The sequence below is a fragment of the Klebsiella sp. CN_Kp088 genome, assembly GCF_040064335.1.
In the GTDB taxonomy this organism is placed as follows: domain Bacteria; phylum Pseudomonadota; class Gammaproteobacteria; order Enterobacterales; family Enterobacteriaceae; genus Klebsiella; species Klebsiella aerogenes.
This window is the reverse complement of record NZ_JBEAIQ010000038.1, coordinates 1-57,671: the sequence shown is the minus strand read 5'-3', so window position 1 is coordinate 57,671 and position 57,671 is coordinate 1. Positions and strand designations below refer to the sequence as shown.

Below are 57,671 nucleotides of genomic sequence, written 5' to 3'. Positions count from 1 at the left end.
TGATCCCCCAGACGGTACCGAACAGGCCGATATACGGGCTGATGGAACCCACGGTGCCAAGGAACGGAATATGCGTTTCCAGCGTTTCCAGTTCGCGGTTCATCGAGATACGCATCGCGCGCGACGCCCCTTCGACAATCGCTTCCGGCGCATGGCTGTTGGCACGATGCAGACGCGCGAACTCTTTAAAGCCGCTGTAAAAAATCTGCTCGGAACCGGCGAGGCTATCGCGACGGCCCTGGCTCTCCTGGTACAGGCGAGACAGTTCAATACCGGACCAGAACTTATCTTCAAACGCTTCGGCTTCGCGGCTGGCGGAATTGAGGATACGCGTTCTCTGAATAATAATAGCCCAGGAAGCGATAGAAAAACCAATCAAAATCAACATGATAAGTTTAACCAGAAGGCTCGCCTTCAGGAACAAATCAAGGATATTCATGTCAGTCACTGCTTAAACTCCGCGACAATAGACTTGGGAAGCGCACGAGGCTTCATTAAGAGTGGATCAACGCACACAATGAGAACTTCAGCTTCGTTCAAAACTGTATTCTCGGCGTTGACGATTCGCTGCGTGAAAACCAAAGAGGTGCCTCGCATCGAGGTAATTTCCGTCTGGATTTCGAGCATGTCGTCGAGTCTGGCGGGCGCAAAATACTCCAGCGTCATTTTGCGAACGACAAAGGCAACTCGTTCAGCCAACAGAACCTGTTGACTGAAGTGATGGTGGCGCAGCATCTCTGTGCGTGCTCTTTCATAAAAAGCGACGTAACTGGCGTGGTAAACCACACCACCGGCATCGGTATCTTCGTAGTAGACCCGGACCGGCCATCGAAACAGCGTTGTATTCACTTTACATCCCGGTAATGCAAAAAAAGAGTAGTGCTTTCAAACTTCGCTACTATACGCGCGGGAATCGTGGTTTGGAATGGGAGAAAGTAAACGGCGAGTAAATTTTTATGGGCTTATGCAAGCCCATGCGGTTAACAGACTTCTCTTATACTCTTATCTTTCAAAAGAAGAAAAAGATCAGGCCTGCAAAGAGAACAATATCAGCGATAAGCGGACAGAAAATCCCCTGCCAGTGCACGGCTTTCGGACGGAAGCCCACACCGTGAATGACGCCGGCGCACACCGCCCACATCAGCAAGAAACCATGCCAGATTTCAAGCCCACTGGTCTTCGCCGCAAAGCGCGACGGATCCCAGAAGATGCAGCCTGCCAGCAGCAGCGCCATTAATAAGGAAAGCGCCCTTAACGGGCGCTTGTCCATCATCGCGTAAAGGGTCGCGATAATTTTCATCAATGCTCTTCTTTACCTGCTTTGGTTGCTTCCACGTGCTCAAGCGCCAGCGCGGTAATCACCCCAAAGGCACAGGCAAGCAGCGTTCCCAAAATCCATGCGAAGTACCACATATATAGCTCCTTACCTTAGTACAGCGAGTGGGTGTTCTTTTCGATGTCTTCGCGGGTAATGCGGCCAAACATCTTCCAGTAACACCAGGTGGTGTAGCCGAGGATAATCGGCACAAACACGATAGCCACGTAGGTCATCACATTCAGCGTCAGCTGGCTGGAGGTGGCATCCCACATCGTCAGGCTCGCATTTAGCATCGTGCTGGACGGCATGATGAACGGGAACATCGCGATACCCGCGGTCAGGATGATGCAGGCCAGCGTCAGCGAGGAGAACAGAAACGCCATGGCGCCTTTATCTGCTTTTGTCGACGCGACGGTCAGCAGCGGGAGCACCACGCCCAGGGCAGGAATAGCCCACAGCGCTGGCATATTGTTAAAGTTAACCATCCACGCGCCGGCTTCACGCGCCACTTCTTTGGTCAGCGGGTTAGACGGGCCGGTATGATCCAGCACCGATTTCACCACGTAACCGTCGATACCGTAGTAGACCCATACGCCCGCCAGCGCGAAGCAAACCAGCGTCACCAGCGCCGCCACCGTGGAGACGGTGCGGGTGCGCAGATGCAGTTCGCCTACGGTACGCATCTGCAGGTAGGTCGCGCCCTGCGTCAGGATCATCGCCACGCTGACGATACCCGCCAGCAGACCAAACGGATTCAGCAGCTGGAAGAAATTGCCGGTGTAGTACAGACGCAGATACTCATCAATATGGAACGGTACGCCCTGCAGCAGGTTGCCGAAAGCCACGCCGATAACCAGCGGCGGCACAAAGCTCCCCACGAAGATGCCCCAGTCCCATATGTTGCGCCAGCGGGTATCTTCAATCTTGGAGCGGTAGTCGAAGCCCACCGGACGGAAGAATAAAGATGCCAGCACCAGAATCATTGCCACATAGAAGCCGGAGAACGCGGCGGCGTATACCATCGGCCAGGCAGCAAACAGCGCGCCGCCGGCGGTGATGAGCCACACCTGGTTTCCGTCCCAGTGCGGGGCGATGGAGTTGATCATGATTCGACGCTCGGTGTCATTACGACCGAGGAAACGGGTGAGCATGCCCACCCCCATGTCGAATCCGTCGGCGACGGCGAAGCCAATCAGCAGGATGCCGATCAGTAGCCACCAGATTAAACGCAATACTTCATAATCGATCATTTGACGACTCCTGTCTTAGCGTGCCGACTGAATAGCCGCGGAGGACTGTTCAAAGTGATAGCGACCCGTTTTCAGGCTGCTCGGTCCTTTGCGGGCAAACTTGAACATCAGGAACAGTTCAGCCACCAGGAACAGCGTATACAGACCGCAGATCAGCAACATCGAGAAGATCAGATCGCCCGCGGTCAGCGATGAGTTCGCCACCGCTGTAGGCAGCACTTCACCAATCGCCCACGGCTGACGGCCATACTCGGCAACAAACCAGCCCGCTTCAACGGCAATCCACGGCAGCGGCAGACCGAAGAACGCGGCGCGCAGCAGCCATTTTTTCTCGCCAATGCGGTTACGAATCACGGTCCAGAAAGAGGCGCCGATAATCAACAGCATCAGTACGCCGCACGCCACCATGATACGGAAGGCGAAGTACAGCGGCGCTACGCTCGGAATAGAGTCTTTGGTCGCTTTAGCAATCTGCTCTTCCGTGGCGTCGGCGACGTTCGGGGTATAGCGCTTGAGCAGCAGGCCATAACCGAGGTCTTTCTTAACATCATTGAACCGATCGCGTACCGCCTGATCGGTGGAACCGGCGCGCAGCTGTTCCAGCAGCGCATAGGCTTTCATCCCGTTACGAATACGCTCTTCATGCTGCGCCATCAGATCTTTCAGGCCGATAACCGGCTTATCCACCGAGCGGGTAGCGATGATACCCAGCGCGTAAGGGATCTGGATGGAGAAGTGGTTGGTTTGCGCTTCCTGATCGGGAATACCAAACAGGGTAAAGGCAGCCGGCGCCGGCTGAGTTTCCCATTCTGCTTCAATCGCCGCCAGTTTGGTTTTCTGCACGTCACCCATTTCGTAACCGGACTCATCGCCGAGGACGATAACGGAGAGGATAGCGGCCATACCAAAACTTGCAGCAATCGCGAAGGAGCGCTTAGCAAAGGCGAAATCACGGCCTTTAAGCATGTACCAGGAGCTGATAGCAAGGATGAACATCGCGCCAGTCACATAGCCGGAGGCCACGGTGTGGACGAATTTAACCTGAGCAACCGGGTTCAGGACCAGCTCAGAGAAGCTGACCATCTCCATACGCATGGTTTCAAAGTTGAAATCCGATGCGATCGGGTTCTGCATCCAGCCGTTGGCCACAAGGATCCACAGCGCGGAGAGGTTAGACCCCAGAGCGACCAGCCAGGTCACCGCCATGTGCTGAACTTTGCCCAGACGATCCCAACCGAAGAAGAACAGACCTACAAAGGTAGATTCGAGGAAGAAGGCCATCAGACCTTCAATGGCCAGCGGCGCACCGAAGATATCGCCCACATAGTGAGAATAGTAAGACCAGTTAGTCCCGAACTGGAACTCCATGGTCAAACCGGTTGCGACACCCAGAGCGAAGTTGATACCAAACAACTTGCCCCAGAACTTGGTCATATCTTTATAAATCTGTTTGCCGGAAAGGACGTAGACCGTTTCCATGATGGCCAGCAGGAACGCCATACCGAGCGTTAGCGGCACAAAAAGGAAGTGGTACATCGCGGTCAAGGCAAACTGTAAGCGCGACAGTTCGACTATATCTAACATCATGACTCCTTGCTCATCGCATGAAGACTCCGAGAACGAACCCAAAATTCAGGTTCATACGCATGCCCCAATACAAAATTATTTGCTCCCTGGTACGTTACTGCTCATCTGGCGATGAAACAGTGCCCTCGCAAAGGTTACAAATACGTTAACGAAAAAACCAAATGATTCTCTAATATATTACGCCGCAATAACCTTACAATAAATAGGATTTTATTGTTCCAGCTTTACATTTTTCGACGGTGATCAATATATAGCGAAAATGCCCCGAATAGGCCAATTTGATTTGCGACAATTTAACGTTTTTTGTGGATTTTTTCCAAGTATTAAGCATTGATATAAATCAATTTTTCCCGCCTATGTTAATTATGTGGCGCAATAAAGAATAACAGTAAAATTGATGTTAAAAATGTGTTTAAAGTCTGCCGCTAGCGGTTACTAAAAAGAGAGAGATGAGAATTATAGGTAATATAATTTTAACTTTGACCAATTTAAGGTAAGAAATGATGCGATCCTAATAATGTTAGACCGGTCACACTATTTTTCCCAATCGAAATGCAAAAAATAACGTCTGCGTTTTTCTGTTTATTTTCACATAAAATTAACCATCTCCCCTCCCCCGGCAAAGCGGCGAGTGATTATTCCCAATAATATTCAGTAAATCAACATAATAGCGTTTTTTAACGCAAGAGAGCGCCTGCGGCTGTCGACAAGGCAAAAAAAAGGCCACCTGACGGTGGCCAACCATGTCGAAATCGGACATTAGTCTGCTCCTGAGGAGCAGTGAGGGTTTACTTGATGATAGCTTTCAGCGCTTCGCCAATATCCGCCAGGCTGCGAACGGTTTTCACACCGGCCGCTTCCAGCGCAGCAAATTTCTCATCAGCAGTACCTTTACCGCCCGCGATGATGGCGCCGGCGTGGCCCATACGCTTGCCTTTCGGCGCGGTAACGCCCGCGATGTAGCCGACAACCGGCTTAGTCACGTGCTCTTTAATGTAAGCTGCCGCTTCTTCTTCCGCGCTGCCGCCGATTTCACCGATCATGACGATCGCTTCGGTCTGCGGGTCTTCCTGGAACATTTTCAGGATATCGATGAAGTTGGAGCCCGGGATCGGGTCGCCGCCGATACCGACGCAGGTAGACTGGCCGAAGCCGTAGTCGGTGGTCTGCTTAACCGCTTCATAGGTCAGGGTACCGGAACGGGAAACGATGCCCACTTTACCCGGCTTGTGAATGTGACCCGGCATGATGCCGATTTTGCATTCGCCCGGGGTGATAACGCCTGGGCAGTTCGGGCCGATCATGCGAACGCCAGCTTCGTCCAGCTTCACTTTCACGGTCAGCATATCCAGGGTCGGGATACCTTCGGTGATGGTGATAATCAGCTTAATGCCCGCGTCGATAGCTTCCAGAATGGAGTCTTTGCAGAACGGCGCCGGAACGTAGATGACGGTCGCAGTCGCGCCGGTGGCTTCAACGGCTTCGCGCACGGTGTTAAATACCGGCAGGCCCAGGTGGGTGGTGCCGCCTTTACCTGGCGTTACGCCGCCAACCATCTGAGTGCCGTAAGCGATCGCTTGTTCAGAGTGGAATGTACCCTGGCTACCGGTAAAGCCCTGGCAGATAACCTTGGTGTCTTTATTAATTAAAACTGACATTATTTCCCCTCCACTGCGGCAACAACCTGCTGTGCTGCGTCCGTCAGACTTTTCGCTGCAATAATATTCAGGCCGCTGTCAGCCAGTTTTTTCGCGCCCAGTTCGGCGTTGTTACCTTCGAGACGTACAACAACCGGTACGTTAACACCCACTTCTTCAACCGCGCCGATGATGCCGTCAGCGATCAGGTCGCAACGTACGATACCGCCGAAGATGTTAACCAGAACCGCTTTAACGTTGTCGTCAGAGAGGATGATTTTGAACGCTTCGGTCACGCGCTCTTTGGTGGCGCCGCCGCCAACGTCGAGGAAGTTAGCCGGTTCGCCGCCGTGCAGCTTAACGATGTCCATGGTACCCATCGCCAGGCCTGCGCCGTTAACCATGCAACCGATGTTGCCGTCGAGCGCAACGTAGTTCAGTTCCCACTGCGCCGCCTGAGCTTCGCGCGGATCTTCCTGAGACTGGTCGCGCATTTCACGCAGATCCGGCTGGCGGAACAGCGCGTTGCCGTCAGCGCCCAGTTTACCGTCGAGGCAGATCAGGTCGCCCTGCTTGGTGATAACCAGCGGGTTGATTTCGATCAGCGCCAGATCGCGCTCCAGGAAGATGGTCGCCAGACCCATGAAGATCTTGGTGAACTGCTGAACCTGTTTACCTTCCAGACCCAGTTTGAACGCCAGTTCACGACCCTGGTAAGGCATCGGGCCCGCCAGCGGATCGATAGCGATCTTGTGGATCAGGTGCGGGGTTTCTTCCGCCACTTTTTCGATTTCCACGCCGCCTTCGGTAGACGCCATGAACACCACGCGACGGGAGCTACGGTCAACAACCGCGCCCAGATACAGCTCTTTATCAATATCGGTCGCCGCTTCAACCAGAATCTGGTTTACCGGCTGGCCGTTAGCATCTGTTTGGTAAGTCACCAGGCGTTTGCCCAGCCAATGCTCAGCAAAAGCGCGAATCTCTTCTTTGCTCTTAACTACTTTCACACCGCCCGCTTTACCGCGGCCACCAGCGTGAACCTGACATTTCACTACCCACGGACCCGCGCCGATTTTTGAAGCGGCTTCTTCTGCTTCACGCGGAGTAGTACAGGCATAACCCACCGGCGCCGGTAAGCCATAGCGGGCAAAAAGTTGTTTTGCCTGATATTCATGTAAGTTCATGTGTTCAGTCCATCCTTCAGGTAATAATTATCTTTAAACCTGTAGGCCTGATAAGACGCGCAAGCGTCGCCATCAGGCATCTCATCAACGCCGGATGGCGGCGCGAACGCCTTATCCGGCCTACGGTAGGTAATACTCTTACTGACTACACGTCCAGCAGCAGACGAGTCGGATCTTCCAGCAGCTCTTTAATCGCTACCAGGAAGCCTACCGATTCACGTCCGTCGATCAGACGGTGGTCGTAGGAGAGCGCCAGGTACATCATCGGCAGAATTTCTACCTTGCCATTGACCGCCATCGGACGGTCTTTAATGGCATGCATACCCAGAATGGCGCTCTGCGGTGGGTTGATGATCGGCGTGGACATCAGAGAACCGAATACGCCGCCGTTGGTAATGGTGAAGTTACCGCCGGTCAGGTCATCTACGGTCAGCTTGCCGTCACGGCCTTTCACTGCCAGCTCTTTAATATTCTTTTCGATATCCGCCATGCCCAGCAGGTCAACGTCACGCAGCACCGGAGTCACCAGGCCACGTGGGGTCGAAACCGCCATGCTCACGTCGAAGTAGTTGTGATAAACCACATCGTCGCCATCGATGGAAGCATTCACTTCCGGGTAGCGTTTCAGCGCTTCAACAACCGCTTTCACGTAGAAGGACATGAAGCCCAGACGGATACCGTGACGTTTTTCGAACGCTTCGCCGTACTGCTTACGCAGATCCATAATCGGCTTCATGTTGACTTCGTTGAACGTGGTCAGCATGGCGGTAGAGTTTTTCGCTTCCAGCAGACGCTCGGCAACGCGTTTACGCAGACGGGTCATCGGTACGCGTTTTTCAGAGCGGTGGCCCAGTTGCGCAACCGGCGCCGCAGCAGCGGCTGGCGCTTTCGCTTCAGCTTTCGCCGGCGCGCTCGCCAGATGTTTCTCAACGTCTTCGCGGGTCAGGCGGCCGCCAACGCCGGTGCCTTTAATCGCCGCCGCGTCGAGGCTGTGTTCAGCCAGCAGACGACGGATAGCCGGGCTAAGCGCGTCGTTGCTCTGCTCTTCCAGAGACGCTTGCTGACGCTGAGCCGGGGTGGACTCTTTGGTATCAGCTTTCGCATCAGCGGCTTTACCGGCGCTGTTGCCTTCACGCAGGCGGCCCAGAATCTGACGAGACAGCACGGTGGCGCCTTCGTCTTCCAGTACTGCATCCAGAATGCCGTCCGCTGATGCCGGTACTTCCAGTACCACTTTGTCAGTTTCGATTTCGACCAGAACTTCGTCGCGGACTACCGCGTCGCCCGGTTTTTTGTGCCAGGTGGCGACGGTTGCGTCAGCTACGGACTCAGGAAGGTCGGGAACCAGAATATCTACGCTACTCATTGTGTATCCTTTAATTAATCGACGTTCAGCGCGTCATTGACCAGATCTTGTTGCTGTTTCTGGTGAACGGACATATACCCTACCGCCGGAGAGGCGGAGGCCGGGCGGCCTGCATAACGCAGAGAGGCCCCAAATGGAACTACTTCACGAAGGTGGTGCTGGCTGCAGTACCATGCGCCCTGGTTGAGCGGCTCTTCCTGGCACCAGACAAAATCGTGGACGTGCGAGTAAGCTTTCAGCGCTTCCTGTACCGCCTGATGCGGGAACGGATAGAGCTGTTCGATACGCACGATGGCGACATCTTTTTGCTCGTTTTTACGGCGCTGTTCCAGCAGATCGTAGTAAACCTTACCAGAGCACAGTACGACGCGTTTCACGGCTTGCGGATCGAGTTCGTCGATTTCGCCAATCGCCGGCATAAAGGTGCCGTTCGCCAGTTCGTCCATGCTGGAAACCGCCAGCGGGTGACGCAGCAGAGATTTCGGCGACATGACCACCAGCGGACGGCGCATACCGCGCAGCGCCTGACGACGCAGCATGTGGTAAACCTGTGCCGGAGTGGACGGTACGCAAACCTGCATATTCTGCTCAGCGCACAGCTGCAGATAACGTTCCAGACGCGCGGAGGAGTGCTCCGGGCCCTGCCCTTCGTAGCCGTGCGGCAGCAGCATCACCAGGCCGCACATCCGGCCCCATTTCTGCTCGCCGGAGCTGATGAACTGGTCAATCACCACCTGCGCGCCGTTGGCGAAATCGCCGAACTGCGCTTCCCAGATGGTCAGGGTGCGTGGTTCCGCGGTGGCGTAACCGTATTCGAACGCCAGTACCGCTTCTTCAGACAGCACGGAGTCCCAGACGCGGAACTGGCCCTGCCCGTTGTGTACGTTCTGCAGCGGCGTATAGGTAGAACCGTTGCTCTGGTTATGGATAACCGCATGACGGTGGAAGAAGGTACCGCGACCGGAGTCTTCGCCGGACAGACGCACCGGGATACCCTCATCAACCAGGGTGGCGTACGCCAGGTTTTCCGCCGCGCCCCAGTCGAACAGTTTCTCACCCGCCGCCATCAACTGACGGTCGCCGTAGATTTTCGCTACGCGAGACTGCATCTCAACGGTTTCCGGCACCGTACTGATGCGTTTGGCCAGCTCTTGCAGACGTTTTGGCTCAACTTTATCCGGGTAGCTCTCGTCCCACTCATGGTTGAGGTACGGAGACCAGGTAAAGGAGTGCATGTTCATCGGACGCCATTCCGCTACCACGCAATCGCCGGCATCCAGCGCATCGCGGTAGAGGTTAACCTGTTCGGTAGCGTCTTCCAGCGTCGCGACTTTGTCCTGTTCCAGCTTGTCAGCATAGATTTTGCGCGGAGTCGGATGCTTTTTGATTTTCTGGTACATCAGCGGCTGGGTTGCGCTCGGCTCGTCGGCTTCGTTGTGGCCGTGACGGCGATAGCACACCAGGTCGATGAAGACATCGCGTTTGAAGGTATTACGGAAATCCAGCGCCAGACGGGTAACGAAAGCAACCGCTTCCGGGTCATCCGCGTTAACGTGGAAAATCGGCGCCTGAACCATTTTACCGATATCGGTGCAGTACGGCGTAGAACGCGCATCCAGCGGGTTGGACGTGGTGAAGCCAACCTGGTTGTTGATAACGATGCGAACGGTTCCGCCCACTTCGTAACCGCGCGCTTTGGACATGTTCAGGGTTTCCTGAACCACGCCCTGGCCGGCTACCGCGGCGTCGCCGTGGATGGTGATTGGCAGAACTTTATTGCTGCTCGGCTCGTCCAGACGATCCAGACGGGCGCGTACGGAGCCGATAACCACCGGGCTGACGATTTCCAGGTGCGACGGGTTAAACGCCAGCGCCAGGTGAACCAGACCGCCTTCGGTTTCCATATCGGAAGAGAAGCCCATGTGGTACTTCACGTCGCCGGTGCCGAGGTGTTCTTTATGTTTGCCCGCGAATTCGTCGAACAGGTCCTGCGGTTTTTTACCCAGCACGTTGACCAGTACGTTCAGACGACCACGGTGCGCCATACCCAGCACCACTTCACGGGTGCCACTCTTACCGGCGTGGCGGATGATCTCTTTGAGCATCGGGATTAACGCATCGCCGCCTTCCAGCGAGAAGCGTTTCGCGCCCGGGAATTTGGCGCCGAGATAGCGCTCCAGGCCTTCCGCGGCGGTCAGCTCGCTCAGGAAGCGCTTTTTCTCTTCCGCGGTGAAGCTCGCTTTGCCTGCTACTGACTCAATGCGCTGCTGGATCCAGCGTTTTTCTTCAGTAGAGGTGATGTGCATGTATTCCGCGCCGATGGAGCCGCAGTAGGTTTGCTTAAGCGCCGCGATCAGGTCGCCCAGCTTCATCGTGTCTTTTCCGATGGCGAAAGAACCTACGTTATAGCTTTCCTGGAAATCGGCCTCGGTGAGATCGTGGTAAGCCGGATCGAGATCCGCCACTCTCTCTTGCTGCCACAGTCCCAGCGGATCGAGATTCGCCTGCTGGTGACCACGGAAGCGGTATGCGTTGATGAGCTGCAGGACTTTAACCTGCTTCACATTGGTATCAGGGTCGGATATCGAAGAAGTGTAACGTGAGGCATCCTTCGCCAGTCGACGGAAATAATCACGCGTTTTCGAATGAAATTGATCCGGTTTAACTCCGGTGCCAGGTAACTGCTGGAACATCGAACGCCAGTTGGCGTCAACAGAGTCAGGATCGGTTAAGAAGTCTTCATAGAGCTGTTCTATCCAGCTCTGGTTCGAACCAGAGAGGTAAGAAGAGTCCAGCCAGGCTTTCATTGCGCCGTTCTGCATCGTGATCCCTTAAGCATTTTTATGCTTATTTCGCCGTAGAAACTACCACGCACACCGAGTGCACGTGCCGGGGTTCACTTGTTGCGGACGAGTTGTGGTTTCTATCCGCTAAGGAACCTTTAAAAACTGTCTAACTATCAGGGGCAGTTTTTAGAGGTTTCCTGCTATATCTATTGCCTGATGGCGCTTCGCTTATCAGGCCTACAAGATACGATCCTGTAGGCCGGATAAGACGTTTACGTCGCCATCCGGCAACGAAAACAACTTACGCGCTGCGCTGCAGCAGCATCGACTTAATATGGCCGATAGCGCGCGTTGGGTTCAATCCCTTAGGACACACACTGACGCAGTTCATAATGCTGTGACAGCGGAATACGCTGAAAGCATCGCTCAGACCTTCCAGACGCTCGCTGGTTTCGGTATCGCGGCTGTCGATCAGGAAGCGATACGCGGCCAGAAGGCCTGCCGGGCCGATGAACTTGTCCGGGTTCCACCAGAACGACGGGCAAGAGGTCGAACAACATGCGCACAGAATACACTCGTACAGACCATCGAGTTTCTCGCGCTGCTCAGGCATCTGCAGATGCTCGCGAGCCGGAGGATTTTGCCCATTATTCAATAAGTAAGGCTTGATCTTCTCATATTGTGCGTAGAATTGCCCCATGTCTACCACCAAATCGCGGATAACCGGCAATCCAGGCAGCGGACGGATAACAATTTTCTTACCCGGCTGATTCAGCGCGGAGATCGGCGTGATGCACGCCAGACCATTTTTACCGTTCATGTTCAGACCATCGGAACCGCACACCCCTTCACGGCAGGAGCGGCGGAACGACAGCGACGGATCTTTTTCTTTCAGCTGGATAAGCGCATCCAGCAGCATCATGTCGCGACCTTCTTCCGCTTCGAGGGTGTAATCCTGCATATGCGGAGCGTCGTCAACATCCGGGTTATAGCGATAAATTGAAAACTCGAGTTTCATATTCCTGTCTCCGCATTAATAAGTACGAATCTTCGGCGGGAATGCCGGACGCAGTTTCGGTTCCATGTTGACCGCTCGACGCGTCATGGATTCCGATTCTGGCAGATACAGGGAATGGCACAGCCAGTTTTCATCATCACGTTCCGGGAAGTCGAAGCGGCTATGCGCGCCGCGGCTTTCGGTACGGAAGTTTGCGGATACCGCCGTGGAATAAGCCGTTTCCATCAGGTTATCCAGCTCCAGACACTCGACGCGCTGGGTGTTGAACTCGCTGGAAGTGTCGTCCAGGCGCGCATTTTTCAGACGCTCGCGGATCTCTTTCAGCTGTTCCAGACCTTTATGCATCGCGTCGCCTTCACGGAAGACCGAGAAGTTATGCTGCATACATTCCTGCAGCGCTTTGCGGATAGCAACCGGGTCTTCGCCGGAACGGGTGTTGTTCCAACGATTCAGACGGTCCAGGGAAGCTTCGACATCGGACTCGCTGGCAGCGCGCAGCGCGCCCTGCTCGGCGATGGATTCCTGCAGATGCAGACCCGCCGCGCGGCCGAAGACCACCAGGTCCAGCAGCGAGTTGCCGCCCAGACGGTTGGCGCCGTGTACCGATACGCAGGCGATTTCGCCAACGGCGAACAGGCCCGGGATCACCACATCTTCGCCCTTCTCGTTCACGGTCAGCGCCTGGCCGGTCACTTTGGTCGGAATACCGCCCATCATGTAGTGGCAGGTTGGGATAACCGGAATCGGTTCTTTAACCGGGTCAACGTGGGCAAAGGTACGAGACAGTTCAAGAATGCCCGGCAGACGGGATTCCAGCACTTCTTTACCCAGGTGATCCAGTTTCAGCTTGGCGTGCGGGCCCCACGGACCATCGCAGCCGCGGCCTTCGCGGATTTCGATCATGATGGAACGCGCCACCACGTCACGACCCGCCAGGTCTTTCGCGTTCGGCGCATAACGCTCCATAAAGCGCTCGCCGTGTTTGTTCAGCAGGTAACCGCCTTCGCCGCGGCAACCTTCGGTGACCAGTACCCCTGCCCCGGCGATACCGGTCGGGTGGAACTGCCACATTTCCATATCCTGCACCGGAACGCCCGCGCGCAGAGCCATACCGACGCCGTCGCCGGTGTTGATGTGGGCGTTGGTGGTGGATTGATAAATACGGCCTGCGCCGCCGGTCGCCAGCACCGTAGCGCGAGCTTTGAAGTACACCACTTCACCGGTTTCGATGCACAGAGCGGTACAACCGACCACCGCGCCGTCCTGGTTTTTCACCAGATCGAGGGCATACCATTCGGAGAAGATAGTGGTGTGGTTTTTCAGGTTTTGTTGATACAGGGTGTGCAGCAGCGCGTGACCGGTACGGTCGGCCGCCGCCGCGGTACGTGCCGCCTGCTCGCCGCCGAAGTTTTTCGACTGGCCGCCAAACGGACGCTGATAAATACGGCCGTCATCAAGACGGGAGAACGGCAGCCCCATATGTTCCAGCTCAAGAATCGCTTCCGGGCCGGTCTTACACATATATTCGATGGCGTCCTGGTCGCCGATATAGTCCGACCCTTTCACGGTGTCGTACATGTGCCATTCCCAGTTATCTTCATGGGTATTACCGAGCGCAACGGTGATGCCACCCTGCGCGGAAACGGTATGGGAACGGGTAGGGAAAACTTTAGAGAGCAGCGCACAGGTCTGTCCGCTCTGGGAAATCTGCAGCGCCGCGCGCATACCTGCGCCGCCGGCACCAATTACAACTGCATCAAATTCTCTGACTGGCAATTTCATTACACACCCCACACCACAACAAATCCATAAAGAACGTAAGCCACCAGCGCCACAACGATAATCAGTTGCAGAACTAAGCGCACGGCCAGTGGTTTAACGTAGTCCGTCAACACCTGCCACATACCGATCCAGGCGTGAATCAGGATGGAAACGAGAGCCAGCAGGGTAAAGACTTTGGTGAACGCGGAGGAGAAGAATCCGGTCCAGATTTCCCAGGAGATCTCACCGGAGGTGGCGAAGAAGCCAACCATGTAGATGATGTAGAGGGTCAGAACGATGGCGGTAGCACGGACCAGAATAAAGTCATGTACGCCGTTGCGTCCCAGTGCTGAGGCGTTGCTTACCATACGAGGACTCCTGCGAGAAGTGAAAGCACGACAGTAATAACAAAAGAAATTTTGGCGGAGCGTGTCCCTGCTTCGAGGGTTTCTTCCAGATAGCCAAAGTCCATCAGCAGATGGCGGATACCGACAACGGCGTGATAAGCCAGCGCGGTGAGGATGCCCCACATGATGAACTTCACGAAGAAGCTATTCATGATGGAGGCGGCCGTCAGGAAGCCCTCCGGAGAGGAAAGGCTGGTGCCCAGCAACCAAAGCAGAATACCGACCGCCACAAAAGTGATCACACCGGATACGCGATGGAGAATGGACGCTATCGCCGTGATTGGGAATCGAATCGTTTGTAGATCCAGATTGACAGGTCTTTGTTTTTTCACATTTCTTACCATGAATAACGCCCACATGCTGTTCTTATTGTTTCCTTCCTCCGGTCTGCTTGCGGGTCAGACAGCGTCCTTTCTATAACCAGAAGTCATGTTAAAACCCCTTTCCAGGAGTAAAAGCGTGACCAAACAACGCTGGGTGGCTCGGGATTGCAGGGTGTTCCGGAGACCTGGCGGCAGTATAGGCCGTTCACAAAATCATTACAATTAACCTACATATAGTTTGTCGGGTTTTGTCCGGAACAGTGATCAAGGTCACGATTACAACATTATTTTAAATTTTAATCACCTGATTTGACAAATATTAAACATTCTTGTTACAACCATTACTAGATTAATGCAATAATGCCCAAAAGTTATGGGGTCACTCTTTCACCTGAGAATAAGTTATGTAACAGTGTGATGGTATTGACCGATGTAATCAGGACAGTTATTAGTGGTATACAGGTTTTAATATTCGGGCTGCTAAAACGCTGATTTGCTGCCGTTTCACTCCCGGGCTGAAGACGTACCATCAAGCGCCTGCGCTCTGTACCCTGCAATTTTCGCGACACAGAGCTGTGAGCAACATAACAATCTGGTAACGTAGTCAGGTTCGGGCCGAATGCAAATCCACCACCCGGCAGTCTTAAGCAATAAAAGGCGCTAAGGAGACCATAAATGTCTGATGCTAAAGCAAAAATCACCCTGGGTGGTGACACTGCTATTGAACTTGATGTGCTAAAAGGCACGCTCGGTCAGGATGTTATTGATATTCGTAGTCTTGGTTCAAAAGGTGTCTTCACCTTCGACCCCGGTTTCACTTCAACAGCCTCGTGTGAATCTAAAATTACTTTTATCGACGGCGATGAAGGGATCCTGCTCCACCGCGGTTTCCCGATCGATCAGCTGGCTACCGAGTCAAATTATCTTGAAGTGTGCTACATCCTGTTGAACGGCGAAAAACCGACTCAACAGCAGTACGACGAATTCAAAACTACCGTTACCCGCCACACCATGATCCACGAGCAGATTACCCGTCTGTTCCACGCGTTCCGCCGCGACTCTCACCCGATGGCGGTGATGTGCGGGATTACCGGCGCGCTGGCGGCGTTCTATCACGACTCCCTGGACGTAAATAACCCACGTCACCGTGAAATCGCCGCCTATCGTCTGCTGTCCAAAATGCCGACCATGGCAGCGATGTGTTACAAATATTCTATCGGCCAGCCTTTCGTGTATCCGCGCAACGATCTCTCCTACGCGGGTAACTTCCTGAATATGATGTTCTCCACGCCGTGCGAAACCTATGAGGTTAACCCGGTGCTGGAACGCGCGATGGACCGTATCCTGATCCTGCACGCTGACCACGAACAGAACGCCTCAACCTCTACCGTGCGTACCGCTGGCTCTTCCGGCGCTAACCCGTTCGCCTGCATCGCTGCGGGTATCGCCTCCCTGTGGGGGCCGGCGCACGGCGGCGCCAACGAAGCCGCGCTGAAAATGCTGGAAGAGATCAGCTCCGTTGAACACATTCCGGAATTCGTGCGCCGCGCGAAAGACAAGAATGACTCTTTCCGCCTGATGGGCTTCGGTCATCGCGTGTACAAGAACTACGATCCGCGCGCCACCGTAATGCGTGAAACCTGCCACGAAGTACTGAAAGAGCTGGGCACCAAGGACGATCTGCTGGAAGTGGCGATGGAACTTGAGCATATCGCGCTCAACGACCCGTACTTCATCGAGAAGAAACTGTATCCGAACGTCGACTTCTACTCCGGCATCATCCTGAAAGCGATGGGTATTCCATCCTCGATGTTTACCGTCATCTTCGCGATGGCGCGTACCGTCGGCTGGATTGCCCACTGGAACGAAATGCACAGCGACGGTATGAAAATTGCCCGTCCGCGTCAGCTGTATACCGGCTACCAGAAGCGCGATTTCAAGTCCGATCTCAAGAAGTAATTTCAACCCTGTCGGGGTTAGCAAAAAAAATCGGGGACCTTCCCCGATTTTTTTTTATTTAAGCGTACAAAAAAATTTGAATCACTCAATAACTGACGTTAGTGCTGGCAGCCAGGACACCAGTAAAAGGGTCGCGATGACAGCATGGTTTTCTCAATGATACTGCCGCAGCGTTCGCAGGCCTCACCCTCGCGATGAAAAACCTTAAAGCGGAATAGCGCGCCATGATGTTTGTTTTCATCCACTTGCCCGCGGGTGCGGTAAGAAAGGCGCGGGATATCCAGCAGCGCGTGCGCCAGCGCATCGAGCTGCGTGTCATTGAGCTCGGCGGCCTTATGCTGCCCGGTCAGCCCCACCTGCCATAGGATCTCCACCCGCAGATAGTTACCGAGCCCGGCGAGAAACGCCTGGTCCAGCAACAGGCCGGAAAACTGGCGATTGCGAAATTTCGCCGATAACAGCCGCTCTCTGACCTGCCCGGCGGTTAACGTCATATCCAGCACATCCGGCCCGACCCGTTGTAAAAACGGATGATGGGCCAGCTCTTGCGCCGTCAGTATCTCAATCTCGGAGGCGCTATAGAGCAAAATCGCCTTGCGTGCGGTCTGTAACCTGACGCGCAGCACGCGCTTCGATTGCGGCTCAACGCCAGCATCCACCACACGCCAGACGCCATACAGCTGGTTATGGCTATACAGCGTCAATCCGCCGGAGAAGTGGGTTAACAGGGCCTTGCCGCGGGTGGCGATATGGGTCACCCGCTGACCAATTAGCTGAGTTTGATAGGGTTGCAACTGTGGAAAGGCAAACCAGGCTTCGGTTAACGGTTCGCCTTTGATAGCCGCCTCCAGGGTATCCGCCGCGCGGCGGATCTCCGGGCCTTCAGGCATAGTTTCGTCCTTCTGTTAGTGCGTGGCGCCGCCGCCAATTTTGACGTCGTCATCCTGTTCAAGGGCGACGGTAATCGCCGTTTCCAGCGCCGCGCGTACCGTCTCGACCGACATACTCGCCTGCCCCGGGTGGGCCGCCGCCTGTTCAGGCAGATAAGGAATATGGATAAACCCGCCCTTCTGCCCGCTTTTTCCCTGCAGCTGATGCAGCAAACCATACATCACGTGATTGCAGACGAAGGTGCCCGCGGTTTGCGACACCGAGGCCGGGATCCCCTGCTGGCGCAACGCGCTAACGATCGCTTTGATCGGTAGCGTACTGAAGCATGCCGCGGGGCCGTCAGCGACGATCGGCTCATCGATCGGCTGCTGGCCTTTATTGTCGGGGATCCGCGCATCATCGACGTTGATAGCCACACGTTCGACGGTAATATCGACACGGCCTCCGGCCTGCCCGACGGCAATCGTTAGCTGCGGTTGATAGGTTTCCAGCGCGGCGTTCAGCACCGTTAGCGCCTCGCCGAACACGCAGGGTAACTGTTTAGCCACCACCTGCTGCCCGCGAATAATCATGCCATCAAGCTGCTTAACCACTTCCCATGAAGGATTAACCGTTTCGCCGCCGAACGGCTCAAAACCGGTAATTAATACGCCAGCCATCATCCCTCCTTACAGGAACATCAGGAAATAGAGTAAGAATACGTTGACGATCAGCAGCAGGATACCGGTCGGTACCTGGGCTTTAATCACCGCATTTTTATCCGGCAGTTCAAGCAGCGCCGCCGGTACGATATTAAAGTTCGCCGCCATCGGCGTCATCAGCGTACCGCAGTAGCCGGAAAACATACCAATCGCCGCCATTACCGCCGGATTGCCGCCGTGCTGCAGAACTAAAATCGGAATGCCAACCCCGGCTGTCACAATCGGGAAAGCGGCAAAGGCATTGCCCATCACCATCGTCAACACCGCCATACCGATGGCGTACACGGCCACGGCGATAAAGCGGTTATCTACCGCCAGATAGTGCTCGGTCAGCCACGAAATGCTGGTTCCGACACCCGCCGTGGTGAACAGCAGCCCCAGCACCGCGAGGATCTGCGGCAGGATAAAGGCCCAGCCGACGGAATCAAGCAAACGGCGCGCTTCCTGCATCGGCTGCGCCACCGTTTCATGGGTCATACGAATCGCCATCGCCAGGCCAATCAGCGTACCGACGGTCATCGAGAACAGGGTAATCAGCGTCGCGTGGTTGCCCGGCCCGAAGAGCGCCACCTGCCATGAAGGCAGATTGTTAAACAGCAGTACGCCAATGACGGTGACGACCGGAATCGCCAGCGCCGGATAGAAAAGTTTGTTGCCGAGGCGTTTCGCGCTGGCGGTTTTCTCTTCCTGGCTACGCTGATGGTAGCTGCCGAGGCGCACACCGCCAAAACCGGCGATCAGCGCCAGTACCACCACCACCCCGCCGACGGCGATATTCACCGCACGCTTATCGCCCACCAGTTGATACGTCCAGTCGCCGAGCAAGAACACCAGCCCGTACAGACCCCAGAACAGGCCGGTTGTCAGACGCCGCGGATTGCTTTTGTCGCGCCAGGACATGATAGCCACGACCAGCAGTACCGCGCCGGCCAGCCAGTATAAATACGTTTGCTGGAAGTTCATGCCGCACCGCCTTTCGCCTGCCCGGCGTTAATCCGGTCCAGCTCACGCTGGAGATGGCGATCGAGGCGCCACAGGCGCGCGGCGTGGATCAGAAAGGCGCAGATCGCCGTCGGGATCCCCCACAGGGCAATATGCAACGGTTCCGTCTGGATCCCGCCCGACTCCAGCATAAAGTTGTGCATGAAGATGATCGCGCCAAAGGCGACAAAAATATCTTCACCGAAAAACAGCCCGACGTTATCGGTCGCCGCCGACATCGCGCGCAGCCGGTAGCGCACATGACCCGGCAGCGGGCCAAAGCGCTTTTCCGCCGCCCCTTCCGCCATTGGCGCCAGCAGCGGTCGCACCATTTGCGGATGCCCGCCGAGGCTGGTCAATCCCAGGGCGGCGGTAGCTTCGCGCACAAACAGATAGACGATCAGCAAACGTCCGGCGGTCGCGCTATGGATCTTCGCGATCCACGCCTGCGCCCGCTCTTTCAGACCATGTCGCTCCAGCAGCCCGATCACCGCCAGCGGCAGCAGCAGAATAAACGGCAGATTACGGGTATTAAGGAAGCCCTCGCCCAGTTTCTCCAGAATAGTGGCTATTGGCATATGCGCCGCCACGCCGGTGACGATCCCGGAGATTATCACCACCAGCACCGGGTTAAAGCGTAATACAAAACCGACCACAATCACGGCAATGCCGATCAGCGGCCAGAGGGATATCGCCTCTTGCATAATAACGTCCTGTTCAGTTGTGAGTGTTGTTTATTGTTTGATTTAATTATTATTAAAATACTCAGGCGGACGATTAATCGATGTCCGCGCTGACGTCGATATTGCGCCCGGCAAACGCGGCGCGCAAGCGTCGGGCGAAATCGAGCGCATGAGCGCCATCGCCATGCAGACAGACCGTTTCCGCCTTCACATGCGCCCATTCGCCGCTCAGGCTGCGCACCCGATTGTGCTGCACCATTTCCAGCGTTTGCGCCAGCGCCTGCTCTTCGTTCTCTATCAGCGCGCCCGGCTGGCTGCGCGGCACCAGGCTACCGTCGGCGAGATAACCGCGATCGGCGAAGACTTCCTGGCGCGTCGTCAGCTGATAGCGCTGTCCGGCGCGGATAAGCTCGCTCCCCGCCAGCCCGACCAGTACCAGGCCGGCGTCGGCATCGCGCACCGCACGGGCGATGGCATCGGCCAAAGCCGGCTCTTTCGCCGCCTGGTTATACAACATGCCATGCGGTTTGACGTGCTGCAGCTCGCCGCCCTGGGCATGCACGATTGCCGCCAGCGCGCCAATTTGATACAGCACCTGGGCATAAACCGTCTCTGGCGGTAACTGCATCGCGGTGCGGCCGAAATTTTCCCGGTCCGGGAAGCTTGGGTGCGCGCCAATAGCGACGCCATTTTTCAGCGCCTCGCGCACGCACTGCTGCATGAGCAGCGCATCGCCGGCGTGAAAGCCGCAGGCGATATTGGCGGAAGAGACCAGCTGCAGCAGCGCGCTATCGCTGGCGCAGCCTTCGCCGAGGTCGGCATTTAAATCAATTTTCATCGCTTAATCTCCAGGCCAGTTGTTCAAGGTAACGCTGCTGGTCGGCGCGCGCTTTCAGCGCATCTTCCAGCGAACAGGGGACGAAATGGATCGGCTGACCCAGCGGAATTTGCGCCAGTTGGTACATATCGGCTTCAATAATGCACGCTATACGCGGATAGCCGCCGGTGGTCTGCGCATCGTTCATTAACACAATCGGCTGGCCGTTATGCGGTACCTGTACCACGCCGGGCAGCAGGCCATGGGAGAGCATTTCCCGGTCGGTTGTGCGCTTGAGCGGCTGCCCCTGCAGGCGGTAGCCCATACGGTTGCTCTGTGGACTCAGCTTCCACGGCGAGCGCCAGAAAGACTCCTGCGACACGCTGTCGAATTCGTGATACTCCGGCCCCGGCAGCGCGCGAATAATATTGCCTATCGGCAGCTGTTTAACGCCGCGCGAAGCGCTAAAGCGGCGGGAGGATTTCCCAATCTTCAATTGATCGCCATCCTGCAACCGGCGCCCTTCGATTCCGCCGCTACCGACTTTCAGATCGGTAGAGCGGGAACCTAAAACTTCAGGAACGTCGATACCGCCCGCCACCGCCAGGTAGCTGCGGATCCCATGCTGAGGATTTTTTAGCACCAGCCGCTGCCCGGCCTTCGCTTCCATTCGCCAGCCCAGCCAGACCGGCGCGCCGTCGAGCGTCGCTTCGCAGGCGGCACCGGTCAACGCAAACCAGCAATGGCGGGTAAACTGTACATCGACCTGACCCAGCGTAATTTCCAGCGCCGCCGTCTCCGGCGCATTGCCCACCAGCAGATTGGCAATGGTCATCGCCGGTTTATCCAGCGCGCCGCAGCGGCTAATCCCCCACTGGCGCTGGCCTTCCCGGCCGCCATCCTGGACCGAGGTGTACATGCCGGCGCGGATAAATTTCAACATACCCCCTCCTTCTGCGGCACAAAGCGCACGCGATCGCCAGAACGCAACAGCACCGGCTCTTCACGTTTTGGATCGAATAATGCCAGCGGCGTGCGACCCAGCAGCTGCCAGCCGCCCGGCGTCGCCAGCGGATAGATACCGGTTTGCGATCCGCCGATACCAACCGATCCCGCCGGTACCAGTACGCGCGGCTCGGCGCGACGCGGCATCGCCAGTTGCTCCGGCAGGCCGCCAAAGTACGGAAACCCCGGCTGGAAACCCAGAAACCACACCATGTACTCCACCGAAGAGTGCAGTTCGACCACCTGCTTTTCGCTCAATCCGCAATGGCGCGCGACGTCGCCAAGGTCTGGCCCTGCCTCGCCGCCATAGATAACCGGGATACTTATCTCACGGGATTCCGGCTCCAGCGCTTCGCTCTCTTCCCACCAGCGTTGCAGCTTGTCAATCGCCTCCCATGCCATCTCCAGCGGGCGGCGCAGTACAACGGTGATGTTGTTCATCCCCGGTATCACTTCAACCACTTCTTCGTGGTCGGTTAACCGCTGCGTCAGGCCCCAGATACGTTTTTGGCTCTCCAGGGTCACCGGAGGCTCAAGCTCCAGGACCACCGCCGTTTCACCTAATAGATAACAACGCGCTCGCTGCACTTTTTTCTCTCTCATCAGGCCGGGTTAGGGATATCAATAAAGGTGACGTCCAGGTCGGTATTTTCCGTCAACCACTCGCTCAGGGCGCGAATACCGCCACGCTCGGTGGCATGATGGCCAGCGGCATAAAAATGCAACCCTTGCTCACGGGCGGAATGGATGGTCTGCTCAGACACTTCGCCGGTAATAAAGGCATCGACGCCAAAGCGGGCCGCGCTATCGATAAAGCTCTGGCCGCCGCCGGTACACCAGGCGACGCGGGTAACTTTGTCCGGCCCGGTATCGCCGCACCACAGCGGTTTACGTCCCAATCGCGCTTCAATCCACGAGGCCAGTTCCAGCCCGGATACCGGCATAGACAGCTCGCCCCACGGCACCAATGGTTCGATTTCCCCCATCACGTTGATCCCCAGCAGTTGCGCCAGTTGGGCGTTATTGCCCAGTTCCGGATGCGCATCCAGCGGTAAATGCCAGCCATAAAGATTGATATCGTTGGCCAGCAACGTTTTCAGCCGATTGCGCTTCATGCCGCGGATCACCGGCGACTCGCCTTTCCAGAAGTAGCCGTGATGCACAATCACCGCATCCGCCTGCAGACGCACGGCTTCATCGAGCAGCGCCTGGCTGGCGGTCACGCCGGTAACGATTTTCCGCACCGACTCCCGCCCTTCGACCTGCAGGCCATTCGGGGCGTAATCACTGATGGCCGCGCTATTCAGTTTTTCGTTAATTAATTGTTCCAGTTCGCTATTTTTCATTGCCGCTCCATCAGAAAATCAGTTTGTACAAACCTATAACATAACCACATCCGCCCGAGTCGTCGATAGCGACGCCAAAGGGTCTATTTCAGCCATTCGCATAATCGCCCAAATTGCCTCTTCCCCTCACCGCGCATTAGTGTATATTTATGCACTTATAAAGCATATTAAATAACCAGAAAGCCATTTAGGCCATGAATAACACCAAACAAACGCTATTCATGCAGAAAGATCGACTTTCGTTTTACGGCCAGGAAATGAACGTTACATGAACAGACAAACTTCACAGCCACGGGCGATTTATTACGTCGTTGCGCTGCAAATTTGGGAATACTTCAGTTTTTACGGCATGCGGGCGCTGTTAATCCTGTACCTCACCAACCAGCTCAAGTACGACGATAACCACGCTTATACCCTGTTTAGCGCCTACTGCTCCCTGGTCTATGTCACCCCTATTCTCGGCGGCTTCCTCGCCGACAAACTGCTCGGCAACCGCATGGCGGTGATGCTCGGGGCGCTACTCATGGCTATCGGTCACCTGGTGCTCGGCGCCAGCGAAATCGCCCCCACCTTCCTCTATTTATCGCTGGCGATTATCGTTTGCGGTTACGGGCTGTTTAAATCCAACGTCAGTTGCCTGCTTGGCGAACTGTATGAGCCGACCGATCCGCGCCGCGATGGCGGCTTCTCGCTGATGTACGCCGCCGGAAATATTGGTTCGATCATCGCGCCTATCGCCTGCGGCTACGTGCAGGAAGAGTACAGCTGGGCGATGGGCTTTGCGCTGGCGGCAGTCGGTATGATTGCCGGTCTGGTGATCTTCCTCTGCGGCGGTCGCCACTTCCGCCATACCACCGGCGTTAACCGCGAGGCGCTGTGCGCGCGGACCTTCCTCCTGCCGAACTGGGGCTGGCTGCTGGTATTGCTGGTGGCGACGCCGCTGTTGATTACCGTGCTGTTCTGGCAGGAGTGGTCGGTGTATGCGCTGATCGTCGCGACGGTGATTGGCCTGGCGGTACTGGCGCGTATTTACCTGCGCGCGGAGAACGACAAACAGCGTAAAGAGCTGCGTCTGATTATCGTCCTCACCGGTTTTAGCCTGCTGTTCTGGGCCTTTGCCCAGCAGGGCGGCAGCTCCATCAGCCTGTATATCGACCGTTTCGTGAACCGCCACGTCATGAGCTATGAAGTACCAACCGCGATGTTCCAGTCGGTTAACGCCTTCGCGGTAATGCTCTGCGGTATGGTGCTGGCATGGCTGGTCAAAGAGAACATCAAGGGCAACCGCACCGTGCGTATCTGGGGGAAATTCGCCCTCGGTCTGGGGCTAATGAGCGCCGGGTTCTGCATTCTGACCTTAAGCGCCCGCTGGTCGGCCGCGTATGGCCACTCTTCCATGCCGCTAATGGTACTGGGGCTGGCGGTGATGGGTTTCGCCGAACTGTTTATCGACCCGGTAGCGATGTCGCAAATCACCCGGATCGAAATCCCCGGCGTCACCGGAGTGCTGACCGGTATCTATATGCTGCTTTCCGGGGCGATCGCCAACTATCTGGCCGGCGTCATCGCCGACCAGACGTCGCAGGCGTCGTTTGATGCCGCGGGCGCGGTTAACTATTCGATTGAAGCCTACATCGACGTCTTCAGCCAGATCACCTGGGGCGCGCTGGCCTGCGTCGGCCTGGTGCTGGTCATCTGGCTGTATCACTCCGTGAAGGTCAAAACCCGCCAACTGGCGGTAGAATAGAAACTATCTGGCGGCTTCCCAGGCCGCCAGCGTCTCCAGCCGCGCCTGCTTATGGTCAACCAGCGGGCGCGGATACCTCAGCGTTACCCCCTGTTTATCCGCCCACAGCCACGGCTGATGCAGCGCTTTTTCTGGCACTTCAGCCAGTTCCGGCAGCCAGCGGCGAATAAACTCGCCCTGCTTATCAAATTTCTCGCCCTGGGTCGTCGGATTGAAAATACGAAAATAAGGGGCTGCATCGGTACCGGTCGAGGCCGCCCACTGCCAACCGCCGTTATTGGCCGCCAAATCGCCGTCGATCAGTTGGCTCATGAAATAGCGCTCTCCTTGCCGCCAGTCGAGGCGCAGGTCTTTCGCCAGGAAGCTGGCGACAATCATCCGCAGACGGTTGTGCATCCAGCCGGTGGCGTTAAGCTGCCGCATGGCGGCATCGACGATGGGGAAACCGGTTTGCCCCTGTTGCCAGGCCCGCAGTTCATCCTCATTGCTGCGCCAGGCGACCTTGTCGGTCCAGGCGACAAACGGCCGGCCTTTACACAGTTTCGGATAGTAAACCATCAGATGACGATAGAACTCGCGCCAGATAATCTCGTTCAGCCAACTTGCGCCCGCTTCGCCATCCAGCGCGCCGGGCTGCTCCCGTAACAAGCGATGCAGGCACTGGCGCGGCGACAGTACGCCTACCGCGAGACACGGCGATAGCCTGCTGGTTCCCTCTATCGCCGGAAAATCGCGCTGCTGGTCGTAATCTGCCGCCGGCTGCTGACAAAACGCGCGCAATCGAGCCAGCGCCGTTTTTTCATCCGCCGCGAACAGATCGGTGTCGAACGGCGTTTGCGGATAGTTGATCTCAGGCAGCGGCGAGGCCTGTCGGGTGGCTGACTGGCGCGGTTTCGGCGCCGCCACGCACTCCGGCAACCCTTCACGCAGGCGGCGGATAAAGGCATTTTTAAACGGCGTAAAGACTTTATACATCTCGCGGTTGCCGGTCATCACGCTGCCCGGCGGCAACAGCACGCTGTCATCAAACCCCTGGCAGGTGACTTCTTTCAGGATTTTCTCAACACCGGCGTCGCGCTGGCGCTCATTAAACTCATACTGATAATTATAAAATAGATGGCTAACCTGGTGCTGTTTACAGATGCGCGTCAGCAGCTCGATGCTGGCGGCGAAATTGTCCGCTTCTTCAACCAGCAGCGGGATACCGCGTTCCGCCAACGCCGCGTGGAGGCTGCGTAAATGGCTGGCGATAAAGGCCGCCTGGCGCGGCGCCATGTGATGTTGGCGCCACTGCTCTGGCGTAGCAATATACAGCGCCAGCACCTGCGCCTTCGGGTCGCGGCAGGCGGCGGCCAGCGCCAGATTATCGTTAAGGCGTAAATCCATGCGAAACCAGACCAAATGGGTGGCCATAAAACTCCTCACTCTCCGTAAGCAAAACTCAGCACTCAGGCCGGCAAAATAGCGCGCTGCGGTAAAATACGCACCTGCCAATTCTGCCACGGCGCGTGAAAGCTAAGTGTAGACAGCAGACGAAAAAAAAACGCCGGTCGTCAACCGGCGGTTTTGATATTCGTCGCAGCAGCGCGGATTTAGTAGAAGTCGTGCGCGGCTTTTTCCGCCTGCGCCATCCATACCGGCTGTTCGCTGGTTTTCGCCCATACGCGATGCAGCCAGCTGTAATAACGGGCGCGATCTTTCCAGAACAGCATCACCGGCAGCGCAGCGACCCCGGCCACGACGGCGAAAGCGCGACGCATCAGGATAATGTGAGCAGGATAAGCTTTGTACAACGCCATAATTTCTCTCCCCTTTGTCAGGCCGGCAAGCAACGCCGGTAAATGTCACAATGTTTGTCTGCACAAATAGTACCGCGCCGGTTGTAATTTTACTACTCATCCGACCACTAAAAAGCACTTATTTATACTTAATTTACATTCTCGGCGTAACTGAGTTACAAAAAAGTTAAATTAATACTAACCATTAGTTAAATTGTGCCTTTAGCCATTTTTATACTTTTTTTACACCGCCCGCGGCGATTTTTGCGAAATCTTTGCGCCGAAATTCCTACCCTCTCGGTATATCAATAAGAGACACACCCGGAGGTGGAAAGTGACTACAGGCATCATTGCCGGCGTAACGCTGGTGTTCCTGCTGCTGGCGTATCTGGTCTATGCCCTGATACATGCGGAGGCATTCTGATGGCCGCGCAAGGGTTCTTACTTATCGCCAGCTTCCTGCTGGTACTGCTGGTGCTGGCGCGGCCACTCGGTTCGCTGCTGGCGCGAATGATCAACGATGTTCCGCTTCCTGGACTTGCCGGCGTTGAGCGCGGTATCTGGCGGCTGGCGGGGATTCGCAGCCAGGAGATGGACTGGCGGCAGTACCTGATCGCCATTGTGCTGTTTAACGCTATTGGTCTCGCGGCGCTGATGGCGCTGCTGATGTGTCAGGGGTGGCTGCCGTTCAATCCGCAGCACTTCCCCAACCTGTCATGGGATTTAGCGTTGAATACCGCGGTAAGCTTCGTCAGCAACACTAACTGGCAGGCCTACGCCGGGGAAACCACCATGAGCTATCTCAGCCAGATGGTGGGCCTGGCGGTGCAAAACTTCCTGTCAGCCGCGACCGGTATTGCGGTGATCTTCGTGCTGACCCGCGCCTGGGCGCGACAGAAAGTCAGCACCCTCGGCAACGCCTGGGTCGACCTGACCCGCATTACGCTGTGGCTGCTACTGCCAATCTCTCTGCTGATTGCGCTGTTCTTTGTGCAACAGGGCGTGCCGCAGAACCTGCAGGCTTATCAGCCGTTCACCAGCCTGGAAGGCGTTCGCCAATGGCTACCGATGGGACCGGTCGCCTCGCAGGAAGCGATCAAAATGCTCGGTACCAACGGCGGCGGGTTCTTTAACGCCAACTCATCGCATCCGTTTGAGAACCCGACGGCGTTAACCAACCTGGTGCAGATGCTGGCGATCTTCTTGATCCCGGCGGCGCTGTGTTTTGCCTTTGGCGAAGCGGTCGGCGATCGCCGTCAGGGGCGCGCCATCCTGTGGGCGATGGCGCTGATTTTCGTGGTCTGCGTGGCGGTGGTGATGTGGGCGGAAACCCGCGGAAATCCGCATCTGCTCAGCCTTGGCGCCGACAGCAGCCTGAATATGGAAGGGAAAGAGAGCCGCTTTGGCATTCTCGCCAGCAGCCTGTTTGCGGTGGTCACCACTGCGGCCTCCTGCGGTGCGGTCAACGCGATGCATGATTCCTTCACCGCGCTGGGCGGTATGGTGCCGATGTGGTTGATGCAGATTGGCGAGGTGGTCTTCGGCGGCGTAGGCTCCGGGCTGTACGGCATGCTGCTGTTCGTCATGCTGGCGGTATTTATCGCCGGGCTGATGATTGGCCGCACGCCGGAATATCTCGGCAAGAAAATCGACGTGCGCGAAATGAAAATGATCGCGCTGGCGATTCTGGTGACCCCGACGCTGGTACTGCTTGGCACCGCGCTGGCGATGATGACCGAAGCCGGACGCAGCGCCATGTTGAATCCTGGGCCGCACGGCTTTAGCGAAGTGTTGTACGCCGTCACCTCGGCGGCCAACAACAACGGCAGCGCCTTCGGCGGCTTAAGCGCCGGCACGACATTCTGGAACCTGCTGCTGGCGTTCTGCATGCTGGTGGGCCGCTTCGGGGTGATCGTCCCGGTGATGGCGATTGCCGGGTCGCTGGTGAATAAGAAAATTCAGCCCGCCAGCTCCGGCACGCTCGCCACCCACGACGCGCTGTTTATCGGCCTGCTTATCGGCACCGTCCTGCTGGTCGGCGCCCTGACCTTTATCCCCGCACTGGCGCTCGGCCCGGTGGCGGAACACTTCTCTTTACTTTAAGCGATGCGGAGCAGCCTGTTATGAGTCGCAAACAATTAGCCCTGCTGGAGCCGACGCTGGTGCGTCAGGCGCTGCTGGATGCGGTGAAAAAACTCAGCCCCTCGGTGCAGTGGCGTAACCCGGTGATGTTTATCGTCTGGATTGGCAGCGTGCTGACCACCCTGCTGGCGATGGCCATGGCCGGGGGGTATCTCACGGGTCACGCCGGCTTTACCGCCGCCGTCAGCCTGTGGTTATGGTTTACCGTACTGTTCGCCAACTTCGCCGAAGCCATGGCCGAAGGACGTAGCAAAGCGCAAGCCAACAGCCTGAAAGGGGTGAAGAAAACCGCTTTCGCCCGTAAGCTGCGCGCGCCGCAGCACGATGCTCCGATGGATCACGTCCCGGCGGAAGAGTTACGCAAAGGCGATATCGTGCTGGTCGAAGCTGGCGACATTATCCCCTGCGACGGCGAAGTGATCGAAGGCGGCGCTTCGGTAGATGAAAGCGCCATCACCGGGGAATCCGCGCCGGTGATCCGCGAGTCCGGCGGCGATTTCGCCTCGGTCACCGGCGGCACCCGGATCCTCTCTGACTGGCTGGTGATCCGCTGCAGCGTCAACCCTGGCGAAACCTTCCTTGACCGGATGATCGCTATGGTTGAAGGCGCGCAGCGCCGTAAAACTCCAAACGAAATCGCGCTGACGATCCTGCTGATCGCCCTGACGCTGGTGTTCCTGCTGGCCACCGCCACCATCTGGCCCTTCTCGGCGTGGAGCGGTAATGCGGTTAGCGTTACCGTGCTGGTCGCGCTGCTGGTGTGTCTGATCCCGACCACCATCGGCGGCCTGCTCTCCGCTATCGGCGTCGCCGGGATGAGCCGAATGCTCGGCGCCAACGTTATCGCCACCAGCGGCCGCGCGGTGGAAGCCGCCGGCGATGTCGACGTACTGCTGCTGGATAAAACCGGCACCATCACCCTCGGCAACCGTCAGGCCTCGGCTTTCCTGCCGGCGCGCGGCGTCGAAGAGCGCGTGCTGGCCGATGCCGCACAGCTGTCGTCGCTGGCGGATGAAACGCCGGAAGGCCGCAGCATCGTGGTACTGGCGAAACAGCGCTTTAATCTGCGCGAACGCGACCTGCAGTCGCTGCACGCCACATTTGTCCCCTTTACCGCCCAGACCCGTATGAGCGGTATCAACATCGACCAACGCATGATCCGCAAAGGGTCGGTGGACGCGATTCGCCGCCATATCGAAGCCAACGGCGGCCACTTCCCGGCCGATGTCGATAAGCAGGTAGAAGAGGTCGCCCGCCAGGGGGCCACGCCGCTGGTGGTGGCGGAAGGCGAACGCGTGCTGGGCATTATTTCACTCAAAGATATCGTCAAAGGCGGCATTAAAGAGCGTTTCGCCCAGCTGCGCAAAATGGGCATTAAGACGGTGATGATCACCGGTGATAACCGTCTGACCGCTGCCGCCATCGCCGCCGAAGCGGGAGTTGATGATTTTCTTGCCGAAGCGACACCGGAAGCCAAGCTGGCGCTGATTCGCCAGTATCAGTCGGAAGGACGGCTGGTGGCGATGACCGGTGACGGTACCAACGACGCCCCGGCGCTGGCGCAGGCTGATGTGGCGGTCGCGATGAACTCCGGCACCCAGGCAGCAAAAGAGGCGGGCAATATGGTGGATCTCGACTCGAACCCGACCAAGCTGATTGAAGTGGTGCATATCGGTAAACAGATGCTGATGACCCGTGGGTCGTTAACCACATTCAGTATCGCCAACGACGTCGCCAAGTATTTCGCGATTATTCCGGCCGCCTTCGCCGCCGCCTATCCGCAGCTGGCGATGCTGAACGTGATGCATCTGCACTCGCCCTCTTCGGCGATCATGAGCGCGGTTATTTTCAACGCCCTGATTATCGTCTGCCTGATCCCTTTAGCGCTGAAAGGCGTGAGCTATCGTCCGCTGTCGGCATCGGCGATGCTGCGCCGCAACCTGTGGGTTTACGGCCTCGGCGGGCTGATTGTGCCGTTTGTCGGTATTAAAGCTATCGACCTGTTGCTGACCCTGACGGGTCTGGTGTGAGGAAACTACCATGTCATTAATTCGTCCGGCACTTGTGCTATTTATTCTGTTAACCCTGCTCACTGGCGGCCTGTATCCGTTGCTGACTACCGCCTTAGGGCAGTGGTGGTTCCCGCAGCAGGCTAACGGCTCGCTGATCCAGATCGACGGCGAGGTGCGCGGCTCCGCTCTGATCGGGCAGAACTTTACCGCCGCCGGTTATTTCCATGGACGCCCTTCCGCGACGGCAGAGGTGGCGGATAATCCGCTGGCCTCTGGCGGCAGTAACCTGGCGATCAGCAATCCGGCGCTGGATAAAGCGATTAGCGAGCGGGTAGAGGCGTTACGCGCCGCTAACCCGCAAGCGAATCCGACGGTGCCGGTCGAGCTGGTTACCGCGTCGGCCAGCGGGCTGGATAACAACCTGACCCCTGCCGCGGTGCTGTGGCAGGTACCGCGCGTCGCCAAAGCGCGCAATCTTAGCGATGCGCAGGTGAAACAGTTAGTGGATCAGGCGACGCAAAAACCGTTGCTCAGTTTTCTCGGTCAACCTGTGGTAAATATACTGCAACTGAATATGGCGCTGGATGCCCTGAAGGATTAATCAATGAGTGACGAGCCGCTGCGCCCGGACCCCGACCGTCTGCTGCAACAAACCGCTGCGCCGCATCGCGGCAAGCTGAAGGTGTTTTTCGGCGCCTGCGCCGGGGTGGGTAAGACCTGGGCTATGCTGGCGGAAGCGCAGCGGCTGCGCGCTCAGGGGCTGGATATTCTGATCGGCGTGGCGGAAACCCACGGCCGCAAAGATACCGCCGCCATGCTGGAGGGGCTTAGCGCCCTCCCGCAAAAGCGCATTTCCCATCGCGGACGCTACGTCCATGAGTTTGACCTCGATGCCGCGCTGGCCCGCCGCCCGGCGCTGATCCTGGTGGACGAACTGGCGCATAGCAACGCGCCGGGTTCGCGCCACCCGAAACGCTGGCAGGACGTCGAAGAACTGCTCGAAGCCGGTATCGACGTCTTCACCACCGTCAACGTCCAGCATCTTGAAAGCCTCAATGATGTGGTCAGCGGTATTACCGGCGTGCAGGTACGCGAAACCGTCCCCGACCCCTTCTTTGACGCCGCCGATGATGTAGTACTGGTGGATTTGCCGCCGGACGATCTGCGCCAGCGCCTGAATGAGGGCAAGGTGTACATTGGCGGTCAGGCCGAACGCGCCATCGAAAACTTCTTCCGCAAAGGTAATCTGATCGCCCTGCGCGAGCTGGCGCTGCGCCGTACCGCCGACCGGGTAGACGAGCAAATGCGCGCCTGGCGCGACCGCCAGGGGCAGGAAAAAGTCTGGCACACCCGCGACGCCATTCTGCTGTGCATCGGCCACAACACCGGCAGCGAAAAACTGGTTCGCGCCGCCGCCCGGCTGGCAGCCAGACTCGGCAGTGTCTGGCACGCGGTCTATGTAGAAACGCCCGCGCTGCACCGACTGCCGGAGGCCAGGCGGCGGGCGATCCTCGCCGCGCTGAAGCTGGCGCAAGAGTTAGGCGCCGAGACCGCCACCCTCTCCGACCCATCGGAAGAAAAAGCGGTACTGCATTACGCTCGCGAGCACAACCTCGGCAAAATTGTGATTGGCCGTCAGGGAGAGCGCCGCTGGTGGGAACGAGCCGGGTTTGCCGACCGTCTGGCGCGTCGCGCCCCGGACCTCGATCTGGTGGTGATCGCGCTGGATGAAAAACCGGCCTCCCTGCCCGCCCGCGCGAACGACAATCGTACGGCGCTCGACAAATGGCGCCAGCAGTTGAAGGGCTGTCTGTTAGCCGTGGCGCTGTGCGCCATTATCACCGTAGTCGCCATGCAGTGGCTAATGGCCTTTGAAGCCGCCAACCTGGTGATGCTCTATCTACTGGGCGTGGTGATTATCGCCCTGCTGTATGGCCGCTGGCCATCGGTGCTGGCGACCTTTATCAACGTCATTAGCTTCGATCTCTTTTTTGTCGCCCCACGCGGCACGCTGGCGGTTTCCGACGTCCAGTATCTGCTGACGTTCGGCGTGATGCTGACCGTTGGTCTGGTGATCGGCAACCTGACCGCCGGGATGCGTTACCAGGCGCGGGTGGCGCGTTACCGCGAGCGGCGCACCCGCCACCTGTATGAAATGTCGAAAGCGCTGGCGGTCGGCCGCAGCCGCGAAGATATCGCCGCCACCAGCGAACGCTTTATTACCTCCACCTTTCAGGCCCGCAGCCAACTACTGCTGCCAGATGAGAACGGGCAGCTGCAGCCGATGACCCAGCAATCCGGGGTTTTCTCGTGGGATGATGCGATTGCCCGCTGGAGCTTCGATAAGGGCCAGCCAGCCGGAGCCGGTACCGACACTCTCCCCGGCGTGCCGTATCAAATTCTGCCGCTACAAAGCGCCGCCCGCACCTGGGGACTGCTGCTGGTCGAACCGGAAAATCTGCGTCAGCTGATGATCCCCGAACAGCAACGGCTGCTGGAAACCTTTACCCTGCTGGTGGCCAGCGCCCTTGAGCGCCTGACCCTGACCGCCAGCGAAGAGCAGGCGCGCTTGACCAGCGAACGCGAAAGTCTGCGCAACTCACTACTGGCCGCCCTCTCCCACGATCTGCGGACGCCGCTGACGGTCCTGTTCGGCCAGGCGGAGATCCTGACCCTCGATCTGGCCAGCGAAGGTTCGAAGCACGCGCCGCAGGCCAACGAAATTCGCCAGCACGTGCTCAACACCACCCGGCTGGTGAATAATTTACTGGATATGGCGCGTATTCAGTCCGGCGGCTTTAATCTGCATAAAGAGTGGTTAACCCTCGAAGAGATAGTCGGTAGCGCCCTGCGTATGCTGGAGCCGGGGCTTGGCGGCCAGCACATCCAGCTGTCGCTGCCGGACCCGCTACTGCTGCTCCACGTAGACGGCCCGCTGTTTGAGCGGGTGCTGATCAACCTGCTGGAAAACGCGCATAAATACGCCGGCGCGCAGGCGCAGATTGGCATTCACGCCGAAGCGGATAGGCAGCAGTTGATCATTGAAGTCTGGGATAATGGTCCGGGGATCCCGGCAGGCCAGGAACAGGCTATCTTTGATAAGTTCGCGCGTGGTAATAAAGAGTCGGCTATCCCCGGCGTCGGTCTGGGACTGGCAATTTGCCAGGCCATTGTCGAGGTGCACGACGGTAGCATTACCGCCAGCAACCGTCCGGAGGGCGGAGCCTGTTTCCGTGTTACACTGCCGCGAGAAGCGCCCCCAGAACTGGAAGAGTTAACCGAGGACATGTGATTAACGTTTTAATCATCGAAGACGAACATGCTATCCGCCGCTTTCTGCGCACCGCGCTGGAAGCCGACGGTATGCGCGTATTTGAAGCCGAAACACTGCAGCGGGGGCTCATCGAAGCCGCCACCCGCAAACCGGATTTAGCGATCCTCGATCTCGGCCTGCCGGACGGGGACGGTAATGATTTTATCCGTGAAGTTCGCCAGTGGAGCCAGATGCCGATTATCGTGCTGTCGGCGCGCAGCGAAGAGCATGACAAAATCGCCGCCCTTGACGCCGGCGCCGATGACTACCTGAGTAAACCGTTTGGCATAGGCGAACTGCAGGCGCGGCTGCGCGTCGCGCTGCGCCGTCACGGCAGCGCGCAGGCCGATGAGCCGGTGGTGCGCTTTGCTGATATTAGCGTCGATATCCCCGCCCGCCGTATCATGCGCGGCAGTGAAGAAATTCATCTAACGCCCATCGAGTTTCGCCTGCTGGCGGCGCTACTGAACAATCCGGGCAAAGTGCTTACCCAGCGCCAGCTTCTGAATCAGGTATGGGGACCTAACGCCGTGGAGCACAGTCACTATTTGCGGATTTATATGGGGCACTTACGGCAAAAACTGGAGGCTGACCCGGCGCGGCCGCAGCATCTGCTGACCGAAACCGGTATTGGCTATCGCTTTATGCCTTGAAGGGAACAAATCAATGACCCCGGCGGTCGGTTAACGCCGCCGGGGTAAACAGGGTCAGGCGTTTTTCAGCACTTCACTGACAATTTCTACCGCTTCTTTTTCAATCAGCTTGCGATGCTCTTCGCCAAGGAAGCTCTCGCAGTAGATTTTGTAGGCGTCTTCGGTGCCTGACGGACGGGCCGCGAACCAGCCGTTGTCGGTCATCACTTTCAGCCCGCCGATAGAAGCGCCGTTGCCCGGCGCCGCGGTCAGACGCGCGGTGATTGGATCGCCCGCCAGCGTGTCGGCGCTCACCATTTCCGGCGACAGCTTAGACAGCGCCGCTTTCTGCGCGGAAGTGGCCGATGCCTGCAGACGGTTGTAGCTCGGGGCGCCAAAGCGTTCCGCCAGCTCGTTGTAGTGCTCCTGCGGGTTCTTACCGGTCACCGCGGTGATTTCCGCCGCCAGCAGGCACATGATGATACCGTCTTTATCGGTGGACCACGGCGTGCCATCGAAACGCAGGAATGATGCCCCTGCGCTCTCTTCGCCGCCGAAGCCGAAGCTGCCATCGAACAGACCGTCAACAAACCACTTGAAGCCCACCGGCACTTCCACCAGCTTACGGCCCAGATCGTTAACCACGCGGTCAATCATCGCCGAGGAAACCAGCGTTTTACCAACGGCAACGTCTTTACCCCACTGCGGACGATGCTGGAACAGGTAGTTGATAGCCACCGCCAGATAGTGGTTCGGATTCATCAGGCCAGCCGGGGTCACGATACCGTGACGGTCGTAATCCGGATCGTTGGCGAAGGCCAGATCGAACTTATCGCGCAGCGCCAGCAGACCCGCCATCGCACACTCGGAGGAGCAGTCCATGCGGATCGCGCCATCTTTATCCAGGTGCATAAAGCGGAACGTCTGATCGACCTGATCGTTAACGATGGTCAGATCCAGCTTGTAATGCTCGCCGATGCGTTTCCAGTATTCGATACCCGAACCGCCCAGCGGGTCGACGCCCAGTTTCAGGCCCGCTTTCTGAATAGCCGCCATATCGACGATATCCGCCAGCCCTTCAATAAACGGCTGTACCAGGTCCTGCTCTTTCACGTGGCCGGAAGCCAGCGCGGCGTCGAGAGAAATACGCTTCACGCCCTGCAGACCGGCGGCCAGCAGTTCATTCGCACGGTTCTCCACCACTTTAGTCACGTTGGTATCAGCCGGGCCGCCGTTTGGCGGGTTGTATTTAATACCGCCATCTTCCGGCGGGTTGTGCGACGGGGTGATAACGATACCATCCGCCAACGGGCCGCCTTTTTTGTTATGCACCAGAATCGCGTTGGAAACCGCCGGCGTCGGGGTGAAACCGTTGTTTTCCTGAACGATCACATCAACGCCGTTCGCCGCCAGCACTTCCAGCACGGAAATGAAGGCCGGTTCGGATAAAGCGTGGGTATCCTTACCAACGTAGCATGGGCCGGTGATGCCGTTTTTCGCGCGGTTTTCCGCAATCGCCTGCGCAATCGCCAGAATATGCTGCTCATTGAAATTGTGGCGCCCTGCGCTACCGCGATGGCCGGAGGTGCCAAACTTAACCGCATGCTCCGCATTACCCGCTTCCGGCTTCAGCACATAGTACTGAGCGGTCAGCTGGGCGACGTTAATCAAATCACTCTGTTGTGCCGGCTGACCCGCACGTTTATCGATTGCCATTGCCTGATCCTTCTGGTGCAAAGTTTAATTAACTAGATCGTGCCGCATACCTTTTCAATCAGCTCCGCAGGGAACTGCATTGATTGCATGATGTGTTCGATCATGCTGCATTTACGGCCGGTATTAGTATTGGTGATAACCCACCACGGCGTACCAGGAACCTGTTTCGGTTTGGTCTGATTACCGCTTTTCAGCAGCGTCCGTGAGTCTTCGGCGAAGTATACGCGGGTGCGTCCGTGCAGAGACTCAGTGGCTTCTGAAAATGCCTTGCTGTCTAACGAGTAAAGCGTAGTCAATACCAGCATGAAGCGGTTAACCGCGCGCTTTTGTTCAGCATATTCGTCAGATAACAGCAGCTCGCGCATGGCGCGGACTTTATCTTTAACCGGGTTGGCCGGCTTCGCTTCGACGACTGGCGCCGCCGCAGGAGCAGCCGCCGGCGCGGCTTTCGCCGCTGGCGCGCCAGATGCAGGCTGAGAAACGGCGGAAAATTTCAGCATGCGCCGTAAAATGTCGGATGCGCTCTCGCCGATATGCAGAGTGTGGCTGGCAATATAGCGGTAGAGCTCATCATCAACTTCGATTGTTTTCATCTTAATCCAGTGCGATTTCTTTGTTTCTGAATACAAGTCGTCGGGATTAACTATCCTTTGTCTTTCACACTACAGCACAAAAGGCATCAGATAGAGGACAAATCCCAACCGCGAATAGCGTCAAACCAGGATGGCGGTAAAACTCAGAATGCTTCCGGGTCTTGCAGCCTAATGGCAGAATGTCCAACATAATACCCTAACCCGACGGAGCGAAAAAAAGAACTTTGCCATGAAATTAAATAGCCGAGCGCAATCTGCACAAAACCCGCACAATAAATCCCCAGTCGTCCTGGTACACGGCCTGTTCGGCAGCCTGGACAACCTTGGGATCCTCGCCCGCGATCTGGTCGCCGACTACGATATATTGCAGGTCGATATGCGCAACCACGGCTTATCGCCGCGTTCACCGGAGATGACCTACCGCGCGATGGCGCAGGATCTGCTCGATACCCTCGACGATCATCAGATCGAGAAAGCGACCTTTATCGGCCATTCGATGGGCGGCAAAGCGGTGATGGCGCTGACCGCGCTGGCGCCGGATCGCATCGCCGGGCTGGTGGCGATTGATATTGCGCCGGTGGCTTATCACGTCCGCCGTCATGATGAGATCTTCGCGGCGATTAACGCCGTCAGCGAATCCGCCGCCAGCACCCGCCAGCAGGCGGCGCAGGTAATGCGCGAGTATATAAATGAAGAAGGCGTCATTCAGTTTCTGCTGAAATCCTTTGTCGACGGCGCGTGGCGCTTCAACGTGCCGGCGCTGTGGGATCAATACCCGCATATTGTCGGCTGGGAAACCGTGCCCGCCTGGCCGCACCCGGCGCAATTTATTCCCGGCGGCAACTCCCCTTATGTCACCGATGAATACCGCGACGCGCTGCTGGCGCAGTTCCCGCAGGCCCGCGCCCACGTCATTGCCGGCGCCGGACACTGGGTGCATGCGGAAAAACCCGAGGCGGTTTTACGCGCAATTCGCCGCTATCTGAGCACAATTGAAGCCTGAGTGGCTAAAAAACGCCCGACCGCGCGGCATAATGCCCGCGGTCGTTGGCGCAGCGCTCCGCCTGATGTATTATGGCGCGCTATCTGCGCCGGCTATAGCCCGGCAGCTTGTTTCCCCGAAGTCACTCTGAATCATGGCAAAAGAACAAACGGACCGAACGACATTAGATTTGTTCGCAAATGAGCGTCGCCCGGGTAGACCGAAAACCAATCCGCTTTCGCGCGATGAACAACTGCGCATCAACAAACGCAATCAGCTCAAACGCGATAAGGTTCGCGGCTTGAAGCGCGTTGAGTTGAAGCTCAACGCCGATGCGGTCGACGCGCTTAATGAGCTGGCGGAAGCCCGCAACATGAGCCGCAGCGATCTTATCGAAGAGATACTGATGCACCAACTGGCCTGCCTGCGTAACCAGGGCGAAGTCTGAAAAACGCAAAAAAATCGCTTTCATGTAGCAGAGTGTGCACCAGGACGTTATTGCTGTTTCCGCGCCCTTCCCTGTTCTGCTATGATTGCCGTTAACTGTAGGCATAATGCCACTACCACATCATTAAGTTTCAAGAGGTTATTTTACTCATGGCAATCATCGGCATCTTTTTTGGCAGCGACACCGGCAACACCGAAAATATTGCAAAAATGATCCAAAAGCAGCTCGGTAAAGACGTTGCTGAAGTTCACGACATTGCCAAGAGCAGCAAAGAAGATCTGGAAAGCCACGATATTCTGCTGCTCGGCATCCCAACCTGGTACTACGGCGAAGCGCAGTGCGACTGGGACGACTTCTTCCCGACGCTGGAAGAGATCGACTTCAACGGTAAGCTGGTAGCCGTCTTTGGCTGCGGCGACCAGGAAGATTACGCAGAATACTTCTGCGATGCGCTGGGCACCATTCGTGACATCATTGAACCGCGCGGCGCAACCATCGTTGGCCACTGGCCGACCGCGGGTTACCACTTCGAAGCGTCTAAAGGCCTGGCAGACGACGATCACTTCGTCGGTCTGGCGATTGATGAAGACCGTCAGCCGGAACTGACCAACGAGCGCGTTGAGAAGTGGGTGAAGCAGATTTCCGAAGAGCTGCATCTGGAAGAAATCAAAAACGCCTAAGAATCAAACAGCGCAGCTATTAAGCTGCGCTGAATTAATAGATAAAAGCAATCAAACTAATAGCTACAAGTTTTTAACTTTTCATCACATATCTGTACAATGTCCTCTGATTCCACGAGGTCACGTGACACAGTTTGTAGCTGGTAATTCGTTTTTGACAGCTTACAAGGCGCGATGCTTGCAGTTTTCATTTCAGAGTAGCAGCTCTATAATGAGACGCATTACATCGGGTGATTCTCTGTATTGCTTCCCTTTGAAGGAAGCCGATCTTTAGCAACAGGACAGATTCCGCATGACTGACAACAATATCGCATTAAAGAAGGCTGGCCTGAAAGTCACACTTCCCCGACTGAAAATTCTGGAAGTGTTGCAGGAACCGGATAACCATCACGTCAGTGCGGAAGATTTATATAAACGCCTGATCGATATGGGTGAAGAGATTGGTCTGGCTACCGTTTACCGCGTGCTGAACCAGTTCGACGATGCAGGCATCGTGACTCGTCACAACTTCGAAGGCGGTAAATCCGTATTCGAGCTGACTCAGCAGCACCACCACGATCACCTGATTTGCCTCGATTGCGGCAAAGTGATCGAGTTCAGCGATGATTCTATCGAATCCCGCCAACGTGAAATTGCTGCGCAACACGGCATCCGCTTAACCAACCACAGCCTGTACCTCTACGGCCACTGTGCGGAAGGCGACTGCCGCGAAGATGAACATGCCCACGATGCGGTGAATAAATAATTTCCCGTCTCGTATGTAATGAAAAGCCAGCCTTCAGGTTGGCTTTTTTTATGGGCGAAATCCGCCTGAATAAGTATTCTGTCAGAGCCTAACGCCTTGTACGGAGAGTCACTATGGAGCTGCGCCAGCTACGCTATTTTGTCCGCATCGTGGAAACCGGCAGTATGGGCCGCGCCGCGCTCGATCTGAATATTGGCGTCTCTGCGCTCAGCCAGCAAATGGCGCGTCTGGAAAATGAACTCGCTATCCGCCTGCTGCAACGGACTTCGCGCGGCGTAATGCCCACCAGCGCCGGCCTCGCCTTTTACTCGCAGGCGCAACTGGCGCTGCGCCATGCTGACGATGCCATTCTCGCCGCGCGTGAAGCACGCCTTTCCGGTCACGTCAGCGTCGGTATGGCGCCGAGCACCGCTTCTGTACTGGGCGTACCTTTTATCAACGCCATGCGCGAAAGCTACGCCGACGTCCGCCTGCACCTGGTGGAAAGCCTCTCTGGCAATCTGGAACGGATGATCAACACTCGCCAGCTCGATTTAGCCATCGTTTTCCAGAAAGAGAAGATCCTGCGCTGGAGCGCCAGACCCATTCTTGAGGAACGTCTGTTCCTGATTGGCGCCCATGACGTGCTGGCGCCGCTGCCCGGCGATAGCATCTCTCCGGACCAGCTTGCCGCCATCCCGCTGATTATGCCAAGCCAGGGACATGGCCTGCGCGGCAGGCTGGACGCTATTTGCCAGGAGCACGCCATCAACGTTGACGTGGTGGCTGAAATCGATGGCCTGGCCCTGCTGATGCGCGCCGTCCGTGACGGGCTCGGCGCCACGCTGCAGCCGGGCGCGGCGATTTCTCATCTCGACAGCGAGGCGCTAAGAGTGATCGGCGTCGACAATCCGGTACTAAGCCGACCTAATTTTCTGGTCAGTCTCTCAGATGACGAACTCACCCCGGCAGGCCTTGCCGCGCGCGTGATACTGAACAAAGTCATGCGTCAGCTTGTGGAAACTGGCTGCTGGCCGGGCGCCAGCCTTTACACTTCCTAAACCCCTCTTTAGCTTTACGCCATAGCGCCTGTCGCTCCTGAGTCTTACATTTCCATTACAAATTTAACAATTAGTCAAAGCGTAATGGAGCCGATAATGGTGGATGTACTGGTGATTGGCGGCGGCAACGCCGCGTTATGCGCCGCCTTAACCGCCCGGGAAGCAGGCGCATCCGTATTGCTGCTGGAAGCCGCGCCGCGGGAATGGCGAGGCGGTAACTCTCAGCACACGCGTAACCTGCGTTGTATGCACGATGCGCCGCAGGATGTCTTAGTCGACAGCTACCCGGAAGAAGAATACTGGCAGGATCTGCTGCGCGTCACCGGGGGCAACACCAACGAAGCGCTGGCTCGCCTGGTGATCCGCACTTCGTCACAATGTCGGGACTGGATGCGCCGTCATGGCGTTAACTTTCAACCGCCCTTATCCGGCGCCCTGCACGTCGCACGCACCAACGCCTTTTTTATGGGCGGCGGTAAAGCCCTGGTCAATGCCTATTACCGCAGCGCCGAGCAGATGGGCGTGCAGATCCGCTATAACACGCCGGTGCAGGCGCTTGAATTACGTGATGGCGAATTCGTCGCCGCGCTGGCAGGCGCCGAGCGCATCGCCGCGAAAACCTGCGTGCTCGCCGCTGGCGGTTTTGAATCTAACCGCGAGTGGCTGCGCGAAGCCTGGGGGCAAAATGAGCGCGGCGAGTGGCCTGCCGACAACTTTCTCATCCGCGGCACCCGTTTTAACCAGGGAGTGCTGCTCAAATTTATGATCGACGCCGGAGCCGATATCATCGGCGATCCTTCACAGTCGCACTGCGTCGCCATTGACGCCCGGGCGCCGCTCTATGACGGCGGCATCTGTACCCGCGTCGACTGCGTGTCGCTGGGGGTGGTGGTGAACCGCGATGCCGAGCGCTTTTATGATGAAGGGGAGGATTTCTGGCCCAAACGTTACGCCATCTGGGGCCGTCTGGTCGCCCACCAGCCGGGGCAAATCGGCTATTCGATCATCGACAGTAAAGCCGTTGGACAGTTTATGCCGCCCGTTTTTCCGGGCGCCCAGGCCAATACCATCGCGGAACTGGCCCGCCAATTGGGGCTGGATGGCGAACGTTTGTCGCAGACCATCGCCAGCTACAATGCCGCCTGTACGCCAGGCCAGTTCGACCATACCCGTCTTGATAACTGCGCTACCTCCGGCCTGACGCCGCCAAAAACCCACTGGGCGCGGCCTATCGATACGCCGCCTTATTATGGTTATGCCCTGCGTCCAGGGATCACCTTCACCTACCTCGGGCTGTTCGTCAATCAACACACCGCCGTTCACTTTGCCGGTAAGCCGAGCCGCAACCTGTTTGTCGCCGGCGAAATGATGGCTGGCAACGTACTGGGCAAAGGCTATACCGCCGGCGTAGGCATGTCGATCGGGACCACATTCGGCCGCATTGCCGGTCAGCAAGCCGCCCTGGCGGCGCAGCAGGAGAAACATCATGAAGTCGCTTGAAAAGCTGATCATCGAGGCGCAAATCATCACCGAGCCGGAGGCGGAAGTCGAACGGGCGATGCAGGTCTGTAACGCCTGCCGCTATTGCGAAGGTTTTTGCGCCGTGTTCCCTGCCATGACCCAGCGTCTGGCATTCGGCAAGGCGGATATTAACTATCTGGCGAACCTGTGCCACAACTGCGGCGCCTGTCTGCACGCCTGTCAGTATGCCCCGCCGCACGAGTTTGCGATTAATGTTCCCAAAGCAATGGCGGAAGTGCGGCTGGAAACCTATCAACATTACGCCCGGCCCGCCGCTTTCGGCAGTTTATATCGCCGTGCGGGGATCGCCACGGTGCTGGCGCTGGTCGCGGGTCTTGTCCTGTTTCTGCTGCTGGCGATGGGGCTTAAAGGTTCGCTGCTGCACCCGCCGCTGGCCGGTGATTTCTACCAGATTTTTCCGCATAACCTGCTGGCGTGGATGTTCGGTTCGGTTTTCATTGTGGCCATTGGTTTATTGATGAGCGGGGTGATTCGTTTCTGGCGCGAGATCTCACCTGGCCAACCGCAAGCTGGTGATATCGCCAGGGCCTCACATGATGCGCTGACGTTGAAATATCTCGACGGCGGACACGGTAAAGGCTGTAACGAGGCCGATGACGCCTTCACGCTGATGCGCCGCCGTTTTCACCACTTCACATTTTACGGTTTTATGCTCTGTTTCGCCGCCACGGTTGTGGCTACGGGCTATCACTATCTCGCCGGTTGGGAGGCGCCCTACCCGTTCTTTAGCGTACCGGTGCTGCTTGGCACGCTCGGCGGCATCGGGCTACTGGTGGGCCCGGCGGGTTTGCTATGGCTGAACCTGCGCCGCTCGCCGCTGCACGGCGATGCACGGCAAAAACCGATGGATCGCGCTTTTATCCTACTGTTGCTGCTGACCAGTTTTACCGGGCTCGCGCTACTGGCGGGCCGGGACACCTCGTGGATGGGCATTCTGCTTGCTATCCATCTCGGGGTGGTGATGGCGCTGTTTTTAACGCTGCCTTACGGAAAATTTGCCCACGGATTTTATCGCTGTGCGGCGCTACTCAAGTGGGCGATTGAGAAACGCCGCGGAAAACAGGCGGCAGTCGCAGGTGACTAACCCGCCCCTCTTACCTCTATAAAAACAAGATAAAGACAATGGAGAGCACACCCTATGACCCAACCAACCTCGCGCGCCGGTACCTTCAGCGCAATTCTCCGCGTAACCAGCGGTAATTTTCTCGAGCAATTCGACTTCTTTCTGTTTGGTTTCTATGCCACCTATATCGCCAGGACCTTCTTTCCGGCAGAGAGTGAGTTCGCGGCGTTGATGCTCACCTTTGCCGTATTTGGTTCCGGTTTCCTGATGCGCCCCATCGGCGCGGTGGTATTAGGAGCTTATATCGACAGGATCGGTCGCCGCAAAGGGCTGATGGTCACCCTGGCGATTATGGGCTGCGGCACGTTACTGATTGCGCTGGTGCCGGGCTACCAAACCATCGGCGTGCTGGCGCCGGTGCTGGTCTTAATTGGCCGTTTGTTGCAAGGATTCTCGGCCGGGGTCGAGCTCGGCGGTGTGTCGGTCTACCTGTCGGAAATCGCCAAACCGGGGAAAAAGGGGTTCTATACCAGTTGGCAGTCCGCCAGCCAACAGGTCGCCATCGTCATGGCGGCGCTGATTGGCTACGCGCTGAACGAGACGCTGGGTCACGACGAGATTGCAGAATGGGGCTGGCGCATTCCCTTCTTTATCGGCTGCCTGATTATCCCGCTGATTTTCGTGCTCCGGCGTTCGCTGCAGGAGACCGAAGCGTTTCTGCAGCGTAAGCATCGTCCCGATACCAAAGAGATACTGACCACTATTGTTAAAAACTGGCGCATCATCAGCGCGGGCACCTTACTGGTGGCGATGACCACCACCACCTTTTATTTTATTACCGTCTATACCCCAACTTACGGCAGAGCGGTACTGCATCTGAGCGCACGCGACAGCTTGCTGGTCACGATGCTGGTCGGTATCTCTAACTTTATCTGGTTGCCGATTGGCGGAGCGCTGTCAGACAAAATAGGCCGTCGTCCGGTGCTGATGGGAATTACCGTCCTGGCGCTGCTGACCACCTGGCCGGTGATGCAATGGCTCACCGCCGCGCCGGATTTCACCCGCATGACGCTGGTGCTGCTGTGGTTCTCGTTCTTCTTTGGTATGTATAACGGCGCAATGGTGGCGGCGCTAACGGAAGTGATGCCGGTCTACGTTCGCACCGTGGGCTTTTCGCTGGCGTTTAGCCTCGCCACCGCTATCTTCGGTGGGCTGACGCCGGCTATCTCTACCGCACTGGTCGAAATCACCGGCGACAAGAGCGCGCCTGGCTGGTGGCTGATGTGCGCGGCCCTATGCGGATTCGCCGCCACCGCCATGCTGTTCATGCGTCTGAGCCGCGGCTATCAGCCAGCGGAAATACCGCGTTAAAATAGCGACGGGCGGAGTGTGCGCTCCGCCCGTTTACGCTTAACTGTCTGCTTTACTTAGTGGTGTTATTACTGCGGATCTCCTGCCAGATTTTATCGCAGCGCGCTTTGACCGCCTGGTCATTACCGGTGCGCGTCGCCTGAATACAGGCCTGATAATCCAGCACTCTGACGCTCTCCTGCGTCGCAAACTGCTGATGCGGTTTCTCTTCCTTCAGGACGTTGAGCACGCTCTGACAGGCTTCAATCTTGTCCGGATTACCTTCTGCCGTGTTGATACAGGCGCTATAGGCATCTTTCAATTTGGAATCTTCTTTCGGCGCTGGCGATGGCGCGCAGGCAACCAGACCCGATGCCATGATGGCGATGAGCAGCAACTTTTTCATAGTTATTCTCCCAGAGGGGCGGCAGGCTCACGCCCGCCGCGCAGGCATCAGAAAATGGTGAACGGTGCGATAACCATAAACTTCACGTCACGCTCATCCTGGAAGATGTTGCCGTAACCACCGCTCCAGCTTGGGATGTCGGAGTGGTTGTCGTATTGCGTGAAGTGCAGTTTGAACATCGTTCCTTTCGCCCGGCCTTCCTGCAGGGTGTAGATAGCATCCAGACTGTAGGCGGACTCTTTCAGACGATAGTTAGGATCGTAGTAAGCATCCGGGGATGCCATTCTGCCAGGCTTCGCATCCCAGGCGTAAACATAGGAAGCGCCAAACGCCCAGCCCGGCATATCCCAGTTCTTCATGTCATACATCGCGCCGAAGAATACTGCTTTCTCGCCGTTGGCGTTAAAGTCGGAGCGGTTATCCCACCAGATATCGAGACGACCATTAGAGGAGGCATAGGTTGGCGTCATACGCTGCAGGAAGTAGCCCTGCTGACCATCGGCTTTAACCCAAGTCCCTTCCAGACGCAGATCCAGCACATCGGCCGCTTTATAGCCAAAGGTGATCGCCTGCAGCCACGCGGTGCCGTCGTAGATGTCGTTGACGCCGCCGTTGCTGACTTTATCGCGGGTACCATAGAACTGATAGCTGGCGCTTAACGGCGAACCGGCGATATCAAATTTGTAGCTGGCCTTCGCAAAGTATTGATCGATATAACCTTCAGCCTGGCCAAAAGCGGCTTCCAGCACCAGATCGTTTTTAAAATCGTATTTCGCGCCAAGAGAGTGCAGATAGTCGACCTTGGTTTTCTTATCGTTCTGGTAGAAATCATCCATCTCGATATGCCACGGCGCTTTATATTCGTTGGTCCACATGTAGGAGAAACTCAGCGCGCCGTTATCGCCATAGTCGAAGTTGGCTCCGGCTTCCGCCCCCTGATAGGTACCCGGCATAAAGCTCCAGTGCGGCGCCAGCAGCGTTTGCCCGGTCGGCTGGATATAACCCGCGCGCGCCCACGCCGGGCCGAATTTAAATTTAGCCGCTGCTTTATACAGGCTAATCCCGCTCTTATCGCCGGAATAATCTTCACTGTAGGCACGGTTACTGGAGGAGAAGGCAATTTCGTTCGGGTGGCCGCTGTCGCCGTTTTCCGCCATTTCTATCGCGGTAAAGGCAGCAATATCAATCCCGAACATATCGGCGGCATAGCCGGACTGGAAATCCAGGTTGGCGTTCCAGGTAGAATGGGAAAGGTTGGTTTCATACTTGTCGGTTTCTACGTTTTTACGGTCGCGCTCGCGCTGCCAGTAATAGATACCGCCAGTTAAAGTAGAATCATCGATAAAGCCTGCTGCGCTGGCCTGTGGAGCCACAACCCAACCCGACATCGCGGTGACGGCGGCAATAGCCAGCGCCAGCGTACTACGTTTGCCACTAAACGTACGCATGTGCATATCCTCTTTGACGTTTTAAAATTGCGATTGCCAAAGGCAGCTCGCTAAAAAAAATAAAAAAGTACTAAAAGCGGTGCGGTTAAAAGTCCGCGAAACCACTATGGATAGACTATTTTTCGTGACGCGAATTATCAATCTCTTTCGCAGAGCAAAGCTTAAGATTATGACAAAGCGCACATAATTTATGTCTTTTTGTTACAGACTTACTTCTCAGCTTTTTTAACGATAAGTCATGGTTATATCGAAAAAAAATTGATAGTTGCCGGAAGCTCAAACGGTTAAATGTAAATACACCGGCAGGAAGAGATGGGGAATTATTACGGTGTTTTAATAAGATTAATTCGCATCGAAAAAATATCGATTTTTAATTCACTGATTCTGAAATAAAAAAAACGCCGCAATGTGCGGCGTTTCATGAATACGGTGAGCATTACTCGCCGATTTTAGCCCAGGTGTCACGCAGGCCAACGGTGCGGTTGAAGACCAGATGTCCCTCGGTGGCGTAGCGGCTGTCGAGGCAGAAGTAACCTTCGCGCTCGAACTGGTATGCTTTACCCGCCTGCGCTTTCGACAGGCTCGGCTCCGCGAAACCTTGCTTGATGACCAGAGATTCCGGGTTCATTACCGCCAGGAAGTCATCCGCCGCGCCCGGGTTCGGCACGCTAAACAAACGGTCATAGAGGCGAATTTCAACCGGCAGCGCGTGCGCCGCGCTCACCCAGTGGATAACGCCTTTGACCTTGCGGCCATCGGCCGGGTCTTTACTCAGGGTGTCGGCATCGTAAGTACAGAAGATGGTAGTGATGTTACCCTCTGCATCTTTCTCAACGCGTTCCGCTTTAATCACGTAGGCGTTGCGCAGACGCACCTCTTTACCCAGCACCAGACGCTTGTACTGTTTGTTAGCTTCTTCGCGGAAGTCCGCGCGATCGATCCAGATCTCAGCGCTGAATGGTACTTCGCGGCTGCCCATCTCCGGCTTGTTCGGATGGTTCGGCATCGCCACCATTTCACTTGCGCCCTGCGGATAGTTTTCGATAACCAGTTTAACCGGATCGATCACCGCCATCGCGCGCGGCGCGTTTTCATTCAGATCTTCACGAATGCACGACTCCAGCGACGCCATCTCAATGGTGTTGTCCTGCTTGGTCACGCCGATGCGTTTGCAGAACTCGCGGATGGATTCAGCGGTATAGCCGCGACGGCGCAGACCGGAAATAGTCGGCATACGCGGGTCATCCCAGCCTTCCACATGCTTTTCGGTCACCAGCTGATTCAGCTTACGCTTGGACATCACGGTGTATTCGAGATTCAGGCGCGAGAATTCATACTGACGCGGATGCACCGGAATACTGATGTTGTCGAGCACCCAGTCGTACAGACGACGGTTGTCCTGGAACTCCAGGGTACACAGCGAGTGGGTGATACCTTCCAGCGCATCGCTGATGCAGTGGGTGAAGTCGTACATCGGGTAGATGCACCATTTGTTGCCGGTCTGATGGTGTTCGGCAAATTTAATGCGATACAGCACCGGGTCACGCATCACGATGAATGGCGACGCCATGTCGATCTTCGCGCGCAGGCAAGCCTTACCCTCTTCAAAACCGCCGGTACGCATTTTTTCGAACAGCGCGAGGTTCTCTTCCACGCGGCGATCGCGGTACGGGCTGTTTTTACCCGGTTCTTTCAGGGTACCGCGGTATTCGCGGATCTCATCGGCGGACAGTTCGTCAACGTAGGCCAAACCTTTGTTGATCAGTTCAACCGCATACTGATGCAGCTGATCGAAGTAATCAGAGGAGTAGCAGACATCGCCGGACCAGTGGAAACCTAACCACTGCACGTCGTTTTTAATCGACTCCACGTATTCGATATCTTCTTTCACCGGGTTGGTGTCATCGAAACGCAGATTACATTGACCTTGATAATCCTGAGCGATGCCGAAGTTCAGGCAAATGGATTTTGCATGGCCAATGTGCAGGTAACCGTTCGGTTCCGGCGGGAAGCGGGTATGAACGGTGGTGTGCTTACCGGTAGCCAGATCTTCATCGATGATCTGACGGATAAAGTTAGTCGGGCGGGCTTCTGCCTCACTCATCACGGGTTCCTCAAAGCGTAAACAACGTATAACGGCACATGATCTTACAAGCAGGGCGCAGAGACAACTATTAGTTACGCAAAATACGTATCTGTTGTTGGATATGGGGGTATTTGCTGCAAAAAAAAGCGGCGCAGGTTTCGCTGCGCCGCTGAGGCAAAACTCTACTCAGGAGCCTTACTTGCCTTTAATCTCGAACAACGGCGTTTGGCCGGCAACAACGTTACCCGTTGCCTGAATCACCAGCGCGCTGTAATCATCGCTGTTGCTGCAGACGACCGGACTGATCATCGAGCGGGCGTTGGCGTTAAGGAACGCCAGATCCATTTCCAGGATCGGCTCGCCGGCTTTCACCTGTGCGCCCTCTTCAACCAGACGTTTAAAGCCTTTGCCTTCCAGCGCGACGGTATCAATGCCCATATGGACGACGATTTCCGCGCCGTTATCGGTTTCCAGGCAGAATGCGTGGTTGGTGTTGAAGATTTTCACCACCGTACCGGCCGCCGGCGCGACAACGATGTTATCGGTCGGTTTCACCGCGATACCGTCACCAACGGCTTTGCTGGCGAAGGCTTCATCCGGCACCTGCTCAAGCGCCACCACTTCACCGGTGATCGGGGAAACCAGCGCTTCGACGGTTTTAGCGTTCGCGACCGCCTGCGGTTTGGCCGCAGGCGCGGCGGCTGGCGCGCTGTCAGTCGAAGCAGCTGCAGCAGCAACCGGACCACGGGCAACCACTTTCTTCATGGCGTCGCCAACGGATTCCGCTTTCGCGCCAACAATGACCTGGATGGTCTGTTTGTTCAGTTTCACCACCCCGGAAGCGCCAAGACGTTTACAGGCGGCATCGTTGACTTTCGCCGAGTCGCCGACGGTCAGACGCAGACGGGTGATACAAGCATCAATGGCTTTCAGGTTATCGGTACCGCCTACGGCTGCGATGTAGTTGGTCGCCAGCTGAGTCAGACCTTCTTCGGTGTTGCTGTTAGCTTCTTCAGTCACGACGTCGTCGGTTTTATCTTCACGACCCGGCGTTTTCAGGTTGAACATGCGGATAACCGCGCTGAACAACAGGAAGTAAACGAAGAAGAACACCACGCCCATCACCAGCAGCATCCAGACGTTTTTGCTGGCTGCCGGCAGGCTATACATCAACACGTAGTCGATAGCGCCCGCGGAGAAGGAGAAGCCCGCGTGGATACCCAGCGCCGTTGCGATGAACAGGCTGATACCGGTCAGGATAGCGTGCAGGAGGTACAACAGCGGAGCCAGGAACATGAACAGGAATTCCAGCGGCTCGGTCACACCGGTCAGGAACGCGGTGATGGCCACGGACAGCAGCATACCGCCGACCATCGGACGACGCTCTTTCGGCGCAGCCATGTACATTGCCAGCGCAGCGCCCGGCAGACCGAACATCATGATCGGGAAGAAGCCGGACATGAACATCCCCGCGGTGCCGTCACCGGCATAGAAGCGGTTGATGTCGCCGTGGAAGACCGCACCCGCGGCGTTGGTGAACTCGCCAATCTGGAACCAGGCGATGGTGTTCAGCACCTGATGCAGACCGGTTGGGATCAGCAGACGGTTAATGAAACCGAAGATACCGGAACCCAGCGCGCCCGCAGAGACGATCCATTCACCGCCCGCATGAATAGCGTGCTGCACCGGCGGCCAGACATAGCCGAAGATAGCAGCCAGCACCAGACAGAAGAAGCCGGTAGCGATCGGTACGAAGCGTTTGCCGCCAAAGAAGCTCAGGAAGTCTGGCAGTTTAATGCCGGCCCAGCGGTTATAAACAGCACCCGCGACCAGACCGGTAATGATACCCGCCAGTACGCCCATGTTAATTTCCGGGTTGATGGTGACCATCGCTTTGGTCATCACGAAATAACCTACCGCGCCGGCCAGCGCCGCAGAACCCGCGTTATCTTTGGACCAGCTTGATGCCACACCGATGGCGAAGATCAACGCTAAGTTGTCAAAGATTGCCCCACCCGCTTGCGCGATGAAGGGTACGTTCAGCAGATCCGGTTGCCCGAATCGCAGCAGCAATGCCGCGACCGGCAGCACTGCGATAGGGAGCTGTAATGCCCTACCCAGCCGCTGAAAGAAACCTAAAATATTCATCTTATTCCCCCTATGAGACCCCGATGAGGCTCATTTCAAAGCCACTTTTTTATTGTGTAACAAGGTCGGATTTATCACTTACCGGCAAAGTGTGTGAAAAATTAATTCGTATCGCAAATTAAACGGGTATTTTTTGTGACTATAATCACCAAATATCGTATTCCCCCCTCCCTTTGACTGGCTAACATCGAAAACTTATTTTATCATTCAAAAAATCAACACGGATTGACCCCGGTCGGCGCAGTTGCTGCAATACTCTTCATAGTATGCTGGCGCCAATCCGCCAGGTTCTAATTTAACTATTGAGGTGAAGAATGAGACTGATCCCCCTGGTAACAGCTGAACAAGTAGGTAAATGGGCTGCCCGTCATATCGTTAACCGCATTAACGCGTTCAAACCGACCGCGGACCGTCCGTTCGTACTGGGTCTGCCTACCGGTGGTACGCCTCTTACCGCTTACAAAGCGCTGGTTGAAATGCATAAAGCAGGCCAGGTTAGCTTCAAGCACGTTGTTACCTTCAACATGGATGAGTATGTCGGCCTGCCGAAAGAGCATCCGGAAAGCTATCATAGCTTCATGCACCGCAATTTCTTTGACCATGTTGATATTCCAGCTGAAAATATCAACCTGCTGAATGGTAATGCGCCGGATATCGATGCAGAATGCCGTCGTTATGAAGAAAAAATCCGCTCCTACGGTAAAATCCACCTGTTTATGGGCGGCGTAGGTAACGATGGTCATATCGCGTTTAACGAACCGGCCTCTTCTCTGGCGTCCCGTACCCGTATCAAAACCCTGACCCATGACACCCGCGTGGCCAACTCCCGCTTCTTCGACGGCGATGTGGATCTGGTGCCGAAATATGCGCTGACCGTGGGCGTGGGTACCCTGCTGGATGCAGAAGAAGTGATGATTCTGGTGCTGGGCCATCAGAAAGCGCTGGCGCTGCAGGCAGCGGTCGAAGGTAACGTCAACCACATGTGGACCATCACCTGTCTGCAGCTGCATCCGAAAGCGGTTGTGGTCTGCGACGAGCCGTCCACGATGGAACTGAAAGTGAAGACCCTGAAATATTTCAACGAATTAGAAGCTGAAAATATTAAAGGTCTGTAATGTAGTCCGTCCCGCGCCCTGGCGTGGGACCATCTTTTTCTTTGTATGCAACGCCAGAACAATTCGAATTGAGCTGGTGGGGCGTATATACCGGGGGTCGTAATGTATGCATTAACCCAGGGCCGGGTTTACACCGGTCATGAAATTCTTGATGACCATGCGGTCGTTATCGCCAATGGCCGTATCGAACGTCTCTGTCCGCTGGCTGATTTGCCGTCTGAAATTGAGCAACGCTCGGTCAACGGCGCGATTATTGCCCCCGGTTTCATCGACGTCCAGCTGAACGGCTGCGGCGGCGTGCAGTTCAACGATAGTCCGGATGCGGTCACCGTCGAAACGCTGGAAATTATGCAGAAAGCGAATGAGCGTTCCGGCTGCACCAACTTCCTGCCGACGCTGATTACTTCCAGCGATGATCTGATGAAGCAAGGCATCCGCGTCATGCGCGAATACCTGCAAAAACACCCCAACCAGGCGCTGGGTCTGCATCTGGAAGGGCCGTGGCTGAATATCGTCAAGAAAGGCACCCATAACCCGGACTACGTGCGTAAACCGGACGCCGCGCTGGTCGACTTCCTGTGCGACAACGCCGACGTTATCACCAAAGTGACGCTGGCCCCTGAGCGCGTCGAGCCGGAAGTGATCCGTAAACTGGTCGCCGCCGGCATCGTGGTTTCGGCAGGTCACTCTAACGCTACGCTGAAAGAAGCGAAAATCGGTTTCCGCGCCGGTATCACTTTTGCGACGCACCTTTATAATGCCATGCCGTATATTACCGGCCGTGAACCAGGTCTGGCCGGCGCCATTTTCGACGAGCCGGATGTCTACTGCGGTATCATCGTTGACGGCATGCACGTCGATTATGCCAACGTGCGTAACGCTAAACGCCTGAAAGGCGATAAACTGTGCCTGGTGACTGACGCCACCGCGCCGGCAGGGGCTAATATTGACCAGTTCATTTTTGCTGGTAAAACAATATACTACCGTAATGGTCTGTGCGTGGATGAAAACGGCACTCTCAGCGGTTCTTCGCTGACCATGATTGAAGGGGTACGTAACCTCGTTGAACATTGCGGCGTAGCGCTGGACGAAGTGCTGCGTATGGCGACGCTCTACCCAGCGCGCGCGATTGGCGTGGACAAGCAGCTCGGCAGCATTGCGCCGGGTATGGTCGCTAACCTGACCGCTTTCAGCCGCGATTATAAAATCATCAAGACCATCGTTAATGGTAACGAGGTCGTCACTGAGTAAGTAAAAGTATGACAGCAGGCGGACAAGCTCAAATTGGTAACGTCGATCTGGTAAAACAGCTGAACAGCGCGGCCGTCTATCGGCTGATTGACCAACATGGTCCCATCTCGCGCATTCAGATAGCGGAACAAAGTCAGCTTGCCCCTGCCAGCGTAACCAAAATTACGCGTCAGCTTATTGAGCGCGGCCTGATCAAAGAAGTCGATCAGCAGGCCTCCACCGGGGGGCGCCGCGCCATCTCTATCATTGCGGAAACCCGCAATTTCAACGCTATCGGCGTGCGGCTTGGCCGCTATGACGCCACCCTGACCCTCTATGATTTAAGCAGTAAGACGCTGGAAGAAGAGCACTTCCCGCTGCCGGAGCGTACCCAGGAAACGCTTGAGCACGCGCTGCTGAATATCATCGCCACCTTTATTGAAAATTGCCAGCGCAAAATCCGCGAGCTCATCGCTATTTCGGTCATTCTGCCGGGGCTGGTCGATCCGGAAAGCGGCGTTATCCGCTATATGCCGCACATTCAGGTAGAGAACTGGGGGCTGGTCGAAGCGCTGGAAAAACGCTTTAACGTCACCTGTTTTGTCGGCCACGATATCCGCAGCCTGGCGTTGGCCGAGCACTATTTTGGCGCAAGCCAGGATTGCGAGGACTCTATTCTGGTGCGCGTACACCGCGGTACCGGCGCGGGCATTATTTCCAACGGGCGCATTTTTATCGGCCGTAACGGTAACGTCGGCGAAATTGGCCATATCCAGGTTGACCCATTAGGCGAACGCTGTCACTGCGGCAACTTCGGCTGTCTGGAAACCGTCGCCGCGAACGCCGCTATTGAGCACCGCGTCCGCCATCTGCTTGAGCAGGGCTATCAAAGTCGCATCACGCTTGATGACTGCAATATCAAAACCATCTGCAAAGCGGCAAATAAAGGCGATGCGCTGGCCTGTGAAGTGGTCGAATACGTTGGCCGTCATCTGGGCAAAACCATCGCCATCGCCATCAACCTGTTTAACCCGCAAAAAGTGGTGATTGCCGGTGAAATCGTCGAGGCGGAAAAGGTGCTGCTGCCGGCCATCGAAAGCTGTATCAACGGCCAGGCGTTGAAAGCGTTTCGCCACAATCTGCCAGTGGTACGCTCGACGCTCGATCACCGCTCCGCCATCGGCGCCTTTGCGCTGGTCAAGCGTGCGATGCTCAACGGCATCCTGCTACAGCATTTGCTGGAAAGTTAATCCAGCTTTATAGTTTCGCCTTTCGTTAATGATGTTGGACTGTCCATGACCATTCAAAACGTAATTTGTGATATCGACGGCGTGCTGATGCACGATAACGTGGCTGTTCCCGGCGCCGCTGAATTTATCAAACGCATCCTGGAAAAAGGCATGCCGCTGGTGATGCTGACCAACTATCCTTCGCAAACCGGGCAGGACCTGGCCAACCGCTTCGCCACCGCCGGTATCGAAGTGCCGGATACCGCGTTCTACACCTCCGCCATGGCCACCGCCGATTTCCTGCGTCGCCAGGAAGGTAAAAAAGCCTATGTGGTTGGCGAAGGCGCGCTCATCCACGAACTGTATAAGGCCGGCTTCACCATTACCGACGTTAACCCTGATTTCGTCATCGTTGGCGAGACCCGCTCCTTTAACTGGGAAATGATGCATAAAGCGGCTTTCTTTGTCGCCAACGGCGCGCGTTTCATCGCCACCAACCCGGATACTCACGGCCGTGGCTACTACCCTGCTTGCGGCGCGCTCTGTGCGGGAATCGAAAAAATCTCCGGCCGTAAACCGTTTTATGTCGGTAAGCCGAGCCCGTGGATTATCCGTTCCGCGCTTAACAAAATGCAGGCCCACTCCGAGCAAACGGTGATCGTCGGCGATAACCTGCGTACTGATATCCTCGCCGGCTTCCAGGCGGGCCTTGAGACCATTCTGGTGCTCTCCGGAGTATCCACGCTGGACGATATCGACAGCATGCCGTTCCGCCCGTCGTGGATTTATCCGTCGGTCGCCGAAATCGACGTTTTTTGAGCCGAAACCACGTCCCTGGACGTGGTTTTTTATTTTTGGCGCTGCCAAAAATAGATTCATCTAATGAAAATGACTTATCGCTAAACAATCATCAATAAAGCCGAGCTAAACATACTCATTTTTCAACATCCGGCAATCAGCATTGCACTTTTTACGTTTCTGCCGGTAAATCTCTTGCGCCCCACTCTCCTTTACGGCATTTTCTTTAACACGCACTAAGACCTTGCAAGAGACGAGGTCTGCATAACATCACTACAAGACAGGGTAACGGAGAAGGCTATGTGTTCTATTTTTGGCATACTGGATATCAAAACTGACGCAGGCGAACTGCGTAAAAAGGCACTGGAACTTTCCCGCCTGATGCGCCACCGCGGACCGGACTGGTCCGGCGTTTATGCCAGCGATAAAGCGATTCTCGCCCACGAACGTCTGTCGATCGTCGACGTCAACGCCGGCGCCCAGCCGCTCTATAACCAACAAAAAACCCATGCCCTGGCGGTCAACGGTGAAATCTACAACCACCAGGCGCTGCGCGCCGAATATGGCGATCGCTATCAGTTCCAGACCGGTTCCGACTGTGAAGTGATCCTCGCGCTGTACCAGGAAAAAGGGCCTGAGTTCCTCGATGAACTGCAGGGGATGTTTGCCTTCGCGCTGTATGACAGCGAAAAAGACGCTTATCTGATTGGCCGCGACCATATCGGTATTATCCCGCTGTATATGGGCCACGACGAGCACGGCAACTTCTACGTCGCCTCTGAAATGAAAGCGCTTGTGCCGGTCTGCCGCACGATTAAAGAGTTCCCTGCGGGTAGCTACCTGTGGAGCCAGGATGGCGAAATTCGCCAGTACTATCAGCGCGACTGGTTCGACTACGACGCGGTAAAAGACAACGTCACGGATAAAAACGAGTTGCGTCAGGCGCTGGAAGAGTCGGTGAAGAGCCACCTGATGTCCGACGTACCTTACGGCGTGCTGCTCTCCGGCGGCCTGGACTCGTCGGTGATTTCGGCCATTACCAAAAAATACGCCGCCCGCCGCGTTGAAGATCAGGAGCGCAGCGAAGCCTGGTGGCCGCAACTGCATTCATTCGCGGTCGGCCTCGAAGGCTCCCCTGACCTGAAAGCGGCGCAGGAAGTCGCAAACCACCTCGGCACCGTGCATCACGAAATTCACTTTACGGTACAGGAAGGGTTGGATGCGATCCGCGACGTTATCTATCACATCGAAACGTATGACGTGACTACCATTCGCGCCTCGACGCCGATGTACCTGATGTCGCGTAAAATTAAAGCCATGGGCATTAAAATGGTGCTCTCTGGCGAAGGTTCCGATGAAGTATTCGGCGGGTATCTCTACTTCCACAAAGCGCCGAACGCTAAAGAACTGCATGAAGAAACGGTGCGTAAACTGCAGGCGCTGCACATGTTTGACTGCGCCCGCGCTAACAAAGCGATGTCCGCCTGGGGGGTAGAGGCCCGCGTACCGTTCCTCGATAAGAAATTCCTCGATGTGGCGATGCGCATCAACCCGCAGGATAAAATGTGCGGCAACGGCAAAATGGAAAAACATATTTTGCGCGAATGCTTTGAGTCCTATCTGCCAGCCAGCGTCGCCTGGCGCCAGAAAGAGCAGTTCTCCGACGGCGTGGGCTATAGCTGGATTGATACGCTGAAAGAAGTGGCGGCAAAACAGATTAGCGACCAGCAGCTGGAGACGGCAAGCTTCCGCTTCCCGTACAACACGCCGACATCTAAAGAAGGCTATCTGTACCGCGAAATCTTCGAAGAGCTGTTCCCGCTGCCCAGCGCGGCGGAATGCGTACCCGGCGGCCCGTCCGTTGCCTGCTCTTCAGCGAAAGCCATCGAGTGGGATGAAGCGTTCAAAACCATGAACGATCCATCAGGACGCGCGGTCGGCGTCCACCAGTCAGCTTATAAATAAGCAATCAACACGCATAGCGGACCCTACGGGGTCCGCCAGGCTGCTGACAAAGAAGGAAAAAGCGTGGTTTTTCCTTCTTTGTGGCTATCAGTCGAAAATCAATGAATTGATTTTCCTTGTTATTTGCCTGTCGCTATCTGCAAACCTAACGATGTATAAGGTTTGTCATCAATCTCACGGACCCTACGGGGTCCGTTTTTTTTATGCCAAAATTGGCAAATAAAAACGATAAATAATCAATTCTTGCCGATTATTGCAGCATGCTGTTCGCAACCTAACCAAACAGTCACATTACGACGATTTTCCTTGAAAAAGTGGTTGACGCTCGCAGGCCCAATACGCATAATGCGCCCCGCAACGCCGATAAGGTAACGCGAAAAAAAGATGGCTACGTAGCTCAGCTGGTTAGAGCACATCACTCATAATGATGGGGTCACAGG

General features: G+C 56.3%; 51 protein-coding genes and 1 pseudogene (1 of these 52 running past the window's edge). 22 read left to right on the top strand and 30 right to left on the bottom strand.

From position 1 onward, the window contains the following. The 14 genes from tolQ to sdhC all read right to left on the bottom strand — a co-directional run. On the bottom strand, positions 1-448 hold the 5' portion of the coding sequence (tolQ, locus tag ABLV08_RS22915; protein ID WP_015704769.1) for a Tol-Pal system protein TolQ. The gene continues 245 nt to the left of window position 1, outside the view; the window shows 448 of its 693 coding nt (coding positions 1-448); its start codon is at positions 446-448; its stop codon lies off the left edge, out of view. Next, positions 445-849 carry a tol-pal system-associated acyl-CoA thioesterase gene (gene ybgC, locus ABLV08_RS22910; protein WP_004859689.1) on the bottom strand — a complete coding sequence of 135 codons (405 nt, stop codon included), beginning with the start codon at positions 847-849 and terminating at the stop codon, positions 445-447. The genes tolQ and ybgC overlap by 4 nt, the downstream gene beginning before the upstream one ends. Positions 850-1,009: 160 nt before the next feature. Beyond that, complete coding sequence (gene ybgE / locus ABLV08_RS22905) at positions 1,010-1,300, bottom strand: cyd operon protein YbgE (RefSeq protein WP_015367664.1); 291 nt, start codon at positions 1,298-1,300, stop codon at positions 1,010-1,012. Then, positions 1,300-1,413, bottom strand: a complete 114-nt coding sequence (gene cydX, locus ABLV08_RS22900) for a cytochrome bd-I oxidase subunit CydX (RefSeq protein WP_004100325.1) — start codon at positions 1,411-1,413, stop codon at positions 1,300-1,302. Before cydX ends, ybgE begins: the two co-directional genes overlap by 1 nt. Before the next feature lie 15 nt (positions 1,414-1,428). Continuing rightward, a complete protein-coding gene (gene cydB / locus ABLV08_RS22895; protein WP_063410638.1) occupies positions 1,429-2,568 on the bottom strand; it encodes a cytochrome d ubiquinol oxidase subunit II in 1,140 nt (379 codons plus the stop codon). 15 nt (positions 2,569-2,583) lie between these two features. Next, positions 2,584-4,152 carry a cytochrome ubiquinol oxidase subunit I gene (cydA, locus tag ABLV08_RS22890; RefSeq protein WP_015367666.1) on the bottom strand — a complete coding sequence of 523 codons (1,569 nt, stop codon included), beginning with the start codon at positions 4,150-4,152 and terminating at the stop codon, positions 2,584-2,586. A gap of 791 nt (positions 4,153-4,943) precedes the next feature. After that, positions 4,944-5,813: a succinate--CoA ligase subunit alpha gene (sucD, locus tag ABLV08_RS22885; protein WP_015367669.1), complete on the bottom strand. Its 870-nt coding sequence runs from the start codon at positions 5,811-5,813 to the stop codon at positions 4,944-4,946. After that, positions 5,813-6,979, bottom strand: a complete 1,167-nt coding sequence (sucC, locus tag ABLV08_RS22880; RefSeq protein WP_015367670.1) for an ADP-forming succinate--CoA ligase subunit beta — start codon at positions 6,977-6,979, stop codon at positions 5,813-5,815. The genes sucD and sucC overlap by 1 nt, the downstream gene beginning before the upstream one ends. 145 nt (positions 6,980-7,124) lie before the next feature. After that, positions 7,125-8,345 carry a 2-oxoglutarate dehydrogenase complex dihydrolipoyllysine-residue succinyltransferase gene (gene odhB, locus ABLV08_RS22875; RefSeq protein WP_020079338.1) on the bottom strand — a complete coding sequence of 407 codons (1,221 nt, stop codon included), beginning with the start codon at positions 8,343-8,345 and terminating at the stop codon, positions 7,125-7,127. A gap of 14 nt (positions 8,346-8,359) precedes the next feature. After that, the gene (gene sucA, locus ABLV08_RS22870; protein ID WP_015367672.1) at positions 8,360-11,167 is read right to left on the bottom strand and encodes a 2-oxoglutarate dehydrogenase E1 component; all 2,808 of its coding nucleotides are present in this window, start codon (positions 11,165-11,167) and stop codon (positions 8,360-8,362) included. A gap of 265 nt (positions 11,168-11,432) precedes the next feature. Next, complete coding sequence (gene sdhB / locus ABLV08_RS22865) at positions 11,433-12,149, bottom strand: succinate dehydrogenase iron-sulfur subunit SdhB (RefSeq protein WP_008805686.1); 717 nt, start codon at positions 12,147-12,149, stop codon at positions 11,433-11,435. A 15-nt stretch (positions 12,150-12,164) separates the two neighbouring features. Further along, a complete protein-coding gene (gene sdhA, locus ABLV08_RS22860; RefSeq protein ID WP_032707635.1) occupies positions 12,165-13,931 on the bottom strand; it encodes a succinate dehydrogenase flavoprotein subunit in 1,767 nt (588 codons plus the stop codon). Beyond that, positions 13,931-14,278, bottom strand: coding sequence for a succinate dehydrogenase membrane anchor subunit (gene sdhD, locus ABLV08_RS22855; protein ID WP_015367674.1), 348 nt, complete (start codon positions 14,276-14,278; stop codon positions 13,931-13,933). The genes sdhA and sdhD overlap by 1 nt, the downstream gene beginning before the upstream one ends. Next, positions 14,272-14,676: a succinate dehydrogenase cytochrome b556 subunit gene (gene sdhC / locus ABLV08_RS22850; RefSeq protein WP_020079340.1), complete on the bottom strand. Its 405-nt coding sequence runs from the start codon at positions 14,674-14,676 to the stop codon at positions 14,272-14,274. Before sdhC ends, sdhD begins: the two co-directional genes overlap by 7 nt. A gap of 639 nt (positions 14,677-15,315) precedes the next feature. Here sdhC and gltA point away from each other — a divergent pair. Continuing rightward, complete coding sequence (gene gltA, locus ABLV08_RS22845; RefSeq protein ID WP_015367676.1) at positions 15,316-16,599, top strand: citrate synthase; 1,284 nt, start codon at positions 15,316-15,318, stop codon at positions 16,597-16,599. A gap of 98 nt (positions 16,600-16,697) precedes the next feature. On the opposite strand, the gene nei is transcribed toward gltA, so the two are convergent. The 8 genes from nei to ybgI all read right to left on the bottom strand — a co-directional run bounded on the left by nei (position 16,698) and on the right by ybgI (position 23,023). Next, positions 16,698-17,489: an endonuclease VIII gene (gene nei, locus ABLV08_RS22840; protein WP_032722427.1), complete on the bottom strand. Its 792-nt coding sequence runs from the start codon at positions 17,487-17,489 to the stop codon at positions 16,698-16,700. A 15-nt stretch (positions 17,490-17,504) separates the two neighbouring features. Beyond that, complete coding sequence (gene pcp / locus ABLV08_RS22835) at positions 17,505-18,149, bottom strand: pyroglutamyl-peptidase I (protein ID WP_020079342.1); 645 nt, start codon at positions 18,147-18,149, stop codon at positions 17,505-17,507. A gap of 9 nt (positions 18,150-18,158) precedes the next feature. Beyond that, positions 18,159-19,154: a DUF979 domain-containing protein gene (locus ABLV08_RS22830; protein ID WP_015367679.1), complete on the bottom strand. Its 996-nt coding sequence runs from the start codon at positions 19,152-19,154 to the stop codon at positions 18,159-18,161. Beyond that, entirely contained in the window at positions 19,151-19,876 is a 726-nt protein-coding gene (locus ABLV08_RS22825; protein WP_032712890.1) for a DUF969 domain-containing protein, read from the bottom strand. Before ABLV08_RS22825 ends, ABLV08_RS22830 begins: the two co-directional genes overlap by 4 nt. 73 nt (positions 19,877-19,949) lie before the next feature. After that, complete coding sequence (gene pxpA, locus ABLV08_RS22820) at positions 19,950-20,693, bottom strand: 5-oxoprolinase subunit PxpA (RefSeq protein ID WP_045388689.1); 744 nt, start codon at positions 20,691-20,693, stop codon at positions 19,950-19,952. Then, complete coding sequence (pxpC, locus tag ABLV08_RS22815; protein ID WP_348856288.1) at positions 20,683-21,615, bottom strand: 5-oxoprolinase subunit PxpC; 933 nt, start codon at positions 21,613-21,615, stop codon at positions 20,683-20,685. The genes pxpA and pxpC overlap by 11 nt, the downstream gene beginning before the upstream one ends. Then, positions 21,609-22,265, bottom strand: a complete 657-nt coding sequence (gene pxpB, locus ABLV08_RS22810; RefSeq protein WP_348856287.1) for a 5-oxoprolinase subunit PxpB — start codon at positions 22,263-22,265, stop codon at positions 21,609-21,611. The genes pxpC and pxpB overlap by 7 nt, the downstream gene beginning before the upstream one ends. A gap of 14 nt (positions 22,266-22,279) precedes the next feature. After that, a complete protein-coding gene (gene ybgI, locus ABLV08_RS22805; RefSeq protein WP_047038216.1) occupies positions 22,280-23,023 on the bottom strand; it encodes a radiation resistance protein YbgI in 744 nt (247 codons plus the stop codon). A gap of 268 nt (positions 23,024-23,291) precedes the next feature. Here ybgI and ABLV08_RS22800 point away from each other — a divergent pair, with 268 nt between their 5' ends. Next, a complete protein-coding gene (locus tag ABLV08_RS22800) occupies positions 23,292-24,770 on the top strand; it encodes an MFS transporter (RefSeq protein WP_015367685.1) in 1,479 nt (492 codons plus the stop codon). A 3-nt stretch (positions 24,771-24,773) separates the two neighbouring features. Here the strand turns inward: ABLV08_RS22800 and phrB are convergent, their stop codons facing one another. Both phrB and ABLV08_RS22790 read right to left on the bottom strand, forming a co-directional pair. Next, positions 24,774-26,183, bottom strand: a complete 1,410-nt coding sequence (phrB, locus tag ABLV08_RS22795) for a deoxyribodipyrimidine photo-lyase (protein ID WP_348856285.1) — start codon at positions 26,181-26,183, stop codon at positions 24,774-24,776. A 179-nt stretch (positions 26,184-26,362) separates the two neighbouring features. Then, entirely contained in the window at positions 26,363-26,569 is a 207-nt protein-coding gene (locus ABLV08_RS22790) for a DUF2517 family protein (RefSeq protein ID WP_015367687.1), read from the bottom strand. A gap of 313 nt (positions 26,570-26,882) precedes the next feature. Here ABLV08_RS22790 and kdpF point away from each other — a divergent pair, with 313 nt between their 5' ends. Genes kdpF through kdpE form a run of 6 tightly spaced genes read left to right on the top strand, consistent with a single transcriptional unit; the run spans position 26,883 to position 34,668 of the window. After that, the gene (gene kdpF, locus ABLV08_RS22785; protein WP_020079348.1) at positions 26,883-26,972 is read left to right on the top strand and encodes a K(+)-transporting ATPase subunit F; all 90 of its coding nucleotides are present in this window, start codon (positions 26,883-26,885) and stop codon (positions 26,970-26,972) included. Beyond that, positions 26,972-28,651: a potassium-transporting ATPase subunit KdpA gene (gene kdpA, locus ABLV08_RS22780; RefSeq protein WP_032707629.1), complete on the top strand. Its 1,680-nt coding sequence runs from the start codon at positions 26,972-26,974 to the stop codon at positions 28,649-28,651. The genes kdpF and kdpA overlap by 1 nt, the downstream gene beginning before the upstream one ends. Before the next feature lie 20 nt (positions 28,652-28,671). After that, positions 28,672-30,720, top strand: a complete 2,049-nt coding sequence (gene kdpB / locus ABLV08_RS22775) for a potassium-transporting ATPase subunit KdpB (protein ID WP_015704756.1) — start codon at positions 28,672-28,674, stop codon at positions 30,718-30,720. Positions 30,721-30,730: 10 nt separating this feature from the next. Continuing rightward, a complete protein-coding gene (kdpC, locus tag ABLV08_RS22770) occupies positions 30,731-31,303 on the top strand; it encodes a potassium-transporting ATPase subunit KdpC (RefSeq protein WP_047039012.1) in 573 nt (190 codons plus the stop codon). Between the two features lie 3 nt (positions 31,304-31,306). Next, complete coding sequence (gene kdpD, locus ABLV08_RS22765; RefSeq protein WP_047055995.1) at positions 31,307-33,994, top strand: two-component system sensor histidine kinase KdpD; 2,688 nt, start codon at positions 31,307-31,309, stop codon at positions 33,992-33,994. Further along, positions 33,991-34,668: a two-component system response regulator KdpE gene (gene kdpE / locus ABLV08_RS22760; protein WP_020079352.1), complete on the top strand. Its 678-nt coding sequence runs from the start codon at positions 33,991-33,993 to the stop codon at positions 34,666-34,668. The genes kdpD and kdpE overlap by 4 nt, the downstream gene beginning before the upstream one ends. Before the next feature lie 54 nt (positions 34,669-34,722). On the opposite strand, the gene pgm is transcribed toward kdpE, so the two are convergent. Beyond that, complete coding sequence (gene pgm / locus ABLV08_RS22755) at positions 34,723-36,363, bottom strand: phosphoglucomutase (alpha-D-glucose-1,6-bisphosphate-dependent) (RefSeq protein ID WP_015367693.1); 1,641 nt, start codon at positions 36,361-36,363, stop codon at positions 34,723-34,725. A 32-nt stretch (positions 36,364-36,395) separates the two neighbouring features. Then, positions 36,396-36,956 (bottom strand): replication initiation negative regulator SeqA, encoded by a 561-nt coding sequence (gene seqA, locus ABLV08_RS22750; RefSeq protein WP_015367694.1) that lies wholly within the window; start codon positions 36,954-36,956, stop codon positions 36,396-36,398. 229 nt (positions 36,957-37,185) lie between these two features. Here seqA and ybfF point away from each other — a divergent pair, with 229 nt between their 5' ends. From ybfF to ABLV08_RS22710, 8 genes are all read left to right on the top strand, one after another. Further along, positions 37,186-37,959 carry an esterase gene (gene ybfF / locus ABLV08_RS22745; RefSeq protein ID WP_047739954.1) on the top strand — a complete coding sequence of 258 codons (774 nt, stop codon included), beginning with the start codon at positions 37,186-37,188 and terminating at the stop codon, positions 37,957-37,959. 133 nt (positions 37,960-38,092) lie between these two features. Beyond that, positions 38,093-38,386 carry a LexA regulated protein gene (gene ybfE / locus ABLV08_RS22740; protein WP_045366391.1) on the top strand — a complete coding sequence of 98 codons (294 nt, stop codon included), beginning with the start codon at positions 38,093-38,095 and terminating at the stop codon, positions 38,384-38,386. Between the two features lie 149 nt (positions 38,387-38,535). Next, the gene (fldA, locus tag ABLV08_RS22735; RefSeq protein ID WP_015367697.1) at positions 38,536-39,066 is read left to right on the top strand and encodes a flavodoxin FldA; all 531 of its coding nucleotides are present in this window, start codon (positions 38,536-38,538) and stop codon (positions 39,064-39,066) included. Between the two features lie 292 nt (positions 39,067-39,358). Continuing rightward, complete coding sequence (gene fur, locus ABLV08_RS22730; RefSeq protein WP_015367698.1) at positions 39,359-39,811, top strand: ferric iron uptake transcriptional regulator; 453 nt, start codon at positions 39,359-39,361, stop codon at positions 39,809-39,811. 113 nt (positions 39,812-39,924) lie between these two features. Continuing rightward, the gene (tcuR, locus tag ABLV08_RS22725; protein WP_049052090.1) at positions 39,925-40,851 is read left to right on the top strand and encodes a tricarballylate utilization LysR family transcriptional regulator TcuR; all 927 of its coding nucleotides are present in this window, start codon (positions 39,925-39,927) and stop codon (positions 40,849-40,851) included. Positions 40,852-40,947: 96 nt separating this feature from the next. Next, entirely contained in the window at positions 40,948-42,351 is a 1,404-nt protein-coding gene (gene tcuA, locus ABLV08_RS22720; RefSeq protein ID WP_348856284.1) for an FAD-dependent tricarballylate dehydrogenase TcuA, read from the top strand. Beyond that, the gene (gene tcuB / locus ABLV08_RS22715; protein ID WP_348856283.1) at positions 42,338-43,477 is read left to right on the top strand and encodes a tricarballylate utilization 4Fe-4S protein TcuB; all 1,140 of its coding nucleotides are present in this window, start codon (positions 42,338-42,340) and stop codon (positions 43,475-43,477) included. Before tcuA ends, tcuB begins: the two co-directional genes overlap by 14 nt. Before the next feature lie 54 nt (positions 43,478-43,531). Further along, positions 43,532-44,827 (top strand): MFS transporter, encoded by a 1,296-nt coding sequence (locus tag ABLV08_RS22710; RefSeq protein ID WP_032723580.1) that lies wholly within the window; start codon positions 43,532-43,534, stop codon positions 44,825-44,827. 52 nt (positions 44,828-44,879) lie between these two features. On the opposite strand, the gene chiQ is transcribed toward ABLV08_RS22710, so the two are convergent. After that, positions 44,880-45,212, bottom strand: a complete 333-nt coding sequence (gene chiQ, locus ABLV08_RS22705) for a ChiQ/YbfN family lipoprotein (RefSeq protein ID WP_015367703.1) — start codon at positions 45,210-45,212, stop codon at positions 44,880-44,882. Positions 45,213-45,259: 47 nt separating this feature from the next. Next, entirely contained in the window at positions 45,260-46,660 is a 1,401-nt protein-coding gene (gene chiP, locus ABLV08_RS22700) for a chitoporin (RefSeq protein ID WP_015704749.1), read from the bottom strand. 106 nt (positions 46,661-46,766) lie between these two features. Here chiP and ABLV08_RS22695 point away from each other — a divergent pair. After that, positions 46,767-46,844: pseudogene (locus tag ABLV08_RS22695) on the top strand (methionine synthase); the annotation flags it as partial. 252 nt (positions 46,845-47,096) lie between these two features. Here ABLV08_RS22695 and glnS read toward each other — a convergent pair. Together glnS and nagE are read right to left on the bottom strand one after the other, a co-directional pair. Next, positions 47,097-48,764, bottom strand: coding sequence for a glutamine--tRNA ligase (gene glnS / locus ABLV08_RS22690; protein ID WP_348856281.1), 1,668 nt, complete (start codon positions 48,762-48,764; stop codon positions 47,097-47,099). A 177-nt stretch (positions 48,765-48,941) separates the two neighbouring features. Beyond that, complete coding sequence (gene nagE / locus ABLV08_RS22685; RefSeq protein WP_015704747.1) at positions 48,942-50,894, bottom strand: PTS N-acetyl glucosamine transporter subunit IIABC; 1,953 nt, start codon at positions 50,892-50,894, stop codon at positions 48,942-48,944. A gap of 314 nt (positions 50,895-51,208) precedes the next feature. Between nagE and nagB the strand changes: the two genes are divergently transcribed. The 5 genes from nagB (at position 51,209) to asnB (ending at position 57,231) form a co-directional block, all read left to right on the top strand. Further along, the gene (gene nagB, locus ABLV08_RS22680) at positions 51,209-52,009 is read left to right on the top strand and encodes a glucosamine-6-phosphate deaminase (RefSeq protein WP_015367707.1); all 801 of its coding nucleotides are present in this window, start codon (positions 51,209-51,211) and stop codon (positions 52,007-52,009) included. 102 nt (positions 52,010-52,111) lie between these two features. Continuing rightward, positions 52,112-53,260 carry an N-acetylglucosamine-6-phosphate deacetylase gene (nagA, locus tag ABLV08_RS22675; protein WP_015367708.1) on the top strand — a complete coding sequence of 383 codons (1,149 nt, stop codon included), beginning with the start codon at positions 52,112-52,114 and terminating at the stop codon, positions 53,258-53,260. Between the two features lie 8 nt (positions 53,261-53,268). After that, positions 53,269-54,489, top strand: coding sequence for an N-acetylglucosamine repressor (locus ABLV08_RS22670; protein ID WP_015367709.1), 1,221 nt, complete (start codon positions 53,269-53,271; stop codon positions 54,487-54,489). A 45-nt stretch (positions 54,490-54,534) separates the two neighbouring features. After that, positions 54,535-55,287, top strand: a complete 753-nt coding sequence (locus ABLV08_RS22665) for an HAD-IIA family hydrolase (protein ID WP_015367710.1) — start codon at positions 54,535-54,537, stop codon at positions 55,285-55,287. A gap of 279 nt (positions 55,288-55,566) precedes the next feature. Next, on the top strand, positions 55,567-57,231 hold the full coding sequence (gene asnB, locus ABLV08_RS22660) for an asparagine synthase B (RefSeq protein ID WP_032712871.1): 1,665 nt from the start codon (positions 55,567-55,569) through the stop codon (positions 57,229-57,231). Positions 57,232-57,671: the final 440 nt, after the last annotated feature.

Bases quoted from the DNA above. Each gene is read 5' to 3' on its own strand.
- ybgE (WP_015367664.1), bottom strand. From the start codon at position 1,300: ATGAAAATTATCGCGACCCTTTACGCGATGATGGACAAGCGCCCGTTA.
- cydX (WP_004100325.1), bottom strand. From the start codon at position 1,413: ATGTGGTACTTCGCATGGATTTTGGGAACGCTGCTTGCCTGTGCCTTT.
- cydB (WP_063410638.1), bottom strand. From the start codon at position 2,568: ATGATCGATTATGAAGTATTGCGTTTAATCTGGTGGCTACTGATCGGC.
- cydA (WP_015367666.1), bottom strand. From the start codon at position 4,152: ATGTTAGATATAGTCGAACTGTCGCGCTTACAGTTTGCCTTGACCGCG.
- sucD (WP_015367669.1), bottom strand. From the start codon at position 5,813: ATGTCAGTTTTAATTAATAAAGACACCAAGGTTATCTGCCAGGGCTTT.
- sucC (WP_015367670.1), bottom strand. From the start codon at position 6,979: ATGAACTTACATGAATATCAGGCAAAACAACTTTTTGCCCGCTATGGC.
- odhB (WP_020079338.1), bottom strand. From the start codon at position 8,345: ATGAGTAGCGTAGATATTCTGGTTCCCGACCTTCCTGAGTCCGTAGCT.
- sucA (WP_015367672.1), bottom strand. From the start codon at position 11,167: ATGCAGAACGGCGCAATGAAAGCCTGGCTGGACTCTTCTTACCTCTCT.
- sdhB (WP_008805686.1), bottom strand. From the start codon at position 12,149: ATGAAACTCGAGTTTTCAATTTATCGCTATAACCCGGATGTTGACGAC.
- sdhA (WP_032707635.1), bottom strand. From the start codon at position 13,931: ATGAAATTGCCAGTCAGAGAATTTGATGCAGTTGTAATTGGTGCCGGC.
- sdhD (WP_015367674.1), bottom strand. From the start codon at position 14,278: ATGGTAAGCAACGCCTCAGCACTGGGACGCAACGGCGTACATGACTTT.
- sdhC (WP_020079340.1), bottom strand. From the start codon at position 14,676: ATGTGGGCGTTATTCATGGTAAGAAATGTGAAAAAACAAAGACCTGTC.
- gltA (WP_015367676.1), top strand. From the start codon at position 15,316: ATGTCTGATGCTAAAGCAAAAATCACCCTGGGTGGTGACACTGCTATT.
- nei (WP_032722427.1), bottom strand. From the start codon at position 17,489: ATGCCTGAAGGCCCGGAGATCCGCCGCGCGGCGGATACCCTGGAGGCG.
- pcp (WP_020079342.1), bottom strand. From the start codon at position 18,149: ATGGCTGGCGTATTAATTACCGGTTTTGAGCCGTTCGGCGGCGAAACG.
- ABLV08_RS22830 (WP_015367679.1), bottom strand. From the start codon at position 19,154: ATGAACTTCCAGCAAACGTATTTATACTGGCTGGCCGGCGCGGTACTG.
- ABLV08_RS22825 (WP_032712890.1), bottom strand. From the start codon at position 19,876: ATGCAAGAGGCGATATCCCTCTGGCCGCTGATCGGCATTGCCGTGATT.
- pxpA (WP_045388689.1), bottom strand. From the start codon at position 20,693: ATGAAAATTGATTTAAATGCCGACCTCGGCGAAGGCTGCGCCAGCGAT.
- pxpC (WP_348856288.1), bottom strand. From the start codon at position 21,615: ATGTTGAAATTTATCCGCGCCGGCATGTACACCTCGGTCCAGGATGGC.
- ybgI (WP_047038216.1), bottom strand. From the start codon at position 23,023: ATGAAAAATAGCGAACTGGAACAATTAATTAACGAAAAACTGAATAGC.
- ABLV08_RS22800 (WP_015367685.1), top strand. From the start codon at position 23,292: ATGAACAGACAAACTTCACAGCCACGGGCGATTTATTACGTCGTTGCG.
- phrB (WP_348856285.1), bottom strand. From the start codon at position 26,183: ATGGCCACCCATTTGGTCTGGTTTCGCATGGATTTACGCCTTAACGAT.
- ABLV08_RS22790 (WP_015367687.1), bottom strand. From the start codon at position 26,569: ATGGCGTTGTACAAAGCTTATCCTGCTCACATTATCCTGATGCGTCGC.
- kdpA (WP_032707629.1), top strand. From the start codon at position 26,972: ATGGCCGCGCAAGGGTTCTTACTTATCGCCAGCTTCCTGCTGGTACTG.
- kdpB (WP_015704756.1), top strand. From the start codon at position 28,672: ATGAGTCGCAAACAATTAGCCCTGCTGGAGCCGACGCTGGTGCGTCAG.
- kdpC (WP_047039012.1), top strand. From the start codon at position 30,731: ATGTCATTAATTCGTCCGGCACTTGTGCTATTTATTCTGTTAACCCTG.
- kdpD (WP_047055995.1), top strand. From the start codon at position 31,307: ATGAGTGACGAGCCGCTGCGCCCGGACCCCGACCGTCTGCTGCAACAA.
- pgm (WP_015367693.1), bottom strand. From the start codon at position 36,363: ATGGCAATCGATAAACGTGCGGGTCAGCCGGCACAACAGAGTGATTTG.
- seqA (WP_015367694.1), bottom strand. From the start codon at position 36,956: ATGAAAACAATCGAAGTTGATGATGAGCTCTACCGCTATATTGCCAGC.
- ybfF (WP_047739954.1), top strand. From the start codon at position 37,186: ATGAAATTAAATAGCCGAGCGCAATCTGCACAAAACCCGCACAATAAA.
- ybfE (WP_045366391.1), top strand. From the start codon at position 38,093: ATGGCAAAAGAACAAACGGACCGAACGACATTAGATTTGTTCGCAAAT.
- fldA (WP_015367697.1), top strand. From the start codon at position 38,536: ATGGCAATCATCGGCATCTTTTTTGGCAGCGACACCGGCAACACCGAA.
- fur (WP_015367698.1), top strand. From the start codon at position 39,359: ATGACTGACAACAATATCGCATTAAAGAAGGCTGGCCTGAAAGTCACA.
- tcuR (WP_049052090.1), top strand. From the start codon at position 39,925: ATGGAGCTGCGCCAGCTACGCTATTTTGTCCGCATCGTGGAAACCGGC.
- tcuA (WP_348856284.1), top strand. From the start codon at position 40,948: ATGGTGGATGTACTGGTGATTGGCGGCGGCAACGCCGCGTTATGCGCC.
- tcuB (WP_348856283.1), top strand. From the start codon at position 42,338: ATGAAGTCGCTTGAAAAGCTGATCATCGAGGCGCAAATCATCACCGAG.
- ABLV08_RS22710 (WP_032723580.1), top strand. From the start codon at position 43,532: ATGACCCAACCAACCTCGCGCGCCGGTACCTTCAGCGCAATTCTCCGC.
- chiQ (WP_015367703.1), bottom strand. From the start codon at position 45,212: ATGAAAAAGTTGCTGCTCATCGCCATCATGGCATCGGGTCTGGTTGCC.
- chiP (WP_015704749.1), bottom strand. From the start codon at position 46,660: ATGCGTACGTTTAGTGGCAAACGTAGTACGCTGGCGCTGGCTATTGCC.
- glnS (WP_348856281.1), bottom strand. From the start codon at position 48,764: ATGAGTGAGGCAGAAGCCCGCCCGACTAACTTTATCCGTCAGATCATC.
- nagE (WP_015704747.1), bottom strand. From the start codon at position 50,894: ATGAATATTTTAGGTTTCTTTCAGCGGCTGGGTAGGGCATTACAGCTC.
- nagB (WP_015367707.1), top strand. From the start codon at position 51,209: ATGAGACTGATCCCCCTGGTAACAGCTGAACAAGTAGGTAAATGGGCT.
- nagA (WP_015367708.1), top strand. From the start codon at position 52,112: ATGTATGCATTAACCCAGGGCCGGGTTTACACCGGTCATGAAATTCTT.
- ABLV08_RS22670 (WP_015367709.1), top strand. From the start codon at position 53,269: ATGACAGCAGGCGGACAAGCTCAAATTGGTAACGTCGATCTGGTAAAA.
- ABLV08_RS22665 (WP_015367710.1), top strand. From the start codon at position 54,535: ATGACCATTCAAAACGTAATTTGTGATATCGACGGCGTGCTGATGCAC.
- asnB (WP_032712871.1), top strand. From the start codon at position 55,567: ATGTGTTCTATTTTTGGCATACTGGATATCAAAACTGACGCAGGCGAA.